General features: G+C 51.4%; 53 protein-coding genes and 1 riboswitch (2 of these 54 cut by a window edge). Of the genes, 21 read left to right on the forward strand and 32 right to left on the reverse strand.

The window, feature by feature from the left end; all coding sequences use genetic code 11:
* The 3 genes from KK062_RS06540 to KK062_RS06550 form a co-directional block, all read left to right on the forward strand.
* Positions 1 to 1,611, forward strand: the 3' portion of a protein-coding gene (locus KK062_RS06540) for a M13 family metallopeptidase (RefSeq protein WP_254083460.1). 405 nt of this gene lie to the left of the window's left edge; 1,611 of the gene's 2,016 nt are visible here — the last part of the coding sequence; its start codon lies off the left edge, out of view; the stop codon is at positions 1,609 to 1,611.
* A gap of 167 nt (positions 1,612 to 1,778) precedes the next feature.
* The gene (locus KK062_RS06545) at positions 1,779 to 3,020 is read left to right on the forward strand and encodes a PQQ-dependent sugar dehydrogenase (protein WP_254083461.1); all 1,242 of its coding nucleotides are present in this window, start codon (positions 1,779 to 1,781) and stop codon (positions 3,018 to 3,020) included.
* 124 nt (positions 3,021 to 3,144) lie between these two features.
* Positions 3,145 to 3,990, forward strand: coding sequence for a helix-turn-helix domain-containing protein (locus KK062_RS06550; protein ID WP_254083462.1), 846 nt, complete (start codon positions 3,145 to 3,147; stop codon positions 3,988 to 3,990).
* A 128-nt stretch (positions 3,991 to 4,118) separates the two neighbouring features.
* Here the strand turns inward: KK062_RS06550 and KK062_RS06555 are convergent, their stop codons facing one another.
* A complete protein-coding gene (locus KK062_RS06555) occupies positions 4,119 to 4,658 on the reverse strand; it encodes a DUF4142 domain-containing protein (RefSeq protein WP_254083463.1) in 540 nt (179 codons plus the stop codon).
* Positions 4,659 to 5,290: 632 nt separating this feature from the next.
* On the opposite strand from KK062_RS06555, the gene KK062_RS06560 reads away from it, so the two are divergent.
* The 3 genes from KK062_RS06560 to KK062_RS06570 all read left to right on the forward strand — a co-directional run bounded on the left by KK062_RS06560 (position 5,291) and on the right by KK062_RS06570 (position 7,736).
* The gene (locus tag KK062_RS06560) at positions 5,291 to 6,289 is read left to right on the forward strand and encodes a manganese catalase family protein (RefSeq protein WP_254083464.1); all 999 of its coding nucleotides are present in this window, start codon (positions 5,291 to 5,293) and stop codon (positions 6,287 to 6,289) included.
* Positions 6,237 to 6,950 carry a DsbA family protein gene (locus tag KK062_RS06565; protein ID WP_254083465.1) on the forward strand — a complete coding sequence of 238 codons (714 nt, stop codon included), beginning with the start codon at positions 6,237 to 6,239 and terminating at the stop codon, positions 6,948 to 6,950. The genes KK062_RS06560 and KK062_RS06565 overlap by 53 nt, the downstream gene beginning before the upstream one ends.
* A 222-nt stretch (positions 6,951 to 7,172) precedes the next feature.
* Positions 7,173 to 7,736, forward strand: coding sequence for an arylesterase (locus KK062_RS06570; RefSeq protein ID WP_254083466.1), 564 nt, complete (start codon positions 7,173 to 7,175; stop codon positions 7,734 to 7,736).
* A 73-nt stretch (positions 7,737 to 7,809) separates the two neighbouring features.
* Here the strand turns inward: KK062_RS06570 and KK062_RS06575 are convergent, their stop codons facing one another.
* On the reverse strand, positions 7,810 to 8,235 hold the full coding sequence (locus KK062_RS06575; RefSeq protein ID WP_254083467.1) for a hypothetical protein: 426 nt from the start codon (positions 8,233 to 8,235) through the stop codon (positions 7,810 to 7,812).
* Positions 8,236 to 8,249: 14 nt separating this feature from the next.
* On the opposite strand from KK062_RS06575, the gene KK062_RS06580 reads away from it, so the two are divergent.
* A complete protein-coding gene (locus tag KK062_RS06580; protein ID WP_254083468.1) occupies positions 8,250 to 9,119 on the forward strand; it encodes an SDR family oxidoreductase in 870 nt (289 codons plus the stop codon).
* 138 nt (positions 9,120 to 9,257) lie between these two features.
* On the opposite strand, the gene KK062_RS06585 is transcribed toward KK062_RS06580, so the two are convergent.
* Complete coding sequence (locus KK062_RS06585) at positions 9,258 to 9,746, reverse strand: low affinity iron permease family protein (RefSeq protein ID WP_254083469.1); 489 nt, start codon at positions 9,744 to 9,746, stop codon at positions 9,258 to 9,260.
* Between the two features lie 110 nt (positions 9,747 to 9,856).
* On the opposite strand from KK062_RS06585, the gene KK062_RS06590 reads away from it, so the two are divergent.
* A complete protein-coding gene (locus KK062_RS06590; RefSeq protein WP_254083470.1) occupies positions 9,857 to 11,182 on the forward strand; it encodes a cytochrome P450 in 1,326 nt (441 codons plus the stop codon).
* Positions 11,183 to 11,194: 12 nt separating this feature from the next.
* On the opposite strand, the gene KK062_RS06595 is transcribed toward KK062_RS06590, so the two are convergent.
* From KK062_RS06595 to KK062_RS06635, 9 genes are all read right to left on the reverse strand, one after another.
* Positions 11,195 to 11,404, reverse strand: a complete 210-nt coding sequence (locus tag KK062_RS06595) for a helix-turn-helix transcriptional regulator (RefSeq protein ID WP_254083471.1) — start codon at positions 11,402 to 11,404, stop codon at positions 11,195 to 11,197.
* Positions 11,401 to 11,760, reverse strand: a complete 360-nt coding sequence (locus KK062_RS06600) for a hypothetical protein (protein ID WP_254083472.1) — start codon at positions 11,758 to 11,760, stop codon at positions 11,401 to 11,403. Before KK062_RS06600 ends, KK062_RS06595 begins: the two co-directional genes overlap by 4 nt.
* Positions 11,761 to 12,003: 243 nt before the next feature.
* Positions 12,004 to 13,371, reverse strand: coding sequence for a sulfatase family protein (locus KK062_RS06605; RefSeq protein ID WP_254083473.1), 1,368 nt, complete (start codon positions 13,369 to 13,371; stop codon positions 12,004 to 12,006).
* 101 nt (positions 13,372 to 13,472) lie between these two features.
* A complete protein-coding gene (locus KK062_RS06610; protein ID WP_254083474.1) occupies positions 13,473 to 13,871 on the reverse strand; it encodes a (R)-mandelonitrile lyase in 399 nt (132 codons plus the stop codon).
* Between the two features lie 41 nt (positions 13,872 to 13,912).
* Complete coding sequence (locus KK062_RS06615; RefSeq protein ID WP_254083475.1) at positions 13,913 to 16,075, reverse strand: molybdopterin cofactor-binding domain-containing protein; 2,163 nt, start codon at positions 16,073 to 16,075, stop codon at positions 13,913 to 13,915.
* Positions 16,076 to 16,079: 4 nt separating this feature from the next.
* Positions 16,080 to 16,727, reverse strand: a complete 648-nt coding sequence (locus KK062_RS06620; RefSeq protein WP_254083476.1) for a hypothetical protein — start codon at positions 16,725 to 16,727, stop codon at positions 16,080 to 16,082.
* Entirely contained in the window at positions 16,724 to 17,215 is a 492-nt protein-coding gene (locus KK062_RS06625; RefSeq protein WP_254083477.1) for a (2Fe-2S)-binding protein, read from the reverse strand. The genes KK062_RS06620 and KK062_RS06625 overlap by 4 nt, the downstream gene beginning before the upstream one ends.
* Before the next feature lie 54 nt (positions 17,216 to 17,269).
* Complete coding sequence (locus tag KK062_RS06630; protein WP_254083478.1) at positions 17,270 to 17,647, reverse strand: putative quinol monooxygenase; 378 nt, start codon at positions 17,645 to 17,647, stop codon at positions 17,270 to 17,272.
* Between the two features lie 3 nt (positions 17,648 to 17,650).
* Complete coding sequence (locus KK062_RS06635) at positions 17,651 to 18,634, reverse strand: aldo/keto reductase (protein WP_254083479.1); 984 nt, start codon at positions 18,632 to 18,634, stop codon at positions 17,651 to 17,653.
* A 169-nt stretch (positions 18,635 to 18,803) separates the two neighbouring features.
* Here KK062_RS06635 and KK062_RS06640 point away from each other — a divergent pair, with 169 nt between their 5' ends.
* Complete coding sequence (locus tag KK062_RS06640; RefSeq protein ID WP_254083480.1) at positions 18,804 to 19,700, forward strand: helix-turn-helix domain-containing protein; 897 nt, start codon at positions 18,804 to 18,806, stop codon at positions 19,698 to 19,700.
* Between the two features lie 29 nt (positions 19,701 to 19,729).
* On the opposite strand, the gene KK062_RS06645 is transcribed toward KK062_RS06640, so the two are convergent.
* From KK062_RS06645 to uvrA, 7 genes are all read right to left on the reverse strand, one after another.
* Positions 19,730 to 20,515, reverse strand: coding sequence for a hypothetical protein (locus KK062_RS06645; RefSeq protein WP_254083481.1), 786 nt, complete (start codon positions 20,513 to 20,515; stop codon positions 19,730 to 19,732).
* A gap of 120 nt (positions 20,516 to 20,635) precedes the next feature.
* Positions 20,636 to 21,574: a sterol desaturase family protein gene (locus tag KK062_RS06650; RefSeq protein ID WP_254083482.1), complete on the reverse strand. Its 939-nt coding sequence runs from the start codon at positions 21,572 to 21,574 to the stop codon at positions 20,636 to 20,638.
* A gap of 399 nt (positions 21,575 to 21,973) precedes the next feature.
* Positions 21,974 to 22,492, reverse strand: coding sequence for a hypothetical protein (locus KK062_RS06655; protein WP_254083483.1), 519 nt, complete (start codon positions 22,490 to 22,492; stop codon positions 21,974 to 21,976).
* Complete coding sequence (locus tag KK062_RS06660) at positions 22,446 to 23,585, reverse strand: DUF4221 family protein (protein ID WP_254083484.1); 1,140 nt, start codon at positions 23,583 to 23,585, stop codon at positions 22,446 to 22,448. The genes KK062_RS06655 and KK062_RS06660 overlap by 47 nt, the downstream gene beginning before the upstream one ends.
* A 123-nt stretch (positions 23,586 to 23,708) precedes the next feature.
* Positions 23,709 to 24,092, reverse strand: a complete 384-nt coding sequence (locus KK062_RS06665) for a helix-turn-helix domain-containing protein (protein ID WP_254083485.1) — start codon at positions 24,090 to 24,092, stop codon at positions 23,709 to 23,711.
* 138 nt (positions 24,093 to 24,230) lie between these two features.
* Positions 24,231 to 25,997, reverse strand: a complete 1,767-nt coding sequence (locus tag KK062_RS06670; RefSeq protein ID WP_254083486.1) for an ABC transporter ATP-binding protein — start codon at positions 25,995 to 25,997, stop codon at positions 24,231 to 24,233.
* A complete protein-coding gene (gene uvrA, locus KK062_RS06675) occupies positions 25,994 to 28,534 on the reverse strand; it encodes an excinuclease ABC subunit UvrA (RefSeq protein ID WP_254083487.1) in 2,541 nt (846 codons plus the stop codon). Before uvrA ends, KK062_RS06670 begins: the two co-directional genes overlap by 4 nt.
* Before the next feature lie 345 nt (positions 28,535 to 28,879).
* On the opposite strand from uvrA, the gene KK062_RS06680 reads away from it, so the two are divergent.
* Together KK062_RS06680 and KK062_RS06685 are read left to right on the forward strand one after the other, a co-directional pair.
* A complete protein-coding gene (locus KK062_RS06680) occupies positions 28,880 to 33,832 on the forward strand; it encodes an FIDD domain-containing protein (RefSeq protein ID WP_254083488.1) in 4,953 nt (1,650 codons plus the stop codon).
* A 14-nt stretch (positions 33,833 to 33,846) separates the two neighbouring features.
* Positions 33,847 to 34,854, forward strand: coding sequence for a PorP/SprF family type IX secretion system membrane protein (locus KK062_RS06685; protein WP_254083489.1), 1,008 nt, complete (start codon positions 33,847 to 33,849; stop codon positions 34,852 to 34,854).
* 9 nt (positions 34,855 to 34,863) lie between these two features.
* Here KK062_RS06685 and KK062_RS06690 read toward each other — a convergent pair whose 3' ends face one another.
* Positions 34,864 to 35,328 (reverse strand): Lrp/AsnC family transcriptional regulator, encoded by a 465-nt coding sequence (locus KK062_RS06690; protein ID WP_254083490.1) that lies wholly within the window; start codon positions 35,326 to 35,328, stop codon positions 34,864 to 34,866.
* 184 nt (positions 35,329 to 35,512) lie between these two features.
* Positions 35,513 to 35,709: riboswitch (cobalamin riboswitch) on the forward strand.
* A gap of 21 nt (positions 35,710 to 35,730) precedes the next feature.
* Between KK062_RS06690 and metE the strand changes: the two genes are divergently transcribed.
* The 3 genes from metE (at position 35,731) to KK062_RS06705 (ending at position 39,651) form a co-directional block, all read left to right on the forward strand.
* A complete protein-coding gene (metE, locus tag KK062_RS06695; RefSeq protein WP_254083491.1) occupies positions 35,731 to 38,031 on the forward strand; it encodes a 5-methyltetrahydropteroyltriglutamate--homocysteine S-methyltransferase in 2,301 nt (766 codons plus the stop codon).
* Between the two features lie 118 nt (positions 38,032 to 38,149).
* Positions 38,150 to 39,109, forward strand: a complete 960-nt coding sequence (locus tag KK062_RS06700; protein WP_254083492.1) for a methylenetetrahydrofolate reductase — start codon at positions 38,150 to 38,152, stop codon at positions 39,107 to 39,109.
* Between the two features lie 71 nt (positions 39,110 to 39,180).
* Complete coding sequence (locus KK062_RS06705; protein WP_254083493.1) at positions 39,181 to 39,651, forward strand: response regulator; 471 nt, start codon at positions 39,181 to 39,183, stop codon at positions 39,649 to 39,651.
* 33 nt (positions 39,652 to 39,684) lie between these two features.
* Here the strand turns inward: KK062_RS06705 and KK062_RS06710 are convergent, their stop codons facing one another.
* From KK062_RS06710 to KK062_RS06735, 6 genes are all read right to left on the reverse strand, one after another.
* A complete protein-coding gene (locus KK062_RS06710) occupies positions 39,685 to 41,823 on the reverse strand; it encodes a PAS domain-containing sensor histidine kinase (RefSeq protein WP_254083494.1) in 2,139 nt (712 codons plus the stop codon).
* Positions 41,820 to 42,221 (reverse strand): response regulator, encoded by a 402-nt coding sequence (locus KK062_RS06715; RefSeq protein WP_254083495.1) that lies wholly within the window; start codon positions 42,219 to 42,221, stop codon positions 41,820 to 41,822. Before KK062_RS06715 ends, KK062_RS06710 begins: the two co-directional genes overlap by 4 nt.
* A 597-nt stretch (positions 42,222 to 42,818) precedes the next feature.
* Positions 42,819 to 43,019 (reverse strand): hypothetical protein, encoded by a 201-nt coding sequence (locus KK062_RS06720; RefSeq protein WP_254083496.1) that lies wholly within the window; start codon positions 43,017 to 43,019, stop codon positions 42,819 to 42,821.
* Positions 43,020 to 43,094: 75 nt separating this feature from the next.
* Positions 43,095 to 45,332, reverse strand: coding sequence for a xanthine dehydrogenase family protein molybdopterin-binding subunit (locus tag KK062_RS06725; protein WP_254083497.1), 2,238 nt, complete (start codon positions 45,330 to 45,332; stop codon positions 43,095 to 43,097).
* A 12-nt stretch (positions 45,333 to 45,344) separates the two neighbouring features.
* The gene (locus KK062_RS06730; RefSeq protein ID WP_254083498.1) at positions 45,345 to 46,370 is read right to left on the reverse strand and encodes an FAD binding domain-containing protein; all 1,026 of its coding nucleotides are present in this window, start codon (positions 46,368 to 46,370) and stop codon (positions 45,345 to 45,347) included.
* Positions 46,363 to 46,827: a (2Fe-2S)-binding protein gene (locus KK062_RS06735; RefSeq protein ID WP_254083632.1), complete on the reverse strand. Its 465-nt coding sequence runs from the start codon at positions 46,825 to 46,827 to the stop codon at positions 46,363 to 46,365. The genes KK062_RS06730 and KK062_RS06735 overlap by 8 nt, the downstream gene beginning before the upstream one ends.
* A gap of 213 nt (positions 46,828 to 47,040) precedes the next feature.
* Here KK062_RS06735 and KK062_RS06740 point away from each other — a divergent pair, with 213 nt between their 5' ends.
* Together KK062_RS06740 and KK062_RS06745 are read left to right on the forward strand one after the other, a co-directional pair.
* Complete coding sequence (locus tag KK062_RS06740) at positions 47,041 to 48,108, forward strand: sensor histidine kinase (protein WP_254083499.1); 1,068 nt, start codon at positions 47,041 to 47,043, stop codon at positions 48,106 to 48,108.
* 90 nt (positions 48,109 to 48,198) lie between these two features.
* Positions 48,199 to 49,365: a PQQ-dependent sugar dehydrogenase gene (locus KK062_RS06745; protein ID WP_254083500.1), complete on the forward strand. Its 1,167-nt coding sequence runs from the start codon at positions 48,199 to 48,201 to the stop codon at positions 49,363 to 49,365.
* 81 nt (positions 49,366 to 49,446) lie between these two features.
* Here KK062_RS06745 and KK062_RS06750 read toward each other — a convergent pair whose 3' ends face one another.
* Together KK062_RS06750 and KK062_RS06755 are read right to left on the reverse strand one after the other, a co-directional pair.
* Positions 49,447 to 49,665, reverse strand: a complete 219-nt coding sequence (locus tag KK062_RS06750) for a hypothetical protein (protein WP_254083501.1) — start codon at positions 49,663 to 49,665, stop codon at positions 49,447 to 49,449.
* Between the two features lie 93 nt (positions 49,666 to 49,758).
* Entirely contained in the window at positions 49,759 to 50,322 is a 564-nt protein-coding gene (locus tag KK062_RS06755) for an alpha-ketoglutarate-dependent dioxygenase AlkB (protein WP_254083502.1), read from the reverse strand.
* 129 nt (positions 50,323 to 50,451) lie between these two features.
* On the opposite strand from KK062_RS06755, the gene KK062_RS06760 reads away from it, so the two are divergent.
* The gene (locus KK062_RS06760) at positions 50,452 to 50,649 is read left to right on the forward strand and encodes a hypothetical protein (protein WP_254083503.1); all 198 of its coding nucleotides are present in this window, start codon (positions 50,452 to 50,454) and stop codon (positions 50,647 to 50,649) included.
* Between the two features lie 116 nt (positions 50,650 to 50,765).
* Here the strand turns inward: KK062_RS06760 and KK062_RS06765 are convergent, their stop codons facing one another.
* Positions 50,766 to 51,044 carry a hypothetical protein gene (locus KK062_RS06765; RefSeq protein WP_254083504.1) on the reverse strand — a complete coding sequence of 93 codons (279 nt, stop codon included), beginning with the start codon at positions 51,042 to 51,044 and terminating at the stop codon, positions 50,766 to 50,768.
* 180 nt (positions 51,045 to 51,224) lie between these two features.
* A complete protein-coding gene (locus KK062_RS06770) occupies positions 51,225 to 51,560 on the reverse strand; it encodes a hypothetical protein (protein ID WP_254083505.1) in 336 nt (111 codons plus the stop codon).
* Between the two features lie 226 nt (positions 51,561 to 51,786).
* Between KK062_RS06770 and KK062_RS06775 the strand changes: the two genes are divergently transcribed.
* Positions 51,787 to 52,005: a hypothetical protein gene (locus KK062_RS06775; protein ID WP_254083506.1), complete on the forward strand. Its 219-nt coding sequence runs from the start codon at positions 51,787 to 51,789 to the stop codon at positions 52,003 to 52,005.
* A 286-nt stretch (positions 52,006 to 52,291) separates the two neighbouring features.
* Here KK062_RS06775 and KK062_RS06780 read toward each other — a convergent pair whose 3' ends face one another.
* The gene (locus tag KK062_RS06780; RefSeq protein ID WP_254083507.1) at positions 52,292 to 52,501 is read right to left on the reverse strand and encodes a hypothetical protein; all 210 of its coding nucleotides are present in this window, start codon (positions 52,499 to 52,501) and stop codon (positions 52,292 to 52,294) included.
* Between the two features lie 177 nt (positions 52,502 to 52,678).
* Here KK062_RS06780 and KK062_RS06785 point away from each other — a divergent pair, with 177 nt between their 5' ends.
* Entirely contained in the window at positions 52,679 to 53,497 is an 819-nt protein-coding gene (locus tag KK062_RS06785; protein WP_254083508.1) for a polysaccharide deacetylase family protein, read from the forward strand.
* Between the two features lie 518 nt (positions 53,498 to 54,015).
* Positions 54,016 to 56,400 (forward strand): T9SS type A sorting domain-containing protein, encoded by a 2,385-nt coding sequence (locus KK062_RS06790; protein ID WP_254083509.1) that lies wholly within the window; start codon positions 54,016 to 54,018, stop codon positions 56,398 to 56,400.
* A 59-nt stretch (positions 56,401 to 56,459) separates the two neighbouring features.
* On the opposite strand, the gene KK062_RS06795 is transcribed toward KK062_RS06790, so the two are convergent.
* A complete protein-coding gene (locus tag KK062_RS06795; protein ID WP_254083510.1) occupies positions 56,460 to 57,050 on the reverse strand; it encodes a chemotaxis protein CheB in 591 nt (196 codons plus the stop codon).
* 151 nt (positions 57,051 to 57,201) lie between these two features.
* Between KK062_RS06795 and KK062_RS06800 the strand changes: the two genes are divergently transcribed.
* A protein-coding gene (locus KK062_RS06800; RefSeq protein ID WP_254083511.1) for a PAS domain-containing sensor histidine kinase crosses the window boundary here: on the forward strand, positions 57,202 to 57,671 show its beginning. 1,492 nt of this gene lie beyond the right edge of the window; the window shows 470 of its 1,962 coding nt (coding positions 1-470); the start codon lies at positions 57,202 to 57,204; its stop codon lies beyond the right edge, outside the window.

A 57,671-nucleotide genomic window follows, 5' to 3' on the forward strand; every position in this document is an offset into this window, starting at 1 on the left:
CTGAAGGTGGTGGCCGAAGAACAAAAGGTAGGCACGGGTTCTATCATAGGCTTTAGCGTCGGCCCCGATGACCAAAAGAGCACGGTCAATATTCTGCAGCTCTATCAAACCGGTATAGGCTTACCCGATAGGGATTATTATTTCCAGAAAGACCCGGCCACACTTGCGATTCAAAAAGCTTATAAAGCGTACCTCAGCCAATTATTTCAGCTGACAGGAAGCGACGTTGCGACGGCTGAGAAGAGCGCATCCGCTGCCTACGAAGTGGAAAAACAGTTGGCGGGTGCACACAGAACGAACATTGAGCTCAGAGATGTGAAGGTGAACTACAACAAGCTGGCGGTGGCTGATATTACGAAGAAACATCCCAATCTGCAGTGGACAACATTGTTGAACGATCTGGGGGTGAACGTCGACTCGGTTAACATGGGCCAGCCTCCTTACTATGATAAGCTGAACGCGATGTTGAAGTCGGTATCCATCAACGATTGGAAGGCTTATCTGAAAGCCCATACCCTCACCAACTATGCAAGTTTATTGAGCCGGCCTTTTGCCGATGCCGATTTTGCGTATACAAAAGTGCTGACAGGGCAAGCCGTTAAGAAAACACGCGCCGAAGAAATGACGCAAGCGGTAGACGGCTCGCTGGGAGAGGCGCTCGCACAACTGTATGTAAAGAAATACTTTCCCGAGACCGCCAAGAAACGTATGGCGGTGTTGATCGGTAATCTCAAGACAGCCTTTGAAGCGCGCATCAATAAGCTGGATTGGATGAGCGACTCTACCAAGGCAAAGGCAAAAGAGAAATTATATGCCTTTACCGAAAAGATCGGATACCCCGATAAATGGAGAGACTACTCCCAGGTGGAAGTGAAGAGAGATACGTATTTTGAAAACTGCTTAGCGGCTAACAAAAATGAATACCGCTATGCTGTAGCGAAAGTCGGACAGCCGGTTGACAGAACGGAATGGTATACCACTCCGCCAACGGTCACGGCATACAACAACCCGCCACTGAATGAGATCGTTTTCCCGGCAGGTATTTTACAAACTCCCTATTTCGATTTGAGCGCGGATGATGCGTTGAACTACGGCGGCATTGGTATGGTGATCGGCCACGAAATCACACACTCGTTCGACGACCAGGGAGCCCAATTTGATAAAGAAGGCAACGTGAAAAACTGGTGGGCAAAAACAGACTATGAAAAGTTCAAAGCCAAAACCCAACAGGTAATTGATCAATACAATTTATTCACAGTACTGGACTCCGTACATATAAAAGGCGCATTGACAGTAGGAGAGAACACCGCAGACATTGCCGGTGTCGCCATTGCATACGATGCCTTTAAATTGACTGAGCAAGGTAAAGACACGACGAAACTGGATGGTTTTACACCGGACCAACGTTTCTTTATTTCTGTAGCAAGAATCTGGCGTGTGAAAACTACCGCCCCATTTTTGCGCATGTATGTAAACACGAATCCACATTCGCCTGCTAAGTGGCGCGTAAATGGGCCACTCATGAATTTTACACCATTCTACAACGCGTTTAATGTACAGCCCGGCGATAAAATGTATAAACCCGAGAATGAACGGATAACGGTCTGGTAGTCAAACTTTAAAACCTTTTAGCCCTTTTCTGCCTCGCAGAAAGGGCTTTTTTTTGTCTATACGGCGTGTATTCTCGTATGTGGATTTTGTTCATTCACCCCAGGGAATCCCCCTAAGAACGGTATGGTTTTTTATCCGTAACAAAACATAACGTAATTGATCACCGTATGAAAATCAAAAATTATCTTTTTATACTGGCCGCTATGTCGGCTATAGTGTTTAGCTGTTCGGACGATGATGATGGAGACGGCAACGGTAACCAAACCGGACCACCAGTAGAGACTCTTCCTGCCAATACGGACTACGAACCCGCGTTCGAAGGTCAAACGCGGATTGATGGCGTCATTACTACTACCGACTATGAGTCACGCATCGTTACTTCCAATCTGGATGCTCCCTGGGGCGTCACCAGTCTTCCCGACGGACGTTTGCTGATAACCGAGAAGGCCGGTAATATGCGCATTGTTACCACTACAGGCACTGTGAGCGGTGCCATCACCGGCATTCCGGCGGTGAACGCTGCGGGGCAGGGAGGCTTGTTAGGACTTTGTCTCGATCCGCAGTTTGCCGCTAACAGAATGGTATATTGGGCGTTCTCTGAAAACGTTTCGGGTGGTACACTTACCGCAGTAGCAAAAGGCAGACTGGCCGACGACGAGAAGAGCATTGAAAATGCAACGGTGATATACCGTGCCAACCCTGCATATCCAAGCGACTTGCACTACGGTGGCCGGCTGATATTCGACCGCGCTGGTAACTTGTTTATAAGTACGGGCGAGCGTTCTGTTCTGCCGACACGTCCGTTGGCGCAATCTGTAGAAGCGGCCCTGGGGAAGATCATCCGCATCACGACAGACGGTCAACCTGCGTCCGGTAATCCTACATTCAGCGGCAGTGGAGCATTACCTGAATTATATAGTATCGGACACCGAAACCCACAGGGCATTGCGCTGCATCCGGAGACCGGTGACTTGTGGCAGGCTGAACATGGACCCCGTGGTGGCGATGAGTTGAACCGCGTACGCGCAGGTGCCAACTACGGCTGGCCTACTATTACCTATGGTATAGAATATAGCGGCGAAACCATTGGCGACGGCATCCAGCAAAAAGATGGTATGGAACAGCCGGTGTATTATTGGGATCCGGTGATATCCCCCAGCGGCATCACGTTCTACCAGGGCAACCGCGTACCGGAATGGAAAAACAATCTCTTCATTAGCTCGTTAAGCGCGAAGCATATTATTCGTCTGGTGATTGACGACAATCGGGTCGTCGGCGAAGAAAGACTGCTGGCGTCCGAAGGGCAACGCTTCCGCGACATCACCCAGGGTACCGACAATGCTTTGTACGCTATCACCGACGAAGGCAGACTCTATCGGATCGATATAAAGACAGACGCTCAGGACTAAGCGTCAATTTAATACGACACAATCATGATCCAGCCAGGCAACTACCTGGCTGGATTTTTTTGCGAGTTGATGGCTTGAGCTGAGTTTCTTATTTTTGTAGCAGAGAACGGCGGCCAAAATTCTGATGATGCAACAACAGGCGGGAAAAAAGGATGGGGAAGATTTGTTTATATACAACTATGTTTCCGAAAAGCAGGTAGGTAGAAGCAAGATATTTCTTCAACACAATCTTATAACGCTATTGGAGCAGGGTGAAAAAGTAGTGCATTACGCTAACAGCGCCACCATTATTAAAGACACGCAGTTCGCATTGCTTTCTGCTGGAAATTGTTTGATGACAGAAAAGCTTCCTGTCGACAATCACTATCGCAGCACCATGCTGTTTTTCGATAATACAGAGCTGACGAAGTTCTTTGTGAAGTATACGACGATTATCGACAAGCTCGCGTCCACTGCGCATAAATATGAAAAACCATTCCTCGTCTTTGAGAAAGACGAGTTTGTCAGAAACTACATAACATCTCTCCAATTTATTCAACCTAAGACTTCTTTTTCAGACAAGCGGGTAGAATTAAAATTTGAAGAGCTCATGCTTTACCTGGTCGAAAAATATCCGGGTGAAATGCTGTCGTTTCAAGCCAGAAACCGGAAAGAATACTCGGACCTGGAAGTGAGAAAAGCAGTAGAACAAAACATCACCGGTAACCTGACATTGGAAGAGCTGGCCTTTTTGTGTAACACAAGCGTCTCGACGTTTAAACGAAGGTTTCTGAAACTCTACAACGTTGCGCCGCGCCAATACTTTCTGCTGCGCAAAATGGAAATAGCAACATCGTTGTTATTACAAAATGAAAACCCCAGCGAAGTCTTTTACAAAGTGGGGTTCGAAAATCACTCCAGTTTTTCACAATCGTTCAAACAGGTATACGGCATCAGTCCGAAACAATATCAGCAGCAAAAGTTGAGCTGATTCCGATAGCCACTGCCCGATCAGCAACAGGATCGCAGTTCGAGGTATTCGCATAATTGTTAAAGCCATCCGATAATATCGGATGGCTTTAACTGGTATATTACAGAACTCAAAAGGACTACGTAGATTCAGTCCGGATTCATGATGACGTCTATCCGTGCTTTTATTGCCTGGGCATCCGCCAGGTGATCTTCGAGATGCGGTAAGTATCGTGTCGCATAATCTTTCACATCCTCGTCGTCAGCATTGTCTCTGGCGTCCTCGAACAAGGCGATCGCCATCTCGTGATCCTTTACCTGGCTGTTGATATAGGCGGTATCGAACGAATACCCGCTCAGGTCGCGAAGATAGTCAAGCTTTTGCTTGTGTGCATCGTCCGGCTCGTCCGGGAGAGAATGGTTTTCGTCGTCGGCCAGGTCTTTCAAATCGTTCCACGCGGTAGTGTGTTCCGAGTCCATGTGTTCACCATAGTCTTGTACGGCGTCATCGTCGGCACGGGTGGAGGCCACTTTACCTGCTTCGATCTCTGCCAGATTTGCGTGAGCGGCGCTGGTCAGGAAATCGCGGTCGTAAGTCGACAGATTGTTATCATTGTCGTCGTCATCATTACATGCGGCAAAGGATAGCAGTGCGCACATGAACAGGGGGAAATACGGGATTGTTTTCATATCGATCTTTTGTTTGTTGTCGGTTCTCGATCCCGCGGCAACAAAGTCATGCCTGGAGTTTACAACGGCGATTACAGGCAGGGCGAGGAATTGGTGCATCATTCATACTCCCCACTACCGCTGTGGAATTACATGGCGCGTGACCTCAGCGGTGATCCAACGTACTTTAGCGTATAATATATAATAATACCTGTAGACAAGAAACATGATTGGCCTGGTGAGCTCATTGCTTTGTATCCGTCTGATTCGTTGTGTAGGCCGCAATTCCATCTGCCTACTTATTTCTACAGATCATTCTAGGAACAGAGATAGGGCACATAGTTGTAATCGTATGGGTTAAGAATTTTGGCGCATTGGTATGGTTTTGTCTCGGAAATAATTTGGTAAAATAATTTAAGTACTCTCCTCAATAAAAAGGATATATAATGGGAGGACGTATGAGGTATATGATTTGCAAGAGGTATGTCAGGTGGGATTTGGTACAATCCGCTGGATCACTCCAAGTTTAATTTTTGCGCTACTGTCACATCCGGGAAATCCTGGATATTCATAAGGCCGTCATACAAGCGATGTGTTTGGGAATAGAAGCGCTCGGTCTGATAAAAAGATAGATCACATAAACCCATGATTGTATGTTTTACCATGTAAAAGATTTGCAGTTCAACGCCAGGGTGTCACGCCCGGATCCCTTTTTTGCTAACTTGTTGCTCCAGCAATTTGGCGGGCCAAACGGCGAGTTAAAAGCGGCGCTACAGTATTTTGTACAGGCTTTTGGAGCGAAGGATCCATATCCGGACAAATATGATATGTTAATGGATATTGCTACCGAAGAATTTAGCCATCTGGAGATCGTGGGTGCTACGATACAGATGCTGCTTGCCGGCGTCAATGGCAAGCTCAAGGATGAAACTGAGGAGGCTGAGATCATGAAACTACTCGGGGGCAAAGCCGCGAAAGAAAGCGTCATCCACGATGCGATGGTGAATCCACATTTTCTGGTAGAGAGCGCGGGCACTCCCATATTGACAGACAGCCGCGGTGTTCCCTTTAGCGGAACATACATCAATGCCAATGGCGACTTGTCCGTGGACCTGCGATCAAACATGGGTGCGGAATCACGCGCGAAGATCGTTTATGAATACTTGATGAAGTTTACGGACGATCCTTACGTGAAAGAGACCCTTCGCTTTTTAATGACGCGTGAAGTAGCACATTTTCAAATGTTCGAGGCTGCTCTGGAAACTATTCAGCCGAATTTTCCGCCAGGTCAGCGGCAGGCCGACCCGCGCTACAGCAATACCTACTTCAATATGTCGAGTGGTGCCGAAGTGCGGGGACCCTGGAACGACGGGGTCAGCACGAAGCTGCAAGAGACATGGCAGTATATAGAAGATCCGATCGCACATGTGGCGGCAACGAGCGGCTTGGTCAATCAGCCCATCAATGGTACCGACCGGACCGCGGCATTGATGGAAAAAATCGAGAAAGACCTGGCCCGTGAACGTAGCGAAGAGGTGTTGGCAGCCACGCCGGCCGGCGAAAATCAGTGGAGCGAATATACGCTCAGCGGAGAAATGAATGACGGAACACCTGGAGATGGTCGCGTTGGAAAAGGATCAAAAAAGTCTTAGCGGTAAGGTTGAACAATCGGATCGGATCGTAGTCACGTACTACACCGATCCGCTTTGTTGTTGGTCATGGGCCTTCGAGTCGCACTGGCGGCGGTTCTGTGACGAGTATCACGAGCGCATCGAACGTCGTTACGTCATGGGCGGTATGATCGCGGACTGGAAAAGCTTTCGCGATCCGATCAACGACATTTCATCGCCGGCACATATGGGTCCCGTATGGATGCATGCCGCCGCGGTAACGAATGTACCCATCAACTTTCTCATCTGGCACAAAGACCCGCCCGCATCATCATATCCGGCTTCGATCGCTGTCAGAAACGCGTTTTTACAATCGCAGCATGCCGGCGAGCTGTATTTGCATGCCGTACGTCGCGCGGTCATGACCGAACAACGGAATATTGCACGGACGGAAGTATTGATGGAGATTGTGCAGGAGGTGTCGGACAGCAACCCCGGAATGGTGTCCGTCGAAGCCTTCCGCGATCCCTTCAACGAGGCTGCGGCACGTGAAGCTTTCCGTGCGGATTTGCAGAAGGTGGCATTTCATAAAATTGGCCGCTTTCCAACGCTGACTTTTGTCAAAGGAAACGGAGAAGGCTTAATCATGACAGGCTTGCGACCATTTGAGAAGCTAAAAGAATGCCTGGATTACATTGTTTAAATCACATCCACGATGAATTGTATAGTCTTGATGACGTTTCTATTAAATATACGCCGCCTTTCGCGATGTGATTGCTTTCCCCGGGGCCATCGATTGCCTTTGCTGCGCCGAGCCGCTTTTAACGGCCAGACAATAACATTTGCGATAACCACCGCGCGGCTGTATTTTTCGGCCCGGTAGGAGCACCAACAAACAAGGGGTGTACCTGGAGGGAGATGCGTTATGAGAAGAATTGTATTTTTTGGAGATAGTCTGACGGCCGGCCACGGTTTACAAAACCCGTCGGTCGAGTCTTATCCAGCATTGATCAAAGACAAGCTGCAACAAGAGAACCTTCTCTATGAGGTGATCAACGCGGGCATGAGCGGAGATACGTCGTCTGGCGGGCTCAGCCGGTTAGACTACTGGATCAGCCAGCCTGTCGACGTGTTTATATTGGAGCTCGGCATCAATGACATCCTGCGTGGCTTGCCACTATCGTCCATTCATCGTAACCTCGACACCCTGTTACAGAAAGTCCGCAGGAAGTACCCGCAGTGCAAAATCATTGTCATGGGCATGGAAGTGCCCGGCTATGCCAACGTGGCCCGGTTGGAAGAATTTACCTCCATTTACCGCCGGCTGGCAGAAGCACACAATGCCACGCTGGTGCCTTTCTTCCTGGAAGGTGTAGCGGGCATAAAACAGATGAACCTGAACGACGGCCTGCATCCATCAAAGAAAGGCTACGACGTCATCGCCACGAAGGTATGGCCGGTAATACGCGGCGTGTTGGAAACAGCTTGATACAGAGCAACCGTTCGCGTCGAGGTCATATGCCCAGGCGTCGCCAGCTATAGCACGTCGCAGGCATGGAAATTTACGCCATGCGCAAAATAACAAGTAACGCTATGGCAAAGACAGCGAAAAAAACAGCAAAGAAAGCTGGTAAGACAGCCAGACCAGCGGCAAAAAAAACGGCTAAGAAAACCGCTAAAAAGGCATCGACTAAACCCGGGCCGAAAGACCGCGAGTACGTAAATAAAAAACAAAAATACGAAGTCGCGTACGAACCCAGCCGAAAGACACCGGCGAAGAAGTTCGGTTCATCGAAGAGCACGAAGTAAAAAAGAACGGTGGCCAAAATGGTCACCGTTCTTTTTTTATAGCACCCGCTGTGGATTTTAAATACGCTTGTCGCGAAGGATCTCGCGGTAGCGGGAATGTTTTTGCCCACCCCATTATAACGGACCGGAATCACGCCGATGGCCGCGCGGAATAATAATTTAGGCACTACCGGCAACATCAACGCCTATTGTTATGGAAACGACCCACGTAAAAATGCCTAAAAATATTCCGCCACAGCACCAGGAGCAGCAGCCTGGCATCGAAGCCGAAATGACACCAGCGCCCGTGTATGATAACGACGATCCCGGTCTCGGCCGGCTCCAGGGCAAAGTAGCCATTATCACTGGCGGCGACAGCGGCATTGGCCGGGCCGTAGCGGTGCAATTTGCCAAGGAAGGTGCGGATGTAGCCATCGCATATCTCGACGAAAATTTGGACGCCGCAGAAACCGCGGAGGCTATGCGCAAGTATAACAAAGAAGCCTTGCTCATTGCCGCAGACGTCTCCAAAGAAAGCGAGTGTAAATTGATTGTCGAGGAAACGATAAATCGCTTTGGCAAAATTGACATTGTTGTCAATAATGCCGCCGTGCAATACGAGCAAAAGAGTGTCGAAGACATTTCGGCCGACCAGCTCGAGCACACCTTCAAAGTAAACATCTTTGCGCACTTCCACCTTTGTAAATATGCCCTGCCACACCTGAAGCCCGGCAGCGTTATCATCAATACTGCCTCCATCACGGCGTATCGTGGCAATCCCTCGCTGATCGACTACTCGTCCACCAAAGGAGCCATCGTAGCGTTCACGCGCAGTCTGTCACAAGCCGTGGCCGATCGTGGTATACGCGTAAACGCCGTAGCGCCTGGCCCCGTGTGGACGCCCCTCATTCCGGCCTCGTTCGACGCGGAGAAAGTTGCCAAGTTTGGCAAGGATACCACCTTAAAACGCCCGGCCCAACCGATCGAGATCGCCCCCTGCTACGTCTTTCTGGCGTCCAAGGAAAGCGCCTTCATCACAGGCCAGGTGCTTCACCCCAATGGAGGTACTGTCGTCAATACTTAGTGCAGGCTAATATAGGAACGTCCCTCGCCGGGACTTTCCTGTCTATACCAGGTAAAATGGCCTATCGCCGCGCTTTTGTTGACAAAAAGCAACAACAGCCGATCGTGTGTGTAAAACGATCTTCAAGGGTCTGTGAGATTAACAGTTTTCGAGATCTTGCTCGAGATGCTTTTTGAAGTTATGCGCAGCTGCGGCCTCGTCGATCGAATGAGACTGTTGCAGGCTTTCTTCCTGCTTCGAGTATTGGCTCAGGTATGCGTAATACTTTTTAATGACCTTCAATTCATCCTCGGTCATATTTTCCACATTTACAAGGCGGTTACTGGCGTGCTTGTGCGCCGCCACCAGTTCGTTCAGCTTTAATTGAATGGCCAGCGAGTCTTTGTTTTGTGATTTCTGAATAATAAACACCATCAAAAAGGTGATGATCGTCGTGCCGGTATTGATCACCAGCTGCCATTGCTCCGAGAAGTTAAACACCGGCCCTGAGACAGCCCAGGCAAGCACTAAGGTCACGGCGATAATAAAGGCCGGTGTACTCCCGGTCGCATGTGTTACAACTCTCGAAAATCGTTCGAAAAAGCCCGGATGCGGTGGACTGGGGGTAATAGGTTGATCCGTTTTCATGACTAAAGTCGTTATCTGGTTCTTACTTTAATCCCTAAAATTCAGGCCAACCCTAAGCAAGGTGGGCTTTGACGCCGCCAGTACGTATCTTCGCAGGTAGAACAGCCCGCATGGCAACAACAACGCATACAACTGTCCTGCATCCCGGCTACGGTTTTTTACGATCGCTGGTGCGGACGTACAAGTCGGCCAGGAAGCCCATTGAGACGATGCAGGAAAGCATGGCACGGTTCCAGGGTACCTATGCTGTGAACCTCGGAATGATGCGCGTAATCGCCACGCAGGACCCCGGGCTAATCGAGCACGTACTCAAGAACAACCATCGTAACTATCAGAAATCTTCCATACAAACAGACTACCTGGGCCGCTTCCTGGGCCGCGGGTTACTCACCGCCAACGGCGATTATTGGCTCAAGCAGCGGCGCTTGATTCAGCCCGGCTTCCATATGGATAAGATCCAGGCACTGTATGGCATCATGGAAAATACTGTCAATCGTTTTCTGCACAACTTTCCGGCAGGCACGATCGATATATACCCGCTCATGCACCGCCTGGCGTTTGATATGGTAATTGACACACTCTTCAACGTCGACGTACCGGCAGAAAAAAGAACGCAGCTCGGAAGCTTCATCAGCGAGGTCCAGGAGTTCGTCATCAAAGATGTACGCCAGCCCTACAACCGCTGGTGGTTTCGCCTTTCGGGTGAAATGAGCGCGAACCTCAAAAAAGCCGAAGGCGCCCGCGACGTGATCCGGTTCCTGATCCGCCAGCGCACGGCGACCAACACCCGGCACAACGACCTGCTGGACATGCTGCTGGACGCCCGCTACGAGGACAACGGTGAGGCCATGACCGAAAGCCAGGTCATTGATGAGATCCTCATCCTGCTCATCGCCGGCCACGAGACGACCGCCAATGCACTGTCATGGTCGCTATACTTACTCGCCCACAACCGGGCGGAGTTATTGACCCTCCGAAACGCAACCGCCGCGCTCACCCTCAACGAGGTGGTCATGAATCCTGCCTTGTCAGCCGTCATCAAGGAGAGCATGCGCCTATACCCGCCTGCCTGGATCAGTGATCGCGTGGCGCTGGAAGATGACGTTTACAACAATTATGTCATTCCGAAGGGAACAGTCATTGTATCATTTTACTACGGACTTCACCGCGACCCCAAACATTGGCAAGCGGCACAGACATTTCAACCGGCACGTTTTTTGGGAGAAGGGGAGAAGAGCACGAAGAAAATATTCTATCCCTTCGGGGCCGGCCCGAGGCTCTGCATCGGCAACAACTTCGCTATGGCGGAGATGTGTATATTTCTGCAAGCCTTCTTAAAACAATTTGATGTTCATCCCGGCAACACTACGCCCGTGATTCGTCCGCTTGTTACCTTGCGGCCTGACCGGGTAGAGCTGCGCATACAGAACGTATAGCATCCGGCCACGTTAGCTCTTCCAATCGGACTCCTCGAGCATAAACAATGAATCGGTCGAAATCTCCAAAGCCTTCGCGATCTTCAGGGCCAACACAGCCGATGGAGTGAACCGCTGCGTTTCAATAGAATTGATCGTCTGACGGGATACCTGCACACGGTCTGCCAGCTCCGCTTGCGTCATGTTGTGTCGGGCGCGTTCCACTTTGATCAGATTCTTCATGCCCGTTGTTTCAGAACATAGAACATACCGGTTGTCAACAGTAACGCGAGACAAAGAAACTCGTGCGCGGAAGGAACGCGGAAGAGATACGTAACGACAAGTGTCAGGAAATAGGCTGTCAGTACGCCCCAGGTAAGCGACCGGAATTTTATCTGATGCACCCGCTCATCGTCGTACTTTTCTTTCGAAAAGAATATAAAAACCAACCCCAGAGAAGCGACTTGAAATGCCGGGGCAAACGACACAAAGTTGTGTTGATTCAGGGTTTTGTAGACAACACCGCTACAAGCGAAGAGAAAGAGGCCCACGCCCAGCAATTTAACGGCTGGATGATACGGAAACAGCGTTTTGACCATAGTCTTGTTTGTTTGATTAAATGTAAAGTATGTTTTACATAAAGACAAGCAAACAATACCTTTTTAATCTCAGGCCCAAAGTATTTTCAATCAAAAACGGCCTCTGGCACATGACTGGCGAGGCAAAGACTGCCTACTTACATGGATGATCGACTCATATCTCCGTCCTTAGCACGGACTAAACTCGGGCTATACTCGGACTCGACACGGAGACATCCCCCCTTTACCTTGCCTGACCGGCATCTACTTATTATAAACCCGATCAACAGAAGCCCCATCGTCCTTCTGCTGCATCATCCACTCCATCAGAAGGCCCCTATAACGTTCGATCTTTTCAGCCTGGGCAGGATCACCCGCTATATTGTGCAGCTCATAGGGGTCATTCGCAGTATCATAAAACTCCACCGCCGGCCGTTGCGTAACACGGTCTACCAGTGTTTTGGCGGTTGCGTCGATGGAGGCCTTTTCCTGCCAGGATTTCCATACACCCAGATCGCCCGGATTGTTATACCACTTAATGGCATATGTACGCTCAGGGGTAAGATTCAGGATCAGCTTATAGCGACCGTCACAGATATTTCTGCTAGGGTAGGGTGGCCCCTCCGGTATATTGTTATACATGCCAAAGGCATAGGGTCTCGCGGCAGTAGCAGAGCCCTTGAGCACGGGCAGAAAACTCCTGCCATCCAGGGTGTCAATGGGCGCGCCGCCGGCGATATCAATCAGCGTGGGGGTGATGTCTTCATATTGCACAATGGCATCAGTCGTCTCCGCAGACTTTGTTACGCCGGGCCAGCGCACGATCATCGAGCTCCGCTGACCATAGTCCCAACAAGTCCATTTTCCTCCCGGAAACTGCGGTCCCTGCTCACCCAGAAAGATGAGGATGGTGTTCTTATCCTGTCCCGTCTTTTTCAACAGCTTCACAATGTCGCCTACCTGATCGTCCAGACGACGGATCTCAGCGAGGTACTTGCAGAATTGCTGGCGCGTTTCTTTGGTATCGACCATGTTGGGCGGCAAAACAAGCTTGTCCGCGTTAAATTCTGTAGGGTCACCCAGATCCCACGGCTTATGCGGATTAATGCTCATAATGAAAAGACAGAAAGGCGTTCCAGGCGTAGTGATATAACGTTGCACATCGTCTAATATATAGGCATCGTTACTGGAAACACAACTCGGTTGAAAACCGCCAACGGAATCAAACGGGAATGCGGTTTTGGGTTTCGTGCTATGATCCTTTCCGGTTAAGCCAACGCGATATCCCAGATCCCCCAGATAATGTCCGATGCTCTTCATGTTTTTATATACCGGCTTGTGATTTTGAAATGATCCATGCCGCATAGGGTACAGCCCTGTAAACAGCGACGCGCGTGTAGGCACGCACGTGGCATGCGAAGCATACAGATGATTAAACTTCAACCCTTCGTCCGCCAGTTGATCGATATACTTTGTCTTCATGTTCTGGCCTCCATAACAACTTAATTGCCGACTATCCAGGTCGTCGGCCATAATGATGATGACGTTCGGGCGCGTGGCAGGCTTCGTTTGAGCTTTGACAGCGGATACCAGCATGGACATGGAGAAGAGGATAGCGCTAACCTTTACCATAGTTTGATGTTTGTAAGCGCTGTAATATACTGAAATTGACTGCGAACGAAAAAAGGCAACCACGCTGTTGTGATTGCCTCTTGCTTATAAGAGCGAAAATTTCATCGCCTGCTATAGTGCTCGTCGGTGACCTTTTCCATCCAGTCGACAACCTTTCCATGAAGGCTCTCCTGAATGGCAATGTGGGTCATCCCATTCGTTGCCGTGGCGCCATGCCAGTGCTTCTCGTTCGGCTCAAACCACACGACATCGCCCGGATATATCGTTTCGACTGGTCCGCCGTCGCGCTGCACCCAGCCACATCCGGCCGTCACGATCAGCGTCTGGCCCAACGGATGCGTATGCCATGCTGTCCGTGCGCCCGGCTCGAACGTAACGCTTGCCGCCGCGGCACGCCTGGCCGCATTCGGATCAAACAACGAATCAATTCTAACCGACCCCGTAAACCAATCCTCCGGTCCCTTGCCCGAAGGCTTAGAACCTACTTTTGTAATTTGCATAAATACTATAGTTGATCAACTGAAACGATTGTCACCCGCGATTATGACGAAACTGTGGTCAGATCAAACGGCAGCTTCCGAATGCGTTTTCCCGTCAGATCAAAGATAGCATTTGTCAGAGCCGGTGCAAACGCCGGCAACCCGGGCTCACCCACACCGCCGGCATCGGCATCATTCTCCATGATGTATACTTCGATCGGCGGTATATCGTAGATGCGCGGCATCGGGTAAGCATAAAAGTTCTTCTGAACGGTCAACCCGTCCTCGAACCTGATCTCATGCATCGTCGCAGCACCCAGCGCCATGACAATAGACCCTTCCACCTGCGCTTTGATCGTATCCGGATTCACATACCAGCCACAATCCATAACCGCCCACACGTGGTCGATCTTCATGCCGCCCGATGGCAGCTTCGATATCTTTACAACCTGACCCACCGTGCTGTTAAAACACTCCGTGATCGCTACGCCAAAGCCGTCTCCCTTCTTGCGTTTCTTCCATCCTGAAACTTCCTGCATGCGATCGATGAGCTTTTGCGCACGTTCGTCTTTCAAGTAGCTCCTTCTGAACTCCAGCGGATCTTTCCCAGCGGCCACGGCCAGCTCATCCAGGAAGCTCTCATACGCAAAGCCGTTCGTAGACGCATACACCGATCGCCACCACATTGTGGGAATGGGCGTCTCGAACGGTATGTCCTGTATGCTGAGATTCTGTATCGAGTCGAAGTACGGTTTCAGCAGGCCTTCCGACGTACTGCGGTTCGGCTTGTCTTTCGGTCCACCACGCCAATGGTCGTTGTTTTGCCCTGCCATCTTTACTTTGAAGGCGCTTATTTCACCGTCGGTAACAACACCTTCGCACCGGTAGGAGATACCCGGACGGTACGGCCCCTGCGTCATGTCGTCTTCGCGGGTCCAGACAACTTGCACCGGTGCACCGATCATTTTGGAGATCACTGCCGCTTCATGCGGATAATCCATAAACGCCTTCCGGCCAAAGCCGCCACCCAGAAAAGTCATGTTCACGATCACGTTCTCACGCGGCAAATTCATCTCCTTGCTGATATAATCCTGTACCCAATCCGGTGCTTGAATAGGCCCCCAGATCTCAACTTTGTCACCCTGCCAGTGCGCCACGCAGTTCACCGGCTCCATACACGCATGTTGCTGGTACGGCGTCTGGTATACCACGTCGATCTTATTGGAAGCGCTATTCAAAATAGCATTGACATCCCCTTGTGTCTTGAACGACAGGCCTTCGTTGTTTTTCAATTCATCGGCCTGCCGGCGAAAGATCAGTTCTGTGTTTTGATGCTCAAAGCCCGTATCATCCCATGTTACACGCAATGCCTTCCTGCCCTGCATGGCCTGCCACACGGAGTCCGCCACTACGGCGACACCTTCCCGGTAGGTACTGAACACACCCATCCGCACTTTCACTACACGCTTCACACCGGGCACCTTAAGCGCATCGGAATCGTCAAAACTTTTCACCACGCCCCGCAAACGCGGGTTGCGCTCGACCACGGCATACAGCATACCGGGAATCTCTTTGTCCAGGCCGAAGATCGCGGTGCCATTGGTCTTCATCCGCGTGTCCTGCCGCCGCAGCGGCTTCCCGATAAGTTTATACTCCGACCGCTTCTTTAGTGTTACCTGCTCAGGCGCCTGAAGGTTTGAGGCATCAAGAACCAATTCGCCGTAATGGTGCTTCCGTTTCGAAGGTTTATGAAATATATGACCGCTTTCAGCATAACATTCCGCCCGGGATACCTTCCACCGGTTCGCCGCAGCTTCTATCAACATCTCACGCGCTGTCGCGCTAAGCTTCAACAGATTCTTATAGGTGGTACGTACAGACGAGCTTCCACCCGTTACCTGGTTGCCGTATTTTTTGTTATCGCCCTTCGCAAAGACGATGTTCACTTCGTCCAGGTTTACTTCCAGCTCTTCGGCGATGATCTGTGGTATCGCCTGGTAAACACCTTGCCCCATTTCTGCACGATGGCTGAAGATGGTCACCTTGCCGGAAGTATCAATGTGGATCCATGCGTTCAGCTCGACGCCAAAACCTTCAGCCTCCGTCGTCTTGACGATCGTAGCCTCCTTTCCGGCAGAAGGCACATAAAACCCCAGGGAGAGCATCGCGCCTCCCATTGCAGACAGTTTAAGGAAGTTTCTTCGTGAAATTGTGCTCGTTTCCATCGTGTTATTTTTTAGGAGCGTAAGCGCCGTTTTCAATCCAGGTTATCCAGGCCTTTTTAAATTCCACGTAGGGTAGTGGTGGCGTTGTACGTCCTTCTCCCGGATGCCATCCGGCAATGACGAGCGTATCGTTTACGTGTTCCAGCAACTTCCGGAGGTCCTTGTGCCCGTTTTGTTTGGGATCGACAAGTTGCCTGGCAAGTTGGCGAGGCGTCTTTCCCTGAAAGACCATCTTCATATCGGCCGGCGGCAAATGCCAGTTGGGATTGCCCGGCGGCGTGTGCAGTCCGGGAGTGTTGGTCGGCTGGTGGCAGTTAGCGCATTTCATGGCGTATATACCCTTGCCATCCTTCCCACGTGTGGGCTGCATGACATGCAAATGGCTGTCATCACCTTGCAGCGGCACATCGCCGGAGGGATGACAGTTCATGCACCGCGGACTCATGAGCACCTTATAGACGCTCGCAAATGCCTTTACAGACGCTGCGCTGTCTTTCTTTATAACCGGGTTGTCGTTGGGCGTAACCTCCTTCGGTTTTTGACCTCCCGTGAAGTCAGGCGCCATGGCAACCAACAGGCCCAGGCCAAACACCAGCGTACACGCCGTCAGCCAGAAGCGACTGCCGGTATAGCGTTTGTTTCCCGCGTTCATAGGTCTGTACCGTTTCGTTTACCGCCCGTGCGCAACATTTCCGCTGCCCGGTGAATAGCCTTTCGAACCCGCGGGTACGTTCCACAGCGGCAAATGTTACCGCCCATGGCCTGGTCGATATCCTGATCCGTGGGATTCGGCTTCTCCCGCAAGAGCACCGCCGCCGACATAATTTGTCCAGAATGACAATAGCCACACTGGGGCACATCAATCTCCTGCCAGGCTACCTGCAGCGGATGATCATTGTTTTCGGACAGTCCTTCGATCGTCACTACTTTTTGCCCTTCCGCCCGCGTCACCCGCGTCACGCATGACCGCACCGCCTCGCCGTTCAGGTGCACAACACACGCTCCACACTGTGCCACCCCGCAGCCATACTTGGTGCCTTTAAGCCGCGCAACGTCGCGTATAGCCCACAACAGTGGCATTTGCGGATCGACCTCCAGTGTTTGATCCTTGCCGTTTATTTTACAAGAAACAGTCGCCATAAGCATGTTGGTTTGAATTGGGATAAACAGATACTGCTATAAAATTCCTTCCGGTTACTTTATTTTCATGGAGGGTACCAACGAAATACCCTCGATAAGCTCCAGCGACTTCACCATTTCTTTTGTGCCGTTTTTGTACTTCAGGAAATGTGGCGTTTTGATGTGACGCTGATATGCTTCCGCGTTTGCATATATTTCCAGAATAGTGATGTGTGTTGGTCTTGCCTTTTCAGTAATCGCATAGAGTGTCAAAACACCCGGCTCTTTCTTAATAGAAGTCTCAATCTCTTCTTTTAAATATATTGTGTACGTTTCCAATTGCGTGGAGTCGATCACCAATTTTGCCAGGCGAACCATTTGTTTGTTCTCTTCCTGGCCATATGAGCTGGTGATGATGATCAAATTGAATAGCAAAAATAATATGGACTTCATCTTTTAGCGCCCCACCATTTGTTGCAGTTGCTGCGGATAGCGAGCGCCCTGCACATTGACCTGTGAAAACATGTTTTCGATCCCATGCAGATCGTCCGTCGTTAGCGTGAGCTGTTCAGCCTTTAGATTTTCTTCCAGCCGGTGAAGTTTGGTGGTACCCGGAATGGGCACGATCCAGGGCTTCTGCGCCAGCACCCATGCGAGTGCCACCTGTGCCGGTGTTGCGTTCTTCTTTTTTGCAAACTCAGCGATCTTGTCGACAACGATCTGGTTCGCTTTTCGATTCTCCTCATCAAAGCGCGGCACGATGTTGCGGAAGTCGTTCTTATCGAATTTTGTATTTTCATTGATTGCCCCAGTGAGGAACCCTTTCCCCAGCGGGCTGAACGGTACGAAACCAATACCCAACTCTTCCAGCGTCGGCAAGATTTCCTGTTCCGGTTCACGCCACCACAGTGAATATTCACTTTGAAGTGCCGTCACAGGCTGCACGGCGTGCGCTTTACGAATGCTCTGCACGCCGGCTTCCGACAGGCCGAAGTACTTCACCTTTCCCTCGGCGATAAGCTCTTTTACGGCTCCGGCGACATCTTCCATCGGCACGTTAGGATCGACGCGATGTTGATAGAACAGATCGATCCGGTCTGTCCGTAGCCGCTTCAGCGATGCGTCAGCCACAGCCCTGATCGAGGAAGGACGGCTGTCTACGCCGGCGCCGGACACACCATCTTTGAATCCAAATTTTGTGGCCAGGATCACTTGTTCACGGAATGGCGCCACAGCCTCGCCCAACAGTTCCTCGTTAACAAAAGGCCCATAGGCTTCCGCCGAATCGAAGAAATTCACGCCCCGCTCAAACGCCGCGCGGATGAGTTTAATCCCATCTTGCTGATCCACGGCCGGGCCGTAACCAAAGCTAAGCCCCATACAGCCGAGGCCAATGGCGGACACCTCTAAACCACTTTTTCCCAATTTTCGCTGCGTCATAAATATTACGTGTTAAATATTCCGATCTTGTTAGTGTACAAAGTTGTCGACATACGGCAGGCCGCAACGTATACAAATTACTGGTTTACCTACCAATTCCACTGATGGAAGGCCTTTCGCACGGAATCCGTCATAGAACGCCGTACTTTTGAACTGGAAAAGGAGAGATATGGAAGAGATCCTAAAATTTGATACCATTGGCCAGTACAACGCCTTCAACCGGAATGAAACGTTGCACCCGTTGGTAAATGTCGTAGATCTTTCAAAGGCAGCACCCCGCCAGCTGCGGCGACTGAGCTACGGTTTTTATGTCGTTTTTTTGAAAGAGATAAAATGCGGCGACTTACGCTATGGGTGCAGCCACTACGACTATGAAGAAGGCACCCTCATCTTTTTGGCGCCCGGTCAGGTTATCGGTTCGAATGGCGACGAATATTACCAGCCCCAGGGACGTGCGTTAGTCTTTCATCCAGACCTCATCCACGGCACCTCGCTCGGTCGCCACATGAACGACTACACCTTCTTTTCGTACGCTGTGAACGAAGCGTTGCACCTGTCAGAACGCGAGCGGCAGATCATACTCGAGTGTTTTTCCAAAATTCAATTCGAGCTGGAGCACGCCGTCGATAAGCACAGCAAGAAACTTATTGTAAACAACGTCGAGCTCTTTCTTAACTATTGCGTGCGGTTCTACGATCGACAGTTTGTTACACGCGACAATACGCATAAAGGCGTTCTCGAGCGGTTCGAAACGCTACTCAACCATTATTTTTCATCCGACAAGCCCCAAACGGTTGGCCTACCCACCGTTGCCTACTGTGCGAACGAGCTCAACCTTTCGGCCAACTATTTCGGCGACCTGATCAAAAAGGAAACGGGCAAGTCCGCGCACGAATTCATTCAGTTGAAACTGATCGATGTAGCCAAAGAGAAAATATTCGACGCACAAAAGTCAGTGAGCGAAATAGCCTACGAGCTGGGATTTAAATATCCACAGCACTTCACCCGTGTTTTTAAACAACATGTAGGCATGACACCGCTGGAATATCGGACGTCCGATAATTAAAACTGACGATAAAGATAAACTGCGATTGATTATTCCCGCCCGGCCAGTTTGACCAGCGCAATAATGCCCCGGCCGTGATTTCCGCCTTCGCTGGATAGATAGAGCTCTCCGGATGTAGAAAAGCACAAGCCTTCCGGTTGCGGGAACAGTCGCTTATCCAGTGGATATTGTTTCTTTACCTTTCCCAGTTTGTCGGCAACAAGCAGGATCGATAACGGCCCATTCAGAATATACAGCTCATGGGTCGACGGATGCATGGCGATTTCAGAAGGCTTAAACTTTCGGTCCTTCTTCTTGCCTTTGTTCTTGGCATCCGGTGTGGCGATGTCGCCCGGTTCTTCGATGGTGAAGACAGGGTTAGGCGACATAGTATTTGTTCTCAGATCAAATGCGTAGACTTCCTTACCCGGTGCGTTGGCATTAACCATGTTCTTCTCTTTCACGCCAATCAGCAGCCGGCTGGCCGTTGCGTCGTAAAACATCGATTCGGTGTCGTTCTCGACGGTCAGCGGCAGATCAAAAGTTTCTACAACAGGTTCTGCCTTCATGCCGGGAGTGATTTTATACAAATAGCCATCCGCCCGCAATGCGTAAAACGTATTGTCTATGTGTACCAGGCTTTCAAAATCGCCCTTTCCGGTAAAGACAATTTTTTGTTCTATCACCTTCGAGTGGAGATTATACATGTAGATCGTACCGGCATTGTCTTGTATGCAGGCCATCCGTTGCTCGTCTATCAGAACATTCGCCGATATTTCTACAAGTTCTTGCGGCAACTCCCAAACCTTGATGATCGTCACGTCGCTTGCGTTCATCGTGGTTAAGTGCAATTCGTCTGCGTGTGAATTTGTCGCCCGGGATGATAACCGTTCACAGGAGAATATAAAGATCACGGCAGCCGCCGCCATCAGAGTTCGAATTTGCCCTGTCATTTCTCAGTGTTCTGTTTTCTTTTCTTCTGTGATGGGTAATAATCCGTTCTTTCGCCGCTTGTATGTATCGATATCCGACGGGTTACCAAAAATATAAAACAGAACCTCCCGCCAGCCATCTGCCTGTTTTACATCCCTGATAATATCGTAGTATTCGTGGAAATTGATGTGAATAGGATCATGTTTATGGTCAATGTTGTGGGTGATGCCATAGATCGGTCGCTCTGTTTCCTCCTGAAACGTACCGAAGATCCGGTCCCAAATGATAAAGGTAGCACCGTAATTCTTGTTGATGTATTTCTCCTGGGAGCCATGATGAACCCGGTGATTGGAAGGAGTAGCAAAAATATACTCGATGATCCGGGGCATCTTCTTGATGTACTCGGTATGTACCCAGAATTGGAAAAGCACCGCCACCTGGTTAGTAACAAAAAGGATGATGGGGTGAAAGCCCAGAAAGGCAACGGGTAAAAAGAAAATGATCTTGAAGTATTGCACCCAGCTTAGCCGAAAAGATACTGTCAGGTTATAATGCTCGCCGGTATGGTGGGCAACGTGCGTTGCCCAGAAAAATCGTAACCGGTGCGAAACGTTGTGCGCCCAATAACTGCAAAAATCGAATAGGATGTAACAGGGGATGAAGGTCCACCAGTGGAAGGGCATACGCCAGGGTATCAGGTTGTAAATAGCGATAAAAATCCACAGGAGAAACATTTTTAACACGAGTCCAATCGCCACATTGCCGAGGCCCACCAATGTCGAACCGATAGTTTCCGATCGGCTGTAGAGCTTTTTATTCTGCCACCGCGAGATAAAGTACTCCAGCAAGACAAAAAAGAACATAAATGGCGCGGCCCAAACGATTATATTGGGCACTCCTTGCTCAATGCTCTCCAGGGAATGTAATGAGATTTTTTCTGCTCCAAAGAAGGTTTCAAACATGCACGTAACCGTAAAAAGGTAATAAATAATCAAAAACAAGCTTTAGCAAGGCACAACGATTTCATACCGGAAATGTTCGTGGGCGATATACTGCCTGAGAACTTGTCGTTTCAGAAGCGGCTTACAGGGCATAGTCTCCTACATGAAATTATTATGCCTGTGGAGGCAGTGATGAAATTTCACCGATGGTTGAGACAAATACAGGGTTTATCAGGATCCATGTCGTCCATTCCGTGCGCATTCCTGGCCAATCGTTGGTAAAGCTATTAAATAATGTCTTCTTTTCATGATTGGCGTGGAGATTCCTGGTTGATCAGGTTTTCTGGCCTTTATTTATTACAAAGACGCCAATGAAGCCCCATCCGTTGCATGGACATGTTAGGGTAATGTACAGGATTGCTAGTCAACCAGTAGGCCCGCGTCGGTTAACACCCGGTGAACGTTTTTGGCGTCGAGCTGGGTAGAGGTAATGTGTCCGTCATTACCGGCGCGCAAGAGTACAGGATAAATGGTGATGATGCCGTAACGAGCGGCGAGCGCCTCCCTGTCAAAGAAGACCTTCGTCGTGTCTATATTAAACTTGTGTGTCAGGAGCTTGTAAAAACGCTTGCTGCGCCCGCTGACAACCGTCGTAAGACTGGAACGACTGTCGTGCGCAGCCGTGAAGTCCAACGCCTCCTTAATGCAGCCTGTACATCCCTGTGTTGGAATAATAAGCATCATCTTTTCACTAACGGGTGTTATGTTCATGTCCGTTGCGAATCGGGAGAATTTGTCATTCCGCACGGTAGCCTTGCCGTCGCGGTGCCCGGTACCCGGGTTACCACAGGCACCGAGCAATACGGCGATAAGCAGCCCGAAGCATGCGCTGCTACAAAGCCTGTGGGCGGAAGATCTCAAACTGTATTTTGCTTTCATCGTTTTCCGGGTTTTTTAAATGGCTTCGAGGTATGAGAAGTCCCTTTTTACTGCATATGAAATTGCGGAAGTAAGTGAAGTCGGCAAGTTGTACTTCACCGCATTTCTTAAAGCTCTCGTCAAAGAGAATAATCGACAGCGGTCGGTCTTCGTAGTCGTTTCGCTCTCCGGCGGCATTCGTTACGGGAATGCCTTTGCTGAAGATGGCATAGTACATGTGGTCATAGGGACTATAGTATATGCCTGGGTAACTATCCTTTGTCAGCGTTTCGTAATCACGAGGGTCGAAGTCGTCGACCGTGGTGTCGGCGAGAATGGGTGCTCCAGCGTACCGGCTCTTCATCGGGACGACCATGGTGCTGTCGGTATTCATATTGTAGATGTATAAATCCGGCTGTGAGTCCAGCCGGATAACAATGTTGTGATCATGGCCGAAGGCGTAGAAGGGAAGCGAGCTTGCGTTAGCATCTCCGAGCGGGAAGTCGGAGTATGCCGGACCATACTCTTCGTGCTCACCCGTCTGTAAATTATAACGGACAAACAGTTTATGACCTGCCTGTTCCATATCACCACCAAAGGCCCGATTGCTAAAGTACGCGTAACCATTGCGTACAATGAAGGACTGGAGCATGTTTGCCATCCACTGCATGCGGGGCGGAGGGGGCAGCGCGTATCGTTTCTTTATCTTTCCGGTGTAATCCGCCAGCACGAGCTCACGCTCATTGTCCCGGTAGATGAAAATGGAATCCAGGGAATGGATATACAATTTTTTGGCAAACTTCAAACCGTCTTTCCCCTCTAATGGAAAAAGAATCCGGTTGATCCTCCTCCGGTTATTGAGATCGTAAAAGTCGATGCCATTGATAAAATCATTTCCATCTACGTATAGCTCGGACGTATCATTCACATAGTGAACCGGATACACGCTATAGTTCATGGAAGCGGAGTCTATCGGAATCTCAATAATTCCCTGTGAGGCAAGCGTGTAGGTAGCCTCCTCCGTGGCGGGCGGTCGCTCTGCCGGCGTGCAGTGGTCAAAAAGGTAGATTGCCAGCAAAAGCTGGCTAAAGCGGGTAGCATGGGAAACGTTCATAGGTTGGTTAAATAGTCAGGTAGCTAACGTTGAATAATGATACATATTGTGGGCAGTATAAAAGTAATCTTTTTATACTATCCTTACTCAAGTTCAGAGACAAAGACTATACATCACGCACCCCTACTGATCTGCATAGTCGGCCAGCGTAGTCGCCAACAATTCTTTCAGCTTCGCATACGAGGAAGCCTTATAGGTAATGGCCGATGCGCCTAATGCCAGGAGCTCGTCGGCTTCCGTAGGACTCACACTGCCGGTGTGGATGATGACCTTTGTACGCTTCGGGTCGAGGACTTTTTTAAGCACCGGCAGGCACTCCTGGCTGCTGACCGGAAAGATGTGTCCATCCAGGAAAATGACATCGAGTGCCGGCAACCCTTGCAGCACCTGTTCGATATTTACGCAGTCGTTCCGGGAATAACAGGTCGAATGTGGAAACACTTCATGAAACGCTTCGCAGAATACTGCGACATCGTCCTGATCATCGTCAATTATCAATATGTTCATAGCATGAGGGCTCTGCGGCTCTTTCTTACTAAAACCGATAGTAAAAGATCGGTCCCGGCATGCGTGGAGTCAGTCGGTTGCAAACTGTAATTATAACACGTATTTCCCTAATGCGTTTTAAACCGCAAATAGCCCACTTTACTCTTGTGGCTCGGTTTTGAGGCTCCGGCGCTCGCCGACCTGCTGCCGCCACATCGAGTAATATAATCCCTTTTGTGCCAGCAGCACGTCGTGTGACCCGGTCTCGGAAATCCTTCCTTTCTCCAGCACAAAGATGGTGTCGGCATGCATGATCGTCGACAGACGGTGGGCAATGAGGATGGTCATCTGGTCCTGGTTGCGGGAGATGCTGCGAATGGTTTTCGTAATGTCCTCCTCTGTCAGCGAATCCAGTGCCGACGTGGCCTCGTCGAAGATGAGCAGCCGTGGATCCCGCAACAAGGCCCGCGCAATAGACAACCGTTGTTTCTCACCGCCCGAGAGCTTCATGCCGCCTTCGCCCAACATGGTATGGATGCCGTGCGAGGCTTTGGCGATGAGGTTCGTGGCCGATGCCTGGCGCAACGCATCGTGTATCTCCGCATCGGTGGCGGTAGGTTTAACAAAGAGCAGGTTATCGCGTATGGTGCCCGCGTAGAGTTGTGTATCCTGAGTTACGAAACCAATCTGCCGCCGCAACGGGTTATACCGGATTTGCGTGGAGAGCACGTCGTTGAATTGTATCGTGCCGCTGTCGGGTATGTATAATCCTACCAGCAGCTTCACAAGCGTGGATTTACCCGAGCCGGAAGGCCCAACGAACGCAATGGTCTGACCGGTGTGGATCGAAAAGGAAATCGAGTCGATCGAGTTATAGGTGGCCGTTTTATGCCGGAACACCACATCCGTAAACTTCAGGCTCACAAGCGGCCCCAGCTCGATGGAAGGATCGGGACGTTGCTCGATCGGCCTGTGCATCAGCCGGTCGAAATTTTTTAACGATGCGTCAGCCTCCCGGTACAGCAGAATGAGATTGCCAAGTTCTTGTAGCGGTGTAAAGATGGCGGTAGAAATGAACTGCATGGCAATGAGCTCGCCCGTGGTCAGCACGTTGCGAAAAATGAGCCATAGCAAAATAAACAGGATGGACTGCTTGAGCAGTGTGAGGAGATTTCCCTGCAGAAAGGAAAGCACGCTTACCTTCCGGGCCTTGAGCATCTCCAGTTGAAAGATGGTCAGGGTCTGTTCGTTCAGACGCCGGATCTCAGCAAAGGTCAGTCCGAGACTTTTAACCAATTCGATGTTGCGCAAGCTTTCGGTAATCACGCCGGCCTGCTTATCGGCCTGCCGGTTGATAGACCGTTGTATGCCCTTGATCTTTTTCGAAACCAACCCCGTAAGCGATCCCAACAGCACCACGCCGATAAAGAACACCGGTACCAACAGCCAGTTCTTGTGCAAACTATACCAGATCAAAAAGGCAACGCCCACCAGCGAGGCAAACAACACGTTGATAAAGGCATTGATAAAACGTTCCGAATCGGTCTTCACCTTTTGCAATAGCGACAACGTGGTGCCACTGCGGCTTTCCTCAAATTCCTGAAACGACAACCGCAGGGTTTGCTTCAAACCGTCGTTGAAGATGTTCATCCCGAACTGTGCCACGGCCTTCCGTGTGCAATACTCTTGTAAGGCTTTGGCCAAACGTGAGCAAACAGCCACGCCAAACGCTATGACCAGCCAGTAGAGCACACTGGTCACCAGCTGCGACTCCGTCAGGTGCATGCGGTTGGTGGCATAATCGTCTATGATCTTACCGAAGATCACCGGGTCCAGCAGTCCCAGGAGCTGCGCCACAGTCGCCAGCGCGAGCGAAATAAAAACCAGTTTATTATGCGGACGTAGGTATTTCCAAAGAATCTTCATGCTTGATCGTTATACTTCAATTCCTGCGTCAGGTACGGCGCGGTTCTGCTACGCTGCGTGTGGGCTACAAGAGCAGGTGTCCCTGCTACAACCAACCTTCCACCTTCGTCCCCCGCCCCGGGGCCAATGTCAATGACCCAGTCACTGCTCGCCACCACGTGCATATCGTGCTCGACAACAATCACCGTGTTGCCCGCATCGACCAATCGATTCAGCTGCTTCATCAACTTGCGCACATCGCTGGGATGGAGGCCAGTGGTAGGCTCATCCAGTACATACAGGCTCTGGCCGCGTTGTGCACGTTGCAGCTCGGTGGCAAGCTTAATACGTTGTGCCTCGCCGCCCGAAAGCTCCGTTGCCGACTGGCCTAACCGAAGGTAGCCGAGCCCCACTTCGCGTACAGCATTCAGCGCGCGTTGAATCGTAGCCTCCTCATCAAAAAAGCGCCATGCCTCGTCCACGGTCATACCCAGCACCTCGGCAATGTTTTTGTCTTTGTATTGTACCTCCAACGTTTTGGCGTTATACCGCGCACCCTGGCATACAGGGCACGGTGCATACACGCTCGGCAAGAACAACAGCTCCACCGTCACAAACCCTTCGCCCTCGCAGTTCTCACAGCGTCCCTTCGCCACGTTGAACGAAAACCGGCCCACGTCATACTTGCGTGTCTTAGCCATTTTCGTCGCAGCAAACAGCTTTCGTACATGATCGAACAGGCCGGTATACGTTGCCAGGTTCGACCGTGGCGTGCGTCCGATTGGCTTTTGGTCTACTACCACCAGTCGCTTGATGTGTTCCATGCCGCCCGCGATCTTTCCATTCACCGTTATCGCCGGTGAATCCGCCAGCGGGTCGGCCTCGTCTTCCTCCTCCGGCAGCGCCTGCCCCAGGTGTGTCGACACCAGCCCCACCAGCGCCTGGCTCACTAGGCTCGACTTACCCGATCCCGAAATACCCGTCACACTGGTAAATACACCGAGTGGAAACTTTGCTTCCAGCCCGCGCAGGTTGTTGATCGTAATGTTTTTCAGCGTCAGCCACCCACGGGGCTCCCGTTGCGCCTGACTGGAGTACTCTTTCGTGCTTTCAAAGAGATACTGCCGTGTTACCGATGCTTCCACACCGGCAAGTCCTTTCAGCGGACCGCTATATAAAATCTCTCCGCCGGCTTCGCCCGCGGCCGGACCAACATCTACGATCCAGTCCGCATGCCGCACCACGTCCAGCTCATGCTCTACGACAAAGATGGAATTGCCCGCCACCTTTAATCTGTCCAGCGCACGCAGCAAAGCCTCGGTGTCGGCCGGATGTAAACCCGCACTCGGTTCGTCCAACACGTATACTACGCCGAACAGGTTAGAGTGTACCTGTGTGGCCAGGCGCAGGCGCTGCAGCTCGCCGGGCGAAAGGGTAGGAGTACTGCGGTCGAGCGTAAGATAGCCCAATCCCAGGTCCAGCAGCACATGCAACCGCGACACCAGGTCGTGCGCGATGCGCTGTGACACAATTTCCTTTTCGGGGTGATCACTCATGGCGTCTGGCACCTGCGTTGCAAATGGCTGCAGCAAGGCCGCCAGTTGCTTCATTGGCAGCGCTGCCATCTCGGCAATATCGAGGCCGGCAAATTTCACCGATAACGCTTCCTTTCGTAATTTCTTACCGTGGCACTCGGGGCACAGCTTGCTCGTCATGAACTGGCTCACACGCCGCTTCATCAGCTGGCTTTGCGTGGTGGCGAACGTCGTCATCACATACTTGCGCGCGCCGGTAAACGTGCCCATATAGCTGGGCTCCATCTTCGCCTTCAGCGCTTGCTTCACTTCGCGCGGCGTCAATCCGGCATATACCGGCACCGTGGGCTGCTCCTCGGTGAAGAGGATCCAGTCACGGTCTTTCTTCGGCAGGTCGCGCCAGGGTTTGTCCACGTCATAGCCCATCGTCGTCAGAATGTCGCGCAGGTTTTGCCCTTGCCAGGCAGTGGGCCAGGCGGCGACGGCGCGCTCCCGTATCGTCAGTGAGTCATCGGGCACCATCGTCTTCTCGGTCACGTCGTACATGCGCCCCAACCCGTGGCATGTCGGGCAGGCACCTTCCGGTGTATTTGTGGAGAACGACTCAGCATACAGTATCGATTGGCCTTTGGGGTAGTGGCCTGCCCGGGAGTACAACATCCGGAACAAGTTTGACAACGTCGTAACACTTCCCACCGACGATCGTGTAGACGGCGCGCCTCGCTGCTGTTGCAACGCCACCGCCGGCGGCAATCCCGTAATGTCCTCAACCTTTGGTACCGACATCTGGTGAAACAACCGCCGCGCGTACGGCGACACCGACTCCAGGTACCGCCGCTGCGCCTCGGCATATAAGGTGCCAAAGGCCAGCGAAGATTTACCCGATCCCGAAACACCCGTAAACACCACCAACCGGTTGCGCGGTATTTTCAACGACACGTGTTTGAGGTTGTGCTCGCTTGCGCCGCTTACTTCGATGTAGCCGGAAGCATCAGCAGTATGGTGAGAAATATTTTCAGTCATAATCGATGTTAAAAATACACGTCTTCCGGCAAAATATAACGTTTCCGGAAACTTTGTCGGAGACGAGATGGCATGCGAACAGTGAAGCAATATGTCGGCATCCCCACAGCGGGCACTCTTTTTCGGCACTCAGCTCGCATCATTCATCAACGAATAAGATACTGCGCTCAACGCCATGCTGTTGTGTGACAAGTGTCAAAGCGACGAGGATGCTGGACGTTTGAAATGTCCTGATGATTTCATTCTATACACTTATACCAGGCACGGATATCCGCTTTTATATTTTTAAAAAACGTCGGTACTAATTAACTTATCTCAGCAACGCAACACCGTTACTATACGATCATGCTAGATTTTTGTAAAAGAATATCTGTTCTGATCTCTTTCGCTGTCCTGCTTTTATCGGGTAGCCGCGCATATTCACAATGCATCGGTTTACCTGCGGTGGCTGCCCTGGGCAGTAACAAAGTTCCGGCAGGGCTATGCGCACCTGTAAGCGCCAATCTCATTTATACTATACAGTTTGCTTCGCCGGTGGCGGCGGGGCAGCTGGAATTAGTGTACGACTGGGGAGACGGAAGTCCTTCCGAAGTTGTCACGTTGACAGCAGGTTCGCGGCTCTATTACGAAGAGCGGACGCACGACTTTCCGCGCGAGAGTGGTTGTGAATACGTTGTTACGATGACGATCCGCTATAACGGTGTCCCCTGCTCCAATACTCGGCAAATTCAGAAAATATCGTCCTGGCGTACAGACGAGTTTAACGGTGGCGATATAGGTTTGGTTTCTCCGGTAACGAATACGCCTGAGCATCTGGTGTGTGAAGGAAGTGACCTCCGTGTTATTTTTGACGACCGGAGTGTGTTCAACTGCAACTCACAATTTGTCCAGCTTCCACCGAATACGATCGAATCGCCAAATGTGGAAGACCGGTGGCGGCAGATTATTTACAATGGGCCGGTGTCGGGCAATAAGATCCCGAACGTATCGGTTAATGGAACACCCTTGACATCTGCGAGTGGAGCGGATATCATATCCAACTACGCTGATCCGCGGGGCACGCTGCATCTGGTATCGCCCGTGCGAATCGACGACGCGAGAAGATCGCCTTCGCTTGAAATTACTGCGCCGGGCGGATTCGGAGCCGGATTTCCAAAGCCGGGAGACGCCTTCTCACTCACCTTGCGCTATTGGAATTTCTGTAACCCGTACGATGACCCCGATATACCCGGGCCTCCGGCAGATCTTGTAAACGGTGATCATCGACCCATCCAAAGAACGTCAATCATTAGGGTCATTGCTCCACCGGCCGCGCCGGTTCCGTCAAGCGAGGTTGTCTGCAACGGGATTACCCCGAAGGCATTTTCTGTTACGGGCGTTCCCTCGGCGAATACAATCAGGTGGTACGAAAATATTCCAGGGCCCGACCGCCCGGGCGCGTTGCTGGGTACGGGAAAAACCCTCCCCGTCACGGCTCACCCCGCGTGGGTTTCGAACACAACGCCAGGGGTATATAAGGTATGGGCGAGCCAGCAGCCAACCTCGGGGGTCGTCACGTGTGAAAGTCCGAAAACGATGGTGACTCGCACCATACGCGAACGGCTCGAGATAGGTGAAACTGCACCCGCCGTTCCCGCGGAGATCTGTAACGATAGTGCGTTGTCGGTAGTGCTTCCGCCGGCGCCGGTACTGCCCGCGGGCGGCGCGACAAAATACACGTGGGTGGGATCCGACGGTGTCAATCTGTTGCCAGGCTCGGCGTCCACCGCAACGTTTGCGGTCGACGTTGCAGATTTTCAGGGACAATTGTCTGTCGACCGCACGATTAGAGTTTCGGAGTCCTATTCCACCACACCGGCCTGTGCCGTAAATAAGCAATACTCTTTCAAGGTGTATCGGGCGTCGGTCGGCGGAGTGGTGTCGTTGGCGGAAGACGTATGCGAAGGAAGTGCAGTGGACACCCTTTTACTGACAGAAGCGGTAGGAGCGATCAGGCGATGGGAGGTCAGGAAAGACCTCACCTCGTTTATACCATTCACAGGAATATCCGGCGACAACTACATTGTACCCGGCGTTCTTACCCCCGGTACATACACGTTCCGAGCCGTCGTTGGAAACGGAAGCTGCGCCGAGCTATACAGCGCCGAGAGTACAGTACAGGTTTTTGCTTTACCGACGCCGGTGTATGCAGGGTCCGATCAGTTCCATTGCTCGTCGCTGGTTTCGGAGCCTTTGGATGCTACCGTCCCAAGTGTGGGCGTCGGACGCTGGTCGTATATTGCCAGCGTACCGGCGAATCTCCCCGCGCCGCAGTTTAGCAACGTCAATGCCCCAAACGCTACGATCTCGATTTTACGCGAGAACGCCGGCGCATATACGTTGCGTTGGACTGTCACCAACGACATCTGCCAGCGGTATGACGACGTCGTTATTGATTTTGGAACCACTCCCTCGGATGCCCTGGCCGGGCCGGATCAGGCGCTATGCGGCAGGGAAACCACCCTCTCCGGCAACACGCCACAAAAAGGCGTAGGTCGATGGACCCTGGTAAGCGGCCCGCAAAACTGCCAGGACAATACTAGCTGCAGTGTAGTGATCGAGAATCCCCTGTCACCAACCTCGTCTATCAGACTGTCGAATGAAAGCGGTTACGGCATATATACCGTACGATGGTCGATCAGCAGCGGTGGCAATAACTGTTTCCTGAAGACCGACGATGTTACGATACGGTTCGATCGGCCCATAGGTGTTGCGGCAAACGATACAGACGTAATCTGCGTAGACCCGGAAGGCTTGCTCCCCATTTCTCTGTCGGGCAGTGTTGAAGGTAACGTTGGCACCGCTTACTGGGCCAATGTAAATGGCCATGGAAATGTCTCGGGAAGCAGTGCATCGTCCGGAACGATCACCGCTTCGTATACTCCGACCCTGGATGATTATACAGCGGGCACCCCGATTCGGGTTAAGCTGGTGGCCGTCCCGTTGCCTGCGAGCGTATGTCCCTCCATCGAGCATGCCATTACGATTCAAATAGACCGAAGGCCGATGGCAAACGCCGGTGCTGACATTCCTTTCGTTTGCTCCGCCGACGTAGCGCTCCGCGCCGACGCGCCCATGTATGGAGCCGCCGGCCGCTGGAGCGCAAACAATGCGGGTGTCCTTTTTACCGACGAGACAGATCCTTATACCGGGGTGACACAATTGCCTGCTCCCCCATCCCGTGTCCAGTTTACGTGGACGGTAACAAGCGCAAGCGGGCGCTGCGTCTCGAAGCCATCCACCGTGGAGGTGGCCCGGGTCGCCCTCCCGGATGTGCGCGATGCCACCGTACAGCAGTGTGAGATATTCAATGGAACCACTCAAATCAATTTATCGCTATCCGAAAACTCCGTCACGACGTTACCCGCAGGGCAACGGGAGATTAGCTGGTACAGGGGTCCAGGCATGATCCCTGTGAATTCAGGCACGATTCAGTCCGGCATTACGGACGGCGAATTCTTTTTTGCGCGCGTGGAGGATACAAGGACCGGCTGTTCGGCGCAGGCAAAACTTACCGTCTTCGTGTTGCCGGCGCCGAAGGTAATGGACGGTCTTGTGACGCTTTGTGACGAAACGGCTGGAGGCGTCTCCGTTTCGGGTGTCGACCTTACAGCAGCGAAATTCAGAGACGCTGTTACGGACGAGTCGGATATAACAATCAAATGGTATTCGTCTCTGGAGGAGGCACAACAGAATAGTAACGCGATCGATACGGAAATTGACGTCACGCGGCGAAGAGATATTTACGCACGGATAACAAAGAATGTGTCGCCTTTCTGTTTCAGTGTGGCAAAAGTGGTGGTTGTCGTGAATCCCGTGCCGGCCGTAAGCGCGATCTTTGGTCGCGAATCTGTTTGCCAGGGACATTCAGCAACGCCGGAAGGTGAGCTGCCGTTCGAAACCTACCAGGTTACACCGATCCCGGGGGCAACGTACCACTGGGAGGTGCCGGAAGGCGTGAGCGGGTTTCGAATATTTGGCGGCGGGGAGGAGAATGATTTTTACCTGCTTCTTCAGTTTCCGAACGTACTCACGGGCACGATAAAAGTAACACCGGAATTAAACGGCTGTATGGGCTCCGCCGTAGAGAAACCAATCCGTGTCGATGCAGCGCCTGTAAAGCCTGCCATCGTCGGCGCGTCGGAAGTATATGAAGACGCAAGAGGTATTCCGTATGCCGTGAGCCCTAACAATTACCCGTCGTCGATATATAATTGGGAGATCAGGCGGAGGTCCGATAACTCTACCGGTGGCGCATATATTATAGAGGGACAGGCAACCGGCAATATCCTGGTGAACGTACTGACGGAAGACGTTATCCTTTCGGTGCGGGAAAATAACGCGATGTGTGCGAGTGAAACCGCCAGCATGGTCATCTCTGTGAAGGAGCTTCCACCGCCGGAGGATCTGCTCGCTTCCTTTAACGCTACCCCTATGGCATCATGTTTTCCAGCGACCATCGTGGCGCAGAACCTGTCGACGGGAGCGGATACGTACAGTTGGACATTATACGGTGAAGGAGGTGTTGCCGCCACCTCCAATCTGATCAATCCTCAATTTACCGTTTCAAGTCCCGGCACCTACCGGCTTCAGTTGATCGCCACGCACGCTGCAACAGGGGAGTCGGATCAGGTGCAGGTTTCAGATATCAGGGTGCTGGACGTTCCCTATGCCGCATTCACGGTAAATAACAACGTTATCTATGCTCCGGATACTGAGCTAAAGCTTTTGAACTTCTCTTCCCGGGCAGATACGTACCAGTGGTCTTTCGGAGACGGAGAAACGTCGTCGCTCTTTGAGCCTACACACACCTATCAGCAGGAGGGCGCATACTTCCTTACGCTGCAGGCCGGAATAGATCACGGTCAGCAGGATGTGGATGGTGATGGTAGTACGGACGGGCCGTTGATTTGTTATGATACGGCAGCGACGCAAGTGGCGGTGCGCGAGGGTGGATATATACAAATCCCGAATGCGTTCACCCCGAATGAAAGCGGACCGACGGGTGGCCAGCCTTCCGGCGAAGGCATCAACGACGTTTTCCGGCCGATTGTAAAGGGGGTGAGAACGTATAAAATGCAGATCTTCAATCGCTGGGGAACGAAGGTATTCGAAACCGAGGACCCCGAGGTGGGCTGGGACGGTTACAACGCGGCGGGTGAGCTGATGCACGCCGGTGTCTATGTCTACAAAATTGAAATGACGTTGTCCAATGGTGAGCACGATACCCGGATGGGAGACGTTGGATTGATCCATTAACATTTGAATGCGTAATGAGAAGAATATTGTTAACGTTGATTTTCCTGCTTGCCAGGGGCAGTGCCTTTGCCCAGGATCCTCTATTCTCCCAATATTATCAGGCTCCGCTATTTCTGAATCCAGGCTTTACCGGCCTGACCGCGAGGCAACGATTTGTCGTGAACCACCGCCTTCAATGGCCCGGCCTTCCCCAGGCATTCTCCACCTACGCGGTGTCTTACGATGCATACCTGCCCAGAATTGCAAGCGGCATTGGGGTAATGATAAGCTCCGATAAAATGGGTTCTATGAACTGGCGATCGAATGCCGTTCATCTCCTGTATTCATACAAGGTACGCGTGAATGAAGCATTGATCTTTTCTCCCGGAATTTCCTTTGGTTATGGAAGCAACGGGCTCGATCGTTCGAAGCTAAGAATGGGTGATGTGCTGCAGTACGGTGGTGCTACGATGGATCCGACCATAAACAAATTGGCCAACTCCCACTACATGGATTTTGGCTCGGGCTTTCTATTGTATACCAAAAAAGTCTGGCTTGGCGCGGCAGTCTCTCATCTCAACAGGCCGCATTTATCGCCGCTGGGTGAAAACGACCGGCTCAATATGAGGACGACCGTCCACGCCGGTATTAAAATGGCGCTGACCAGGGCCAATGCGGCGCGGGAGCTATACCTCACCCCTTCGTTTATTTACCGCCTCCAGGGGAAAACATTCTCTCAGTTCGACGCGGGTGTCAATTTTCACACAGACCCCATTTCGCTCGGCGTCTGGTACCGCGGTAAACCGCTGACAAAAAATATAACGAACGCAATAGACCAAGATGCGCTTATTCTTTTCCTGGGCCTGCATTTAAGGAATCTGACAGCAGGGTATAGCTACGATTTTACCATTTCGTCGCTTGGCGCGGGTACAGGGGGCGCACATGAGTTTTCACTCGTGTATGAATTGCCGGCGAAAAAGAAGCTTAGCAAGAACAAGCTTATTCCATGTCCGGCCTTCTACAATGACACCCGATTTAGATAAAAAAATACCCTATATATTAATGTTATACGAATTCTTATTCTCAGACATCACGAAGGTGCTATGCGTGCTGCCAATACTTTTAACCGAGCCCAATTTGTTGAACACAAAATCCTGGTAGTGTTTCATATCTTTCGCATACACTTTCAGCAAAAAGTCGAAATCGCCCGAGATATTATAACACTCGACAACCTCTTTCAGTCGCAGAATGTCGGAGACAAACTGGTGGCCGATGCTTTTGTCATGTTGCTTCAGCTTGATGTTACAAAAGACAATTAACCCATAGTTAAGCTTTTCAGCGTCGATCAGGGCGATATATTTTTTGATATAGCCATTGGCCTCCAATCTTTTTACCCGCTCAAAGACCGGCGACGGCGATAGGTTCACCTTCGCGGCCAGCTCCTTCATCGTCACATTGGAATCTGCTCCCAGGAGCTTTAATAGCTGAATGTCGGTATCGTCGAGTGTTTCTTCCATAGAATAATTTCCTTTTCAGGGGGTGAATGGGAGGGGGTGTAAAGAAAAATATTTTAAATAGTGCCTCAAATGTAGATTATTATGCCGAATTGATGCCTGTTTTGAAGTGATTAAAACCAAATTAATAGCTTTGTTCAGAATTTAGCACTGCTTTCAGGACTACAAAGAGATACTTGTTCTTTACTACACATCCACCGGAAACGGTTTTCGATGAAGATCGAAATGAAAAGGGAACCGTGTGAGAATCACGGGCTGTCGCGCAACTGTAAGTGACATAACAAAATTTTCCGCCTGCAATGTTCACTGTCCCGACACGTCGGGATGGGAAGGACGGCGGAGAATGTCACAAGCCAGGAGACCTGCCTTTACCGGATATTTATTCATTTAACCATTTTAAGAAAAATGCTAACGCAAAACCTGGGCTACCCGCGCATTGGTGGCCAACGACAACTGAAAAAAGCGAACGAACAGTATTGGGCCGGCAAGATCGATCTCAACGAATTGACGCAGGTTGCCCGCAAGATCAAAGAAGAGAACTGGCAAACCCAATTAGCCGCCGGCATCGATCTCATTCCTTGCAACGATTTTAGCTATTACGACCAGGTACTGGACACGAGCTTGCTGCTGGGTGTCATTCCGCAGCGTTATTCGCCGCTGGTGTCGAAGGCAACCGGCAACGGTGAAATGGACTTATATTTTGCCATGGCCCGCGGATATCAAAAAGAAGGATTGGACCTCACGGCCATGGAGATGACCAAATGGCTGGATACCAACTACCACTATATTGTACCGGAATTCACCGCCGCACAGGAGTTCAAGATCCTATCGGAAAAAGTATTCAGTGAATATACCACTGCCAAAGAGCTGCTAGGCCACAAAGCCAAACCCGTATTGGTGGGGCCTGTAAGCTACCTGCTGCTGGGTAAAGAAAAAGAGCCGGGATTTGAGCGGGTTGACCTGATCAAAAAACTGGTGCCGGTATACGTTGAAATCATTAACGGCCTGCGACAGCTCGGGGCAACATGGATTCAGTTAGACGAACCGTGCCTCGCGCTGGATCTTACCAAAAAGGAAAAAGAAGCATTCGACTTTGCCTACCGCCGCATCGCCAGCCAGGTAAGTGGTGTTAAAATATTGGTGGCAACGTATTTCGAAGCGTTAGCGGACAACACGCAGCTGGCCGTAAACCTTCCGATCGACGCGCTACACATTGATTTGGTGCGCGCGCCCGAGCAACTGGAAGAAGTACTCACCTGGATTCCGGAACAACTGCAACTTTCCATCGGGGTGGTCGATGGCCGTAACGTTTGGAAGAACGACTACGAAAAATCCCTGGGCCTGATCAACAAGGCCATTCAAAAATTAGGCGCCGATAGAGTAATCGTTGCGCCTTCCTGCTCACTCCTGCATAGCCCAATCGACCTCGACCTGGAAACTGCGCTTGATCCGGAGATCAAAAACTGGATGGCCTTTGCGAAGCAAAAGCTGAACGAAGTCAGCGCGCTGAAGCAGATCGCCGAAGGGAACAAAGATTTGCTGCAAGCAAATCAAAAAGCCATGGAGAGCCGCCGCGCGTCACAAAAAGTGCACAAGCCGGCGGTGAAGAACCGCGTCAACGCCATCACCGAAGGCGATGCAACCCGCAAGAGCGTGTTCGCGCTACGTCAGGAATTGCAACGCCGACGTTTTAACCTGCCGGCATTTCCGACCACGACCATCGGTTCATTTCCGCAGACCGACGATATCCGCCAGCTACGCGCCAGGCTCAAGAGCGGTGAGCTTACCGTTGAGCAATACGACAAATCCATCGAGCAAGCGACCATCGACGCAATCCGCTGGCAGGAACAGCTGGGCATAGACGTGCTGGTGCACGGTGAGTTCGAGCGTAACGACATGGTAGAGTATTTCGGCGAGCAGCTTGACGGATTTCTGTTTACCAAAAACGGTTGGGTACAAAGCTATGGCAGCCGTTGCGTGAAGCCGCCGGTGATCTATGGCGACGTAAGCCGTCCGAAAGACATGACCGTGCGCTGGAGTACATTTGCCGCGGCACAAACCGACAAGCCGATGAAGGGCATGCTGACAGGCCCTGTAACGATTCTCCAGTGGTCCTTCGTGCGTGACGACCAGCCCCGCGAGCAAACCACGAATCAGATCGCCGTGGCCATCCGCGATGAAGTGCTGGCGCTAGAGAAAGCCGGCATCGGCATCATTCAGATCGACGAGGCGGCTATTCGCGAAGGCCTGCCATTGCGGAAAGCCAAACGCGCGCAATACCTGGGTTGGGCCGTGAAAGCCTTCCGTATCACCGCAGGCGGCGTGGAGGATACGACACAAATTCATACGCACATGTGCTATAGCGAGTTCAACGACATCATCGAGCACATCGCCGCGATGGATGCCGATGTGATCACCATCGAGACCTCCCGCTCGCAGATGGAGCTGCTACAGGCGTTTGCCCATTTTAAGTACCCGAATGAGATCGGCCCCGGCGTATACGACATTCACTCGCCGCGCGTACCGACCACGGAAGAGATGGCCTCGCTGCTGGCCAAAGCGGCGGGCTTGCTGCCGGCACAACACTTGTGGGTGAATCCCGACTGTGGCCTGAAGACCCGTAAGTGGCCGGAAACAAAAGCTGCCCTGGAGAACATGGTAGCAGCGGCCCGGCAGGCACGGGAGACGATCCCGGTAGAAGCATAATCCAACGCATAGACTGCGGGCGACAGCGCCCGCAGTTTTCTATATATACCGGGCCGTTCCGTAGGTTAAAAATCGGATAATGAATATCATTGTATAATTTTCAAGGCTAACAGTAGTTATGTTTTTAGACAAGATCAAGTCCCGCGAATCGGGTATCCTGCTGTACGGGATTACTCCTCCAAAAGTTGGAACAGCGCCCGAGCGGATTGCACAGATCGCCCAAAAGACGATGGCCAGGCTCATGCCCCTGGACATCGATGCACTGATCGTGTACGACGTACAAGATGAATCAGCGCGCACGTCAGTCGAGAGACCCTTTCCTTTTTTTCAGGCGCAGGATCCGTTCGAGTTTGCCAGTCAATACCTTCAGGACCTGAAAGTCCCCAAGATCATCTATCGTCCCGCCGGCAAATTTTCCAAAGACGAGCTATCGGATTGGCTGGAGGGTCTTCATAAGCATGCGTTCTATCCTGTATTCGTCGGCGTGCCCGCACCGGATTATCCCGTAAAAACAAGCTTGCCGGAAGCCTACAGGATCTGGAGCAAGCACCAGGCAACCTCCGTCATAGGCGCCGTAACGATACCGGAAAGACACGCGGTATTGAAAGATGAAGACAAACGGATTCTCGATAAAGCAGGCTGTGGCGTATCGTACTTCATATCGCAGTGCGTCTTCAATCTGGCGTATGCCAAACAGGTAATCGAAGATCTTGAGCATACCTGCAAAACGGAACGCGCGACGTTCCCGACCATTATTTTTACGCTCACCGTCTGTGGATCGGAAAAGACGCTGGACTTTATGGAGTGGCTGGGCATTCACGTGCCGGATGATCTGAAACAAGACTTCAGAGCAGCAGAAAGTATGCTTGAAAAATCGGTACAGGTCTGTTTGGATATTGCTTCCGAGCTGACTGCGCTTTGCGCAGCCCGCGCCATTCCCTTTGGATTTAACATCGAAAGCGTCGCCATCCGAACGGATGAGATCGAAGCCTCCATCTATATGGTGAATAAAATTGCCGAGATGCTGGAGACAAATGCTGTTCGAAAGGTTACCGTGGCACAATCATCTGTCGCGTAAAAGGCCGGCATAGTATTTTATTGCCACTTTACTAGTATTATTTAACAGTTATCGGCAACTTATAGGATACTATGTCAGACCTCCAAAAAGACCAGCCATCACAAGCCCGAAAGCATGAGTTCATAAACATCGCCGCACCGATCCTGCTGGTAGATGACGACGAAGATGATCATGCAATTTTTAAGGAAATCTGTGTCGATTTGGGTGTCGGCGATTGGATCCACGTTTTTCATACTGGATTTGAGCTGATTGATTTTCTCAAAAACGAAAGCGTATCCCCGTTTATCATTCTTTGCGACATCAATATGCCCCGGCTCGACGGCCTGCAACTTCGTGCCCTGATTAACCAGGATGAGCGCTTGCGCCGCAAAAGTATTCCCTTCATATTCTTTTCCACGTCCGCCTCCGAAAGCCAGGTGAAACTGGCCTACGACCTGACCGTGCAAGGCTTTTTCCTGAAAGGCAATACCTATGAGGAAACGAAAAAAAGGTTCGAGCGCATTCTGCATTACTGGAGTGACTGTCAGCATCCCAATAGTTGAACATGCAAAAGCCACTGTCGCTGAGAGCTTCCCTCAGCTTTGCAGGTCCGGCAAGATCATGTAGAATGTTGCACCTTCTCCCGGTAGGGAAGACGCATAGATCTGTCCGCCGTGATTCTGCACGATCTTTTTACAAGTGGCAAGACCGATACCCGTGCCGGAATATTCGGAGCGGGAGTGCAGCCGCCGGAAGATCTCAAAGATCTGGTTGGCGTGCGCTGGATCGAACCCGATACCATTATCCTTAAAAGAGATCCTGTGATACGTGAGCTTGTTGTTCAACTCGGGATTCTCCAGCTTTTCGTTCTCCTCCAGAATTTCCGATTTGATCTCGATCTGCAGCGGGCGCTCGGTCGTTGAAAATTTGATGGCGTTCGAAACCAGGTTACTGAAGAGCTGATTCATTTGAAACTCGATCGCATCAATGACCGGAAGTTTGTCGATGACTACTTTCCCGCGTCGCTGCTCGATCAGTATATCGAATTCCTTTTCGACATCGCGCACGACCTTGTTCAAATCCAGTGATTCAAACTTCGCAGCGTTGTTGAGGATCTGCGAATGTTTTAAAACATCGCGGATCAGATTGAGCATGCGGTTTGCCGATGCATCTATTTTTTCCAGCAAGGCCGTTGACCGCTCATTCAGTTGGGGCAAGCTTCCGTAAAGCATCTCCACGAAGACGCTGATCTTTCGCACCGGCTCCTGCAGATCGTGACTGGCCACATAGGCAAACTGAGAAAGCTCTTCGTTCGACTGGATCAGGCGCCGTGTAGATTCTGAAAGCTCTTCGTTGATCGACAGCAGCTCTTCATTTGCCGCCTGCAGCTCCTCATTCGTCGCCGCGAGCTCGATCGTCCGAAGGTGTACCTCGTTTTCCAGTGTCAGTTGTACTTCGCGCTGCGCCGTGACATCCTGCGTGGTACCCTCGACGCGGGTAAGCTTGCCCGCATTGTCGAAATACGCCTGTCCCACGGCATGGATTACCTGCGTCTTACCGGTCACCCGGTTGACAATGCGATACTCGGCATCATAGCGACCGGAAGCGCCGGCAGCCGTTGCTGCATTGAATTTTTCTTTAACCTCGTCGCAGTCCTGTTCTACGATGATTGAGAAATAGTCGTCCAGGCTATTGTGAAACTCTCCAATGCCGTACATCGCGGCATGTCGGGGCGAAAGCGTTACTTCGCCTGTCGTTGCCTGGTACGTCCAGGTGCCAAGCTCCGCCAGGTCAATCGCGCGGGCTAATGCCAGTTCTTTTTCCTCGATCTCGTGCCGTGCCTGCTTCATTTCCGAAACATCCCGGGTGGTACCCGCCACCGCTTCTACATCGCCATTTTCATTGAAAACAGGCACCAGGATATAGTCATACACGCGTCGACCCAAAACAGCATGCGGGAACGACACCTCGCCACGCACCTGCTCGCCCGTAGCGGCCACGTGATCTATTTCGCGCTCGTGCATGGCAGCGTGCCATTCCTCATAACCGTTTTCACGCAGGCCTTTGCCAATGGCCGTGCCCCAGGTTTTGCCCCACATGGTCAGCAACGCGTGGTTGGCGTAGGCGAATTTATAATTCAGATCAAAAACGTAGACGAGGTCTGGCGTTGCGCTGACCACCGTTTCATAAACACGCAACGGCACGCTTGTAGCGCTCGCTGCCGGTTTCAGCGCCGACATTACTTCCTGTGGTGCCGACGCGGCGTGGGAAGCTTCCATACACGTTAGCATCACGCCGCCGGGCGATCCGTCGTCCATAATAATCTGGCTATAGCTAAAGGTCCAATACGCCACCGCTGGCCGTCCGTCCGTGACGGTAGTGACCTGTTTATCGCGCACGGTATATGGGCGTCCCAACGTCAATACATTGCGTAATTGCGCGCGACTTGTGCTCCAGGCTTCCAGGGACGAATCTTCGGCAGGCTGTCCGAACGATATACCGGCACCGGCCACACGCACAAGAAAGGCGTCGTTATACAGGCATATATACTTCTCGCCCCATAACACCAGCACCGGAAAATCCGTACGAAGCATATGGTTGATAGCGCTCTTCAAGCTCGCCGGCCAGGTGGCAGGTAATCCCAAATCTGTTTTTGACCAATCGAGCTCACGCATGGGTTTCCCGGCTTCGCCTCCCGCGGCAGGGAAAGGTGAACCTGTTGTCGTCTCTGTCATAACGCGTCTTGAAAATAAGAGGGGTTATCAACAATAGCTTTTAGCCGTTGTTCTAAAATGGAAAGCTTGTTGGGTTTCGTTATAAAATCGGCCGCACCGGAATCAAGTACTTCGTGGATTGTTTTTTCGTTTGAGCTTGTACTAAGAACGATGACGGGAATATGTTGAAGATCCGGATGGCCCTTAAGCTTTTTCAGAAAGTCTTTGCCATTCAGGACAGGCATATTCAGATCCAGGAAGATCATGTCGGGTCGGTAGCGGGTCTGCGTCAGGCGCTCCCACGCCATAAGGCCGTTGGTTGCTGTATCACACGTCACGCGATCGCGCATCATGTCAAAGACAGAGAGAAAAAAATCGCGATCGTCTTCATCATCATCGACAAGAAACAAGCTTTTCAATGCTATAAGTGTTGAATGAAGTCAGGAACATAAAAAATTTTGCTAAACAGCACAATAACATTGATGATGCCAGGCTAAAAAAAATTCATTGATTGTTAATATTGATCTGACTGGGGATGAATTTTCCCATTCTATAAAACTATGCCTGGCGACATAACCTGTTTAATGGCAATCATCGTACTTCGTATACAGCCACGCCGCTCGAACGCTCGGTGCCGTTGCCATCAAAATTCTTTGAGGTATCGCCCAGCCTGTACCGGCGGCATCGCCGTCATAATACGTCCCCCGCACAGCATTTTTTTCCTCACCGCTTCGGTATAACTGCTCGGGATTATCGGGTGGCCTATCGGTTGCGCGCTTCGGTTGTTATAAGGCGATTGACGGGTGTCGTACTCCGTGACGTCGGCGGAGCTTGTTTTCCGTCGATGTAGCACTCCCGGCGTGTTACCTGCCCGTTGTCGTCGTACTCGTACCGGTATTCTTCCTCTACATCAGTGAAAATTGGTTGGCAAATCAGTAACGTATATACGTTCCAGGCATGAAATGACGACACCTTTGACATGCAATAAATCGGAGATAAAATCCGCGTATACTTCGTCAGCGCTCACGCAGTTGTTTTAAACTATCGGCCGGGCTTTGCGCCGAGTCGCGGCTGTCCACGTCGCTCGAGTCATGAGTGTCCAGGTCTTTCACGTAGCCATTCGCGTTCTCGTCGTGCTGAGAGTCAACGGACCGTCTTTCACAGCTGTTGAACGTAAGCACGGTTGCCGCCGCAAAAATAAGGATTAACGTTTTCATGTTTATGCGTTTTGATATATGCAATGTTTCCGTCAAAACATGTACCCGCCACATTTCCGTAGCAGACCCTGTTTATCACATCAATGATTCAAAATGTATGGGAAATGAATTTATTCTTTTCCCCGTCGCGTGGAAGATAGCGTTGGCAATCGCGGGCGGCATACCGACCAGGCCGATTTCGCCGACGCCCTTCGCACCCAGTGGATTGACGATATCATCCTTCTCGTCAACAAAGATCACATCGAGGTCATGAATATCGGCATGCACCGGGATATGATATTCTGCTAAGTTGGGATTGACATATTTACCATACCGGTGATCAGGAATCGTTTCCTCCCGCAATGCTTTGCTGATACTCCAAATCATGCCGCCTAAAATCTGACTCCGCGCGGTCTTCGGATTGATGATGGTTCCTGCGGCTACCGCCGTGACCGCCCGGGTCACATTAACAACGCCTAATTCTTCATCCACTTCCACTTCCACAAAGGCCGCACTATGCACGGCCCGGCTATATTTCTTTAATTTCAAGGGGTTGGGTACCGAGAGCTTTGTCGCAGCGATCGAACGGCCCTGGTTTTTCTGAATCACGTCTTTCAATGAAACACCAGCCGATGGATTCGCAATCAACGTGACCCGGCCATTCATGAAGGCCACCTCGTCGAGCGTCGCATGGCCCAGGGGAGATCCTTCGATGGCGCGCGCCTTCTTTAAGATCTTTTCTTTTAGGGCCTTGCAGGCCAGTTTGATGGCCGAGCCTATCGTCGATACCGTCCACGAACCACCCTGGATAGGAGCGAGCGGCATCTTGCTGTCGCCATAGTGAAAAGATACTTCGTCAATCGGTAAACCGAATTCGTCCGCGGCGATCTGGGTCATGACTGTCAACGTTCCTGTTCCGATGTCGGTAATGGCACTGGAAACGACAAGCTTACCCTCCTTATCGAGCACAGCTTTCGCCCGTGCAGGCGCGGTCATCGCCTCCCAAATGCCGGTCGCCATCCCGTATCCTACAAGTCGATTTCCCCGCCGCATGCTCCGCGGCGCAGGTGAGCGCTTGTGCCAGCCAAAACGCTCGGCTCCCTGCGCGAAGCATTCCTTCAGCTCTTTGCTGGAGTACGGCCGGCCTACACTAACATCGGTGTTGGCATAGTTTATATAGCGGAGTTCCAGTGGGTCGATGTCCGCTTTATAGGCGAGCTCGTCGATGGTGCTCTCAATCGCGTGCATACCGGTGCTGCCGCCTGGCGCACGCATGTCCAACGGCGAATAAACGTCGAGGGGTACGAGCTTATAGTCGGTATGAACATTCTGTGCGGGGTAAAGCATATTTGACCAGTTTACCACCACTTCGGTATAGTCCTCGAATTGAGAAGTTTCCGCCACGGCCTCGTGGCCGAGCGCGATGATCAACCCGTCTGTCGTTGCGCCGAACATCGTGTTTTGAATCGTCGGCGGTCGGTGGCCAAACGTGAACATCTGGCTGCGGTCCAGTGTGACGCGTATAGACCGCTTCAGCAGCAAGGCTGCCATGGCAGCAAAAAATAATTGGTATTGCGGCCGTAGTCCGGACCCGAAGGCCCCGCCGACATAAGGTGATATTACACGCACATCTTTATAATGCAGCCCGAAAATGTTCGCCACATATAGTTGACTGTTGACAGTGCCCTGCGTCTTGTCATAAATCGTCAGCTTGTTGTCGCCTTCATATACCACGGTAGACGCAAATAACTCGATCGGGTTATGATGTTCTGTGCCATGATGAAAAGTCCCCGTGGCTTTGACGGCGGCGTGTTCGAATGCCGTCGTGAAGTCACCGCGGTCTTTTGGCGGCGGTGGCTTCAGCGACGTGGCCAATCCAACCTTCGGCGGGCGCGCGCTTTCCACGTTTTCCCCCAGATTGGTACGGAATTCTTCTGCCTGGTAGTCAATGCGAAGATGAAACGCGGCATACCGCGCCATCTCAAATGTCTCCGCCACAATCATGGCGACCGGCTGTCCATTGAATTTCACCTCATTGTCATACAAAGGCTTAAAAACCTTACCGGGCGGAGCATCCATGTCCGCATACTTTAGGTCCAGCCACGGTAACGACAACCTGTTCTCATGCGAAACGACCGTTACGACGCCCGGTAGTTTCAGTATATCGTCGGCATGTATGTGTAGAATTTTTCCTTTCGTAATGGTGGCATTGACGATATAGCCATACAGCATACCGTCGACAGGGTAGTCGCCGGTATACCGGGCCGCGCCGGTTACTTTCTCTTTTGCTTCAAGCCGGCTGATGGGCTTGCCAACCGATGGATGAATTGTCATGCTGTTAGATTTTTAGGGTTCGAGTGATGGCTGCGCTCCCGGCCGTTGTGAAGCAGGATTCAGCGCCATCATGCCGTTGCGAATGATAGCACGTTTAGCCAGGTCGATTTTAAAGGTATTGAAACCATACCCAACCGCGCCCGCGAGAATGATTTCCGCTGCTCCGGCAAAAGCTTCCCGCGTTGGCTCCTTCCCGACCAGGAACTGCTCCGCCTCCGGTACGCGCCACGGCCTATGCGATACGCCACCGAGTGCCATGCGGGCCACTGCTATCAGACCATTGTCTAACAGTAAACCGGTAGCGACGGACACCAACGCAAACGCAAATGAATTTCGGTCGCGGAGCTTCAGGTACGAATGATATTCCGGAAATCCTTCACCCGGAAGTTCTATACCCACGATGATCTCACCCATTTGAAGAGTATTGTCGATCTCCGGCGCTTCACCGGGGAGCCGGTGGAAATCCCCGAAAGGAATCCGCCGTTCACCGTATGGACCCTGTGTGACAACGGTAGCGTCCAACGCGGCAAGGGCCACACACATATCGGAAGGGAATACCGCAATGCAATGTTTGCTGGTTCCCAGAATAGCCATATTTCGGTTATACCCTTCTATGGCCGGACACCCGGTGCCCGGCTCCCGCTTGTTACACGGCGATGAAGCATCGTAAAAATAATAGCACCGCGTGCGCTGCAACAAGTTGCCACCGTTAGTGGCCATGTTTCGGATTTGCGGCGAGGCGCCGGCAAGAATAGCCCTTGATAGTAGGGGATAGCGTTGTTCCACCAGGGGGTGATAAGCCGTGTCGGCATTGCTCACAAATGCTCCAAGCCATAGTCCCCCATCTTCGGTAGTGGTAATGGTTCGATGCTCATCGATGTGGTGAATATCAATTAGCGCACCGGCGCTTTCCAGCTTATACTTCATTAAATCAATGAGGTTTGTGCCGCCGGCCAGATAACGCGCATGATCGTTTCTCTCGCGTAGCGTTCTCGCCTCCGAGACACTGCCGGCTTTGAAATAGGAAAAGTTATTCATGCTTGTTTTTTTTAACGTCCATAATGGCATTCACAATTCCTATGGAAGCTCCGCACCGGCAGAGATTGCCGCTCATAAGCTCTTTTACCTCTTCCAGCGTATTTGCTTTACCCTCCCGAAGCAATCCGACAGCGCTGCAAAGCTGCCCCGGCGTGCAGTAACCACATTGAAATGCGTCATGCTCGATAAATGCCTCTTGCAACGGATGCAGATTGTCACCTTGCGCCAGTCCTTCCACAGTGGTGATCCTGGCGCCATCGTTAGCCACTGTGAGAGTCAGGCAACTCACGATGCGCTTATCGTCGCAGAGCACCGTACAAGCGCCGCATTGCCCATGGTCACATCCTTTTTTTGTACCGGTAAGGTTTAGCTCCTCCCGTAAGGTGTCGAGCAAGCTCACCCACGGCAATACGGAAACGACGCGCTTTACGCCGTTGACCGTTAGCGAGACATCCATAACCGATCCATTCCCAGCCACCAGGGCTGCATCGGCGGTTGATTGATCGAGTAATTCCATCATGGCAATAAAGTCTTTGCAGCAAACCACTCTATTTTCGTGCCTGCGAACAGGCTACGGATATTCCCTTACGTATACAAGACATTTCGCGGACGTGTGGGATTGATACCGCCAGGAATACTTTTTTATTTGTCACTATAAAATAACGAGCACATGGTAGAGTTTTCACTTGACATCGTCGAGCGCATCGGCGAGTTATCGCCGGATGGATATGTTGTATATGATTATAAGAGCAACATCGTCGAATACGCTAACAAAGCATTTTCGCAGCTGGTGAATAAAGAAGCGCACGCAGGCTACTCTCTTCAATCACTGCGCGATATAGTGATGGAGGACGACGAGTTCATAAAGACCTGCGTCCGGCAACTTGTAAAGGCGAGGGTAGTGTCAAATATTGAAGCCCGATTAAAGGACAATCGATTTGTCGCCGTAGAAGGATACCTACTTTCAGACCATCAGCTCATGTTGATCGTTCGGGATATAACGAAATCGAAGGAATTTTTAACGTACATATCCGATTTCGGCGCGCGCAAAGATGCCATTCTCGACATGGTATCCCACAACCTGAGCGGTCCCCTGCAACTGACCAACGATCTGTTAAACGCGTTAGATCAAACCATCAGAACGCAACAGTACCACACCCTGGAGCACCACACGCAGCTCATCCGTCAGAATACGCAGCACTGCATTGAAATTATAAATTCTTTCCTGAAGGAAGAGCACCTGGCGTCGGCGCGCATTTTTGTCGAATCGGTCCGCTTCGATGCCTTGCAGAAAATCAACGTGGTGATTGAACGAATGCTTGCCTTCGACAAGGAGAAGCAGATCTTGCTGGAGTCGGCTGAAGATTCGCTCTTTGTTACTTCAGATGATGTGAAATTCTTCCAGGTAGTGCACAATGTCCTTTCCAACGCCGTGAAATTCACACCTGCCCGCGGCGTCGTGCGTGTCGTTGTCGATACGTCGGACGACACCTTCACGGTGTCTGTGGAAGACAACGGCATTGGTATTCCCGACCCTCTGCAGCCTCACATTTTCGAACGTAATACGGCCGCAAGCCGGCCCGGACTGAAGGGCGAAAAATCCATTGGCATGGGACTCTTTATTGTTAAAGAGCTGGTCACACTGATGGGTGGTAACGTCACATTCTCAAGCAAAGAAAACGTTGGAACGTCCGTGGTGATTACACTGCCAAAGGCACGGTTCGGCGTACATCATTAGATATTGGGAAATAATTACCCGACACTCCACCGGTTATAGTAAATCGACCGGGAACAATATTTGTCGCGTTAGCAACATACCCTTAATGCTATGAATCAACTTAGAAGACCCTTCCAAACATCGCTGGCGGCCTTAGCCTGGACTTCCATTTTCATCGGAACATTTCTGATTGCCTGTGATCAAGATGATGATGATGACGTTCCGGGACGAGAAGGTAGAACCTTTGTCGACAATCTTGATACACCCTGGGAACTCGCGTTTGCACCCGATGGACGACTATTTTTTACGGAGAGGCCAGGTACAATAACCGTTGTCGAAGGCGGTGAAAAGAAGGCCTGGCTGAAACTCGACTCTGTCGTACAGGAAGTCGGCGAGTCCGGGCTTCTGGGCCTGACACTCGACCCGGACTTTGCCACCAACCGGTATGTCTATTTCGGTTATACCTATGCCGCGAGCAAAGGCCCGCTTCAACTTGTAAACAAGCTCGTACGCTATAGAGAGGATGCCGCCACAAAGCAGCCTGTATTCGACAAAGTCCTCCTGGATGGCATTCCGGGCAACTATATCCATAACAGCGGTGGACTGGAGTTTGGACCGGATGGTATGCTGTATTGGGGAATGGGCGAAAGGTATGAACCCGCGCTTGCGCAAGATCTCAGCCAGCTGGTGGGTAAGATTTTACGTCTTACACGCGACGGCGCCGTTCCGCAGGATAATCCTTTTGAAGGGTCCTATGTATTTTCGTACGGGCATCGGAATCCCCAAGGACTCGCGTTCCAACCGCAGACAGGCGATCTATGGTCAACCGAGCATGGACCTTCCGATGAGCAAGGCTGTTGCCAGGACGAAATAAACCGTGTCCTTCCGGGAAGAAATTATGGGTGGCCCGTAATCCGTGGCAGCCAGCAGCAGGCCGGTATGGAAACGCCGGTATATCATAGTGGTGATACTACCACCTGGGCGCCTACCGGCGGCATCTTTATCAAACAGGGTGACTGGAAAGATTCATTTGTGTTTACGGGTTTACGCGGTCAGGCACTCTACCGCGCCGTCTTTGATCCCAATGACCCCACGAAGATCGCTAGCGTTGAGCGTTATCTATACACAACGCTCGGCCGTCTGCGGAATGTTGCCGAGGGCCCGGACGGAGAGCTGTACATCGCGATCAGCAATCAGGACGGCCGCGGCGATATATTGTCGCTCGATGATCGCATTGTCATCTATAGTCAGGACGAACTCGAAGCCGCCAGGGACTAACGACTAGTTTCAGAGATCTGTAGTAGACACCACCCGGCGTTTCGGCGCCTGGTGGGGATTTGTGTAGCGTGTTGTGTAGCGCTACGCAGTTGGCTCTGTTATAACACAACCTGCAGGATCCACATCTGTTCTGAGAACAGAAACAGTCTCATTTTTTATAATGCGGTCCTTCGAATCGACAGGATAGCCCTGGTATTTTTTATCGCCCGGGTCGGTCGCGAACGTTAGACAGTCGTCACTTTTGATAGCATACCGACGGTTATTGGAGTCGACAAAGATCATATAGGAAGTCGTGCTCATAATCATAGATTTTAGCTGCACAGTAGGTCGATAAAAAATCAAGCCATCAGCGAAGAAGGTCAGGACATCCGTTGTAAGCAGCCTAATGGTACATTATATAAGTGTACGAAGTGTTATTGAATACCTGGTGGCTTTGACAGGCGCTATACTGTGCTGCCATTCCGATCGGGCAGACCCATCGATCACGTAAAGCGACCGGCGTGCCACCGGCAATGAAATGACGGATTTCCTGCTTTGTTGTGCTTTGTCGTGTGGCCGGAATTTGAAAATACAATCTTCCAGTAATGAAATTCCAATAATTGTTTTGAATGGAGGGGCGTCGCGATGCCAGTTTATAACCGCTCCGGGTGGGTACTCGGTCAATAACAGCTCCGCAATATCAGCCGTGTTTATACCTGAGAAGGCTGCAGCCCGGCGAAGCAACGGCTCGAAAAACGCAGGTATATCTTTTCCCTTTGACAGGCGGCGATTGTCAAAACTATAGTCATAACCGAAGCTTTCAGTTTTTCGTTTTGCCTCAAAGCCCTGAAAAATCATGGGCTTCAATGCGATAGTGTGTATGTGCTGCAACAGGGCTGCTTCTTCAGCGCTGGTGAGGAAGTCCGCCGCGTAGCGAAACCCGGAGGGCACCGGTAGTGTGTCAGGAAAAAGATCCATATAACACGCCGTTAAAATGCGTGCCAGGCAACTGCGCTACGGGTATGGTAAGCGAAGCATTGCCAGCCTTATGCTGGAATAATATTTGAAGATCTAGCGGCTGCGACTGGACGCTAATAGAATACAACTATGGAACGTTGCAATATCAATCTTCTGATCGAGAAAACACTGCATCTCCTGCAGGATGAAATGAGCGACAAGGATGGCGAAACGCCAACTGCCGCCACGGTTGAAATTCAAAAACTAAGGGGTGATGATGGCAAAGTCTACAAGCTCTCCGTGAGAGTTGAGCTGTTCGAAAAACGGAGGAGCGGAAATGAAGGATGATGGAAATGGCATAGGGACAATCAGTGCTCATCCCGCGAGTGGCAACAACCAACGTTGCGCACCCGGGGATCATAGCACTACCTGTAGACCTTGGCAACCGCGCGGCGTCAAAGGTCCTACGCTGTTTCCGTTTTGTCGTGACCGCCGACTTTAACGAGCTTATTATAAATGCCGAAAAGGAGGAAGGGCGCAGCCCATTGGCCAACGAAAAGCGCCAGGTGGTTTTTTCCGGCGATCTTAAGGCCAAGCGATACCGCCATGGCCCCGACGGATGTCCAAAGGTAGGCGTCCGACGGCACCTTGGCGGTTTGCTCTTCTATCATTGTGGCAAGAGGCCCTTCCTTGTGTTTACTGCGACGATCCGTTCGCTGGGTGGTTAGCAATTCTGATTCCATGGTGTTAAAATTAAATGTTGAAAAATAGTTTTAAACGACCGTTTCGTGTCCGTCACAAAATTGGCCGGCGCATCCACGCACAGCCTATTACTCTAAATTCATACCGATGGCTAGTGGAAACGTATTGCAGCGACCGGCGGGGAAGTATAGGGTTAAAGTAAGAATCATCGTCTACACTGGTCACAGAATGCGGTCTTTAAACCGCATGTTGAACGCTCGCAGGAATATTTCAAAGTTCTCTAGTTTACGCTGCTCCCGCACATCGTTATCGCATAATGCTTGCGCGGCGATGGTTCCGTAAAAGTGGGTTCGGATTGACAGGAGCAAATGGTGAAAGAAGATCAGCCGTTTGTATTCCGGGTTGTTGCTCAGATCCATTTCGTCCGTGCCCGGGGAGCTATAGCCCGACTGAAAGTAAGCAATACATTCTTCTACCTGCTCGACAAGCAAGTCAATGTTGACATTCTCTTCTTTCAGGAGCTTTACAAACTTTGGAAAGTGATGTGAGATACTCATAAGCAGGGTTCTGTCGTGGTATAATACACCGGGTATGTAAGATCGAACTGGAAAATTATTCGGCGAAATAGTAAAAAACGATGCCATCGGTGTATGAAAGTAAATGTGTTCCGGGTTTTTCCGGAGGAAATTATAATGGAAGGTAGCCGTCGCCACCAGGCACAACGATGGATCTATACAGCGGACGGGCACCATTTTTTCGCGCGATCCCATAAAAGGAGGAACTATGAAAGCAACAAAGAAAAGCAGCACTCCCATGGACCCGTCGGATCCGCCGCGCGTCGGAACCGGGCCGCAGTCGGTCGCTCGTGAAAAACGAGGTGGAGAAACGTCTAAAAATTCAGGCGCGGGAACCGGCGAGGATATCTCTACGAACACACAGAAGCAAAAAGATCATAAGCAGCTGGGTGACGAAACCACGATCAGCGACGAAACGACAATTTGAGTAACCTGCTGAACGAAAATGTAAAAAAGAAAGCGGGAAAGCCCGCTTTCTTTTTGTATAGCCAGGGAACAGTTTCCTCATTGTGCGCGGAAGTTTACACGTGTTATTGACTGCTCGCTGGGTAAGATCATCTACGCGAATGCGTTCTCCTCAACTGTTGCGGTATATGTTGCTGGTGAGGTATCAGGGATTACCCGGACTGTTGGACGATGAAATATGGAATAATAGCGGATACGTAGCTGCGGATTATTAAGCTGCGCGGCCACGCATCCGCCAAAAAGCATTGTTAATTACTACCCGGGTTCTTTTGTTTTCCCCCGCCCGTGTTCTTGTGGGCTGTGCTCGCTTCATGCGACTTTTGATGCTCCCGCTTGGCGGTTTCAGGGTCAAGCTTGTCTGCACCGCGCTCGCTTTTAGCGCGTTCGTTTATCGCTTCGTCGACAGCTTTTTGGTGACCGGTAAAGCTCTCACCGGGATTTTCATGTTTCTTGCTCATAAATGTATTGTTTCTTACAATAGCTGTAAAGTCGTGCCAGCGTGAGCAGAGAATGCCCTTGGAAGCTTCGGGATGATCTATACCCCTTTTGGGTAGTTAAACTTAATTAGTGCAAGTTCCGCTGGGCCGATCGTGCCGATGTTGCTATATTTCTAGCAATCATTTCATGACACGTCCATGCCATTCTTCAAGACATTCATTATAACGACTACAAGTATCTTACTGTTGACCGCCGCCTTCGCCCAAATGCCGTCGACGCCCACCGCGAAAGCTCCGCCCGCCATTATCTGCCTGACGTATGATGATGCCCTGCCATCCCAACTGGAAAACGTGATCCCGCAGCTGAACGCGCTCCACCTGAAAGCTACATTCTTCATCAATTCAATACCCGGCAGCTCCGACCAGCTCGGCCATGGCTCGCCGTCGCTGATCGCCTGGAAGGCAGCCGCGGCCCAAGGGCATGAGTTGGCTAATCACACATTGTTTCATCCATGCCCGCAGAAGCTCGGTTGGGAAAAGGACGTTTCGTTGGAAACCTACACGCTCGACATGCTCCTGTCAGAAATAAAAACGATGCATGCTTATCTGGACGCTATAACAGGTAAAAAGAAAAAAAGAAGCTTCGCTTATCCCTGCAACGAAACTGCCTTGAACGGCGTCGATTATACCGCTGCCCTTCGCAAGCTGGGGGTAGTGTCCTATGGGCGCACCGGCGGCGATCAGCAAAGTATTATCACGGACGTTAACCATACAGACGACCTGAAGATGCCCAGCTGGCATGTCATGGAGGGCACCTCCGGCGAAGCGATGATCGCGTTTGTCGAAAAAACAATGCAGTCAAACGGCCTTGGAATCTTTCAATTTCACGACGTGGGCGGCGCGTTATTCAATGTGTCCAAAGAAGCCCACCAAAAATTACTCGACTACCTGCACGACAATGCACATCGGGTCCGCGTGCTCACATTCTCCGACGCCGTTGCGGAAATGAAGAGATAAGAATTAATCCTGCTTCCGGGAAACGTCCGGTATCATATTCTCAACGCTTACCAGGCGGAGGTCGGTCAGCCGATGCTGTTTTAAATGTAATTCGAACAGTACTCGGATTGAAAAATAAGTGTTTATAAAACGTATTATATAGACGTCGGCAGCCAATCTAAGATGTACATACAAGGATTTTGTTTAGTAGACTGTTCTATCCTTATTTTTGACCGTTAATACCCGCCGATGCTTAACAATTGATGTATACACGTTATATTAGTTGTATAAGCGCCGCGGTAGTTAAGTGTAATGCGTGGCGCATCTCGATAAATGTCTGCGGAACGCAGTTCCGCAAGAAGGTAAATAATTTGTCTGCGATACACTTAAAGTTATTGTTATGATCTACGTTTTGTTATTCATTCTTGGTTCCCGGCTTGGCTATCGGCAACACACTGACCCACCGCCTTCGCATTTCTGACAAATGCCGGCAGTGCGCCGCATGAACATTCTTATTCCGTTTTATTATTCAAAAAGCTATGAAAGCACGTTTTACCCTATATCTATATTTACTCACAGCACTATGCCTGCCTGCGGTAGCACAAGTAACCCGCTATTGGGTCGGTACGTCGGTATACCAGAATAACTTCCACGCAGCCGCAGACCTCGCGGATTGGTCGCTGATCGAAAACAACGGCACCGGCAGTTGGACGATGACCGATCACGGCAGCGCGGTCCTTCGTGTCGACAATGTCGCGGGCGCCTATGCGGTGCGACTGTTTGGTGTCAACGGTTCGGCTGTACGGCTGTTGCCATTGGACCGGGTCAACGGCGTGGTAGAATTCCAGGTGCTTGCGCTGACCGGCGGTGACCAGCGCTTCTTTCTCCAGGCGCAAGAGTTCAATGCGAGCGGGGTATATATCACCGAGCAAAACATTCTTCCGTCCAGCGCCACACCCGGCTACTACTCCGTAAACATGAGTGCTATCACCTGGAACCCGGCAACGACGCAGGTGCGGTTTATGATCGCCGCGGCAAATTATTCCGGCCAGCAGGGCACCGTTGAATTCAATTATTTCAACTATAGTAATACCATTAAAAGCTGGAGCAATGCGTCCAACTGGTCGGCCACGTCCGGCGGGCCGGGTGGTGCCTCAGTCCCTGGCGCCAGCGACCATGCCATGTTTAACGGCGCCTCGGGCACACACGGCCTCTGCTTTCTGGCTGCACCGGTGACGGTTAACAACCTGACGATAAGTGGTTACGCGGGAACCATAGATTTGCGTGGCTACAGTTTGACTGTCAACGGCGCCGCTTCCCTGGGTTCGGGCAATATCACGGTGACCGGCGGCGGCACATCGCTTACCCTCAATACAACGGGTACTACCACCTTTAACGGCACGGTATTCCAGGTTGGTATTACGGGCACTACCGGCCGGCTGTTCCTCCACGGCAGCACCTTTTACGGCGATGTCAACCTGATCCGTACCAGTTTCCTAAGCGATGACAGTAATGGCGGCAACGTATTTTACGGCGCCGCGACATTTACAAATACCGGCAGCGGCCGCCTGCGCATGGCCTCGACCACGGGCGATGTGTTTTACGGCCCCGTATCATTGGTTCGAACCTCGGGCACGCTACAATTTGCCTACGTCGGCACGACGACATTGCACGGCAATCTTTCAACCAATACCAACCATGCCAGCAGCCTGACGTCCGGTGCCGGTGGCGGTTCTATTGCGTTCTCCGGCACGAACGCGCAGACAATCTCGTATACGCCAGGCTCCGCGGCGCCAACGTTCTCAAGGCTGATCGTAAACAAAAGTGCAAATACCCTCACGCTTGCCGCCCCGGTGACGATTAGCACGGCCGCTACGTTCACCGCGGGTGTCGTGGAGACAACCGGCAGCAATCCACTGATCTTCGATGGATGGGCTACTACGGCGGGTGCCAGCAATGCCAGCTATGTAGACGGACCGGTACGAAAAGTATTGGGACTGCTCGAAGGGTTTACGTTTCCCATCGGCGACGGCGGGCTATACCGGCCGGCCGGCATCAGCGCAATTCTTGGCGGAACCTACACGGCGCAATACTTTAAAGCGGCACAGGCATACGGATCAAACAAAGTCGCCGGACTGGCAACGGTAAGTCAATGCGAATACTGGAACATCGATCGCAACGCCGGTTTGGAAGCGTCGTTAACACTCACCTGGCAGTCTGCTACATGCTCCAGCTCCAACTATATCACCAATATATCAGCTCTGCGTGTTGCACACTGGAACGGGAGTCAGTGGGAGATCATGCCGCTTGAATTAGGGTCGCCGGCCGGCAATGCCGCCGCCGGAACAGTGTCGACCCTGTCGATCGCCTCCTTCAGTCCGTTTACACTGGGTTCTACGTCACCGGCCAACCCGCTGCCCGTGACGTGGGAAGATTTCCGCGGCGTTACCGATAATGGCAAGGCGGTGCTGGAATGGACCACCGCCTCCGAAAAGAATAACGCCTTCTTCGAAGTACAACGGTCGGCGTCCGGCAAGGAATTTACGGCGATCGGCATCGTGCCCGGCCATGGCACCACGACGGAAAAACAGGCGTATACCTTTACCGATCCCGAGCTGTTGATGGAGCCGATGTATTACCGCCTGCGGCAGGTTGACTACGACGGTAACGAAGATTATTCCGACGTGATCCGCGTGCGAATCCCTTCCGAGGTCGACCGGCAGCCACTTCGCCTGTATCCTAATCCGGCCACGGCGCCGGTAGTATACCTCAACAAGCGCACGTCGGTCGTTGTTACTAACATGCTCGGGCGTACGATGTATACAGCGGCAGAGGTGCAACAGATCGATACGTCCGGCTGGCCGGCGGGAGTATACCATGTCACCGACGCCTTTGGCCAGCACGCCGCACTCGTCGTGCCGTGAGAAGCGATGCAGGCTACGCGATGGCAGCACGAACCCTCCCTGGGCGTGCCCGAACCCTTTCAGCTCTCCTGGCTATAGTTTGATGTTCCCTGTAGCATGAGCGAGAGCGTTTGACCCAGCAAATGCGGAGCGGCAATTTCTTCCGGTTGGTCGGCATCGATGGCCGCTCGTGGCATCGAGCTATATTTAGAGGACTCCGGATCCTGTGCCAATACCATGCCTCCGCATTTCTGGATAGCCTGAACGCCGCGCGCCCCGTCATTGCCCATGCCGGATAAGATAATGGCGATCGCGTTTTTCCGTTGATCCGTTGCCAGGGAAAAAAGAAATTCATCGATGGCTTTAAAGACAGGCTCGGAAGGATGCCTTTCGTACACGCTAATAACGCCTTCGTGTAAGTCTGCGCTCATGTATGCGGGCAGGACATAAATATTGCCTGCCCGGGGTACTGTCTGACCCTGCAGTACATAAACCGGCAAGCTTGTTACTGCCGAGAGGGTCGGCTGAAGCGATGATGGCGTGTCCCGCGGCAGGTGTGTTACAACAACGAAGGCCAGGTCGGGGATCTGCGGTAAAGACGAAAAGAACTCTTTCAGTGCTCTCAGCCCACCAGCCGAAACACCTATGGCTGCAATTCTGGTTGTTCCCATTCGGGATGTAGCGTAAATTCTATGCCAACGAACACGCAGACAAGCTCCGGATCCTCGAAAAGCAACGTTTATAACAATCCATCAACCCGATAAAAGTGTTGGCGCAGTTCTTTAACGGGCTTAAATATTATACTAAACCAACAAGTCAACGATGGGACTTGCCGACTCAACACACCAAACGCTAAAGCTGATCATTAAAGGCAGTCTGTTAACGCTGGCGGGCTCATGGCAGTCGGGCTTATATACTTCCAGCCTGGCAAGAAACGCCGGAAGGACGATGGACACCTACGATTACCTGATCCGTATAAATGATGTCAGCTATCTTCTGCATCCTGACGATCGCAACCGTATTCAGGAAATGGTTGACGGACATCAGGCCGGCGCCGCGGACTTCGATTTCAGGATAATAGACGGGTTGGGCCATCTCGGATGGGTACATGGCTATGGGCAATTTGTCGATCAGCAAGAAGTTGAGGAGGGTTTGCGTCATTCTGAACAACGTTTTCGGATCATGGCAGACACCGTGCCGCAAATCCTGTGGATCACGGACGGCGACGGCCACGTCGAATTTTTTAATAACCAGTGGACATTATATACCGGTGCTCCCCCGCCGGCCACGGC

Source organism: Dawidia cretensis, from assembly GCF_018598175.1.
GTDB lineage: Bacteria > Bacteroidota > Bacteroidia > Cytophagales > Cyclobacteriaceae > Ohtaekwangia > Ohtaekwangia cretensis.

What these genes read in the sequence shown, in the direction of transcription:
- KK062_RS06730 (WP_254083498.1), bottom strand. Translation starts at nt 46,370, where the DNA reads ATGAATAACTTTTCCTATTTCAAAGCCGGCAGTGTCTCGGAGGCGAGA.
- KK062_RS06700 (WP_254083492.1), top strand. Translation starts at nt 38,150, where the DNA reads ATGTTTTTAGACAAGATCAAGTCCCGCGAATCGGGTATCCTGCTGTAC.
- KK062_RS06575 (WP_254083467.1), bottom strand. Translation starts at nt 8,235, where the DNA reads ATGTTGCCGGTAGTGCCTAAATTATTATTCCGCGCGGCCATCGGCGTG.
- KK062_RS06770 (WP_254083505.1), bottom strand. Translation starts at nt 51,560, where the DNA reads ATGAGTATCTCACATCACTTTCCAAAGTTTGTAAAGCTCCTGAAAGAA.
- KK062_RS06685 (WP_254083489.1), top strand. Translation starts at nt 33,847, where the DNA reads ATGAGAAGAATATTGTTAACGTTGATTTTCCTGCTTGCCAGGGGCAGT.
- KK062_RS06680 (WP_254083488.1), top strand. Translation starts at nt 28,880, where the DNA reads ATGCTAGATTTTTGTAAAAGAATATCTGTTCTGATCTCTTTCGCTGTC.
- KK062_RS06645 (WP_254083481.1), bottom strand. Translation starts at nt 20,515, where the DNA reads ATGAACGCAAGCGACGTGACGATCATCAAGGTTTGGGAGTTGCCGCAA.
- KK062_RS06630 (WP_254083478.1), bottom strand. Translation starts at nt 17,647, where the DNA reads ATGAAGTCCATATTATTTTTGCTATTCAATTTGATCATCATCACCAGC.
- KK062_RS06545 (WP_254083461.1), top strand. Translation starts at nt 1,779, where the DNA reads ATGAAAATCAAAAATTATCTTTTTATACTGGCCGCTATGTCGGCTATA.
- KK062_RS06655 (WP_254083483.1), bottom strand. Translation starts at nt 22,492, where the DNA reads ATGAAAGCAAAATACAGTTTGAGATCTTCCGCCCACAGGCTTTGTAGC.
- KK062_RS06725 (WP_254083497.1), bottom strand. Translation starts at nt 45,332, where the DNA reads ATGACAATTCATCCATCGGTTGGCAAGCCCATCAGCCGGCTTGAAGCA.
- KK062_RS06710 (WP_254083494.1), bottom strand. Translation starts at nt 41,823, where the DNA reads ATGACAGAGACGACAACAGGTTCACCTTTCCCTGCCGCGGGAGGCGAA.
- KK062_RS06650 (WP_254083482.1), bottom strand. Translation starts at nt 21,574, where the DNA reads ATGTTTGAAACCTTCTTTGGAGCAGAAAAAATCTCATTACATTCCCTG.
- KK062_RS06690 (WP_254083490.1), bottom strand. Translation starts at nt 35,328, where the DNA reads ATGGAAGAAACACTCGACGATACCGACATTCAGCTATTAAAGCTCCTG.
- KK062_RS06735 (WP_254083632.1), bottom strand. Translation starts at nt 46,827, where the DNA reads ATGGATGTCTCGCTAACGGTCAACGGCGTAAAGCGCGTCGTTTCCGTA.
- KK062_RS06750 (WP_254083501.1), bottom strand. Translation starts at nt 49,665, where the DNA reads ATGAGCACGACTTCCTATATGATCTTTGTCGACTCCAATAACCGTCGG.
- KK062_RS06550 (WP_254083462.1), top strand. Translation starts at nt 3,145, where the DNA reads ATGATGCAACAACAGGCGGGAAAAAAGGATGGGGAAGATTTGTTTATA.
- KK062_RS06780 (WP_254083507.1), bottom strand. Translation starts at nt 52,501, where the DNA reads ATGAGCAAGAAACATGAAAATCCCGGTGAGAGCTTTACCGGTCACCAA.
- KK062_RS06635 (WP_254083479.1), bottom strand. Translation starts at nt 18,634, where the DNA reads ATGACGCAGCGAAAATTGGGAAAAAGTGGTTTAGAGGTGTCCGCCATT.
- KK062_RS06775 (WP_254083506.1), top strand. Translation starts at nt 51,787, where the DNA reads ATGAAAGCAACAAAGAAAAGCAGCACTCCCATGGACCCGTCGGATCCG.
- metE (WP_254083491.1), top strand. Translation starts at nt 35,731, where the DNA reads ATGCTAACGCAAAACCTGGGCTACCCGCGCATTGGTGGCCAACGACAA.
- KK062_RS06585 (WP_254083469.1), bottom strand. Translation starts at nt 9,746, where the DNA reads ATGAAAACGGATCAACCTATTACCCCCAGTCCACCGCATCCGGGCTTT.
- KK062_RS06610 (WP_254083474.1), bottom strand. Translation starts at nt 13,871, where the DNA reads ATGCAAATTACAAAAGTAGGTTCTAAGCCTTCGGGCAAGGGACCGGAG.
- KK062_RS06740 (WP_254083499.1), top strand. Translation starts at nt 47,041, where the DNA reads ATGGTAGAGTTTTCACTTGACATCGTCGAGCGCATCGGCGAGTTATCG.
- KK062_RS06620 (WP_254083476.1), bottom strand. Translation starts at nt 16,727, where the DNA reads ATGAACGCGGGAAACAAACGCTATACCGGCAGTCGCTTCTGGCTGACG.
- KK062_RS06785 (WP_254083508.1), top strand. Translation starts at nt 52,679, where the DNA reads ATGCCATTCTTCAAGACATTCATTATAACGACTACAAGTATCTTACTG.
- KK062_RS06745 (WP_254083500.1), top strand. Translation starts at nt 48,199, where the DNA reads ATGAATCAACTTAGAAGACCCTTCCAAACATCGCTGGCGGCCTTAGCC.
- KK062_RS06755 (WP_254083502.1), bottom strand. Translation starts at nt 50,322, where the DNA reads ATGGATCTTTTTCCTGACACACTACCGGTGCCCTCCGGGTTTCGCTAC.
- KK062_RS06565 (WP_254083465.1), top strand. Translation starts at nt 6,237, where the DNA reads ATGACGGAACACCTGGAGATGGTCGCGTTGGAAAAGGATCAAAAAAGT.
- KK062_RS06605 (WP_254083473.1), bottom strand. Translation starts at nt 13,371, where the DNA reads ATGGTAAAGGTTAGCGCTATCCTCTTCTCCATGTCCATGCTGGTATCC.
- KK062_RS06580 (WP_254083468.1), top strand. Translation starts at nt 8,250, where the DNA reads ATGGAAACGACCCACGTAAAAATGCCTAAAAATATTCCGCCACAGCAC.
- KK062_RS06660 (WP_254083484.1), bottom strand. Translation starts at nt 23,585, where the DNA reads ATGAACGTTTCCCATGCTACCCGCTTTAGCCAGCTTTTGCTGGCAATC.
- KK062_RS06595 (WP_254083471.1), bottom strand. Translation starts at nt 11,404, where the DNA reads ATGAAGAATCTGATCAAAGTGGAACGCGCCCGACACAACATGACGCAA.
- KK062_RS06670 (WP_254083486.1), bottom strand. Translation starts at nt 25,997, where the DNA reads ATGAAGATTCTTTGGAAATACCTACGTCCGCATAATAAACTGGTTTTT.
- KK062_RS06600 (WP_254083472.1), bottom strand. Translation starts at nt 11,760, where the DNA reads ATGGTCAAAACGCTGTTTCCGTATCATCCAGCCGTTAAATTGCTGGGC.
- KK062_RS06720 (WP_254083496.1), bottom strand. Translation starts at nt 43,019, where the DNA reads ATGAAAACGTTAATCCTTATTTTTGCGGCGGCAACCGTGCTTACGTTC.
- KK062_RS06790 (WP_254083509.1), top strand. Translation starts at nt 54,016, where the DNA reads ATGAAAGCACGTTTTACCCTATATCTATATTTACTCACAGCACTATGC.
- KK062_RS06795 (WP_254083510.1), bottom strand. Translation starts at nt 57,050, where the DNA reads ATGGGAACAACCAGAATTGCAGCCATAGGTGTTTCGGCTGGTGGGCTG.
- KK062_RS06665 (WP_254083485.1), bottom strand. Translation starts at nt 24,092, where the DNA reads ATGAACATATTGATAATTGACGATGATCAGGACGATGTCGCAGTATTC.
- uvrA (WP_254083487.1), bottom strand. Translation starts at nt 28,534, where the DNA reads ATGACTGAAAATATTTCTCACCATACTGCTGATGCTTCCGGCTACATC.
- KK062_RS06590 (WP_254083470.1), top strand. Translation starts at nt 9,857, where the DNA reads ATGGCAACAACAACGCATACAACTGTCCTGCATCCCGGCTACGGTTTT.
- KK062_RS06615 (WP_254083475.1), bottom strand. Translation starts at nt 16,075, where the DNA reads ATGGAAACGAGCACAATTTCACGAAGAAACTTCCTTAAACTGTCTGCA.
- KK062_RS06570 (WP_254083466.1), top strand. Translation starts at nt 7,173, where the DNA reads ATGAGAAGAATTGTATTTTTTGGAGATAGTCTGACGGCCGGCCACGGT.
- KK062_RS06640 (WP_254083480.1), top strand. Translation starts at nt 18,804, where the DNA reads ATGGAAGAGATCCTAAAATTTGATACCATTGGCCAGTACAACGCCTTC.
- KK062_RS06765 (WP_254083504.1), bottom strand. Translation starts at nt 51,044, where the DNA reads ATGGAATCAGAATTGCTAACCACCCAGCGAACGGATCGTCGCAGTAAA.
- KK062_RS06625 (WP_254083477.1), bottom strand. Translation starts at nt 17,215, where the DNA reads ATGGCGACTGTTTCTTGTAAAATAAACGGCAAGGATCAAACACTGGAG.
- KK062_RS06760 (WP_254083503.1), top strand. Translation starts at nt 50,452, where the DNA reads ATGGAACGTTGCAATATCAATCTTCTGATCGAGAAAACACTGCATCTC.
- KK062_RS06555 (WP_254083463.1), bottom strand. Translation starts at nt 4,658, where the DNA reads ATGAAAACAATCCCGTATTTCCCCCTGTTCATGTGCGCACTGCTATCC.
- KK062_RS06560 (WP_254083464.1), top strand. Translation starts at nt 5,291, where the DNA reads ATGTTTTACCATGTAAAAGATTTGCAGTTCAACGCCAGGGTGTCACGC.
- KK062_RS06705 (WP_254083493.1), top strand. Translation starts at nt 39,181, where the DNA reads ATGTCAGACCTCCAAAAAGACCAGCCATCACAAGCCCGAAAGCATGAG.